This window comes from Gramella sp. MAR_2010_147 (assembly GCF_900105135.1).
GTDB lineage: Bacteria > Bacteroidota > Bacteroidia > Flavobacteriales > Flavobacteriaceae > Christiangramia.
This window is the reverse complement of sequence record NZ_LT629741.1, coordinates 230,686-288,356: the sequence shown is the minus strand read 5'-3', so window position 1 is coordinate 288,356 and position 57,671 is coordinate 230,686. Positions and strand designations below refer to the sequence as shown.

The 57,671-nt window shown below is 38.3% G+C and carries 49 protein-coding genes (2 of these 49 only partly in view); 11 read left to right on the top strand and 38 right to left on the bottom strand.

Annotation, left to right across the window (positions count from 1 at the left end; genetic code table 11):
- Positions 1–845, top strand: the 3' portion of a protein-coding gene (locus BLT95_RS01325) for a formylglycine-generating enzyme family protein (protein WP_089664275.1). The gene continues 190 nt to the left of window position 1, outside the view; only the last 845 of its 1,035 coding nucleotides appear in the window; its start codon lies off the left edge, out of view; it ends in the stop codon at positions 843–845.
- Here the strand turns inward: BLT95_RS01325 and BLT95_RS01320 are convergent.
- Complete coding sequence (locus tag BLT95_RS01320; RefSeq protein ID WP_157717997.1) at positions 842–1,300, bottom strand: nuclear transport factor 2 family protein; 459 nt, start codon at positions 1,298–1,300, stop codon at positions 842–844. The two genes, BLT95_RS01325 and BLT95_RS01320, sit on opposite strands and share 4 nt — an antisense overlap.
- A 64-nt stretch (positions 1,301–1,364) precedes the next feature.
- Here BLT95_RS01320 and panB point away from each other — a divergent pair, with 64 nt between their 5' ends.
- From panB to BLT95_RS01305, 3 genes are all read left to right on the top strand, one after another.
- Positions 1,365–2,183 carry a 3-methyl-2-oxobutanoate hydroxymethyltransferase gene (panB, locus tag BLT95_RS01315; protein WP_089664273.1) on the top strand — a complete coding sequence of 273 codons (819 nt, stop codon included), beginning with the start codon at positions 1,365–1,367 and terminating at the stop codon, positions 2,181–2,183.
- A gap of 70 nt (positions 2,184–2,253) precedes the next feature.
- A complete protein-coding gene (locus BLT95_RS01310) occupies positions 2,254–2,958 on the top strand; it encodes an RNA pseudouridine synthase (RefSeq protein WP_089664272.1) in 705 nt (234 codons plus the stop codon).
- A gap of 51 nt (positions 2,959–3,009) precedes the next feature.
- On the top strand, positions 3,010–3,855 hold the full coding sequence (locus BLT95_RS01305; protein WP_089664271.1) for a neutral zinc metallopeptidase: 846 nt from the start codon (positions 3,010–3,012) through the stop codon (positions 3,853–3,855).
- Between the two features lie 31 nt (positions 3,856–3,886).
- Here the strand turns inward: BLT95_RS01305 and BLT95_RS01300 are convergent, their stop codons facing one another.
- The 3 genes from BLT95_RS01300 to BLT95_RS01290 all read right to left on the bottom strand — a co-directional run bounded on the left by BLT95_RS01300 (position 3,887) and on the right by BLT95_RS01290 (position 7,565).
- Positions 3,887–5,011, bottom strand: coding sequence for an adenylate/guanylate cyclase domain-containing protein (locus BLT95_RS01300; protein WP_089664270.1), 1,125 nt, complete (start codon positions 5,009–5,011; stop codon positions 3,887–3,889).
- 129 nt (positions 5,012–5,140) lie between these two features.
- Positions 5,141–6,010: a DMT family transporter gene (locus BLT95_RS01295; RefSeq protein ID WP_089664269.1), complete on the bottom strand. Its 870-nt coding sequence runs from the start codon at positions 6,008–6,010 to the stop codon at positions 5,141–5,143.
- Between the two features lie 10 nt (positions 6,011–6,020).
- Positions 6,021–7,565 (bottom strand): hypothetical protein, encoded by a 1,545-nt coding sequence (locus BLT95_RS01290; protein WP_089664268.1) that lies wholly within the window; start codon positions 7,563–7,565, stop codon positions 6,021–6,023.
- 148 nt (positions 7,566–7,713) lie between these two features.
- On the opposite strand from BLT95_RS01290, the gene BLT95_RS01285 reads away from it, so the two are divergent.
- Genes BLT95_RS01285 through leuB form a run of 4 tightly spaced genes read left to right on the top strand, consistent with a single transcriptional unit; the run spans position 7,714 to position 12,013 of the window.
- Positions 7,714–8,886, top strand: coding sequence for a 2-isopropylmalate synthase (locus BLT95_RS01285; protein ID WP_089664267.1), 1,173 nt, complete (start codon positions 7,714–7,716; stop codon positions 8,884–8,886).
- 1 nt (position 8,887) lies between these two features.
- On the top strand, positions 8,888–10,270 hold the full coding sequence (gene leuC / locus BLT95_RS01280; RefSeq protein WP_089664266.1) for a 3-isopropylmalate dehydratase large subunit: 1,383 nt from the start codon (positions 8,888–8,890) through the stop codon (positions 10,268–10,270).
- Complete coding sequence (gene leuD, locus BLT95_RS01275; RefSeq protein ID WP_089664265.1) at positions 10,270–10,887, top strand: 3-isopropylmalate dehydratase small subunit; 618 nt, start codon at positions 10,270–10,272, stop codon at positions 10,885–10,887. Before leuC ends, leuD begins: the two co-directional genes overlap by 1 nt.
- Before the next feature lie 10 nt (positions 10,888–10,897).
- Entirely contained in the window at positions 10,898–12,013 is a 1,116-nt protein-coding gene (gene leuB, locus BLT95_RS01270) for a 3-isopropylmalate dehydrogenase (RefSeq protein WP_089666812.1), read from the top strand.
- A gap of 186 nt (positions 12,014–12,199) precedes the next feature.
- Here the strand turns inward: leuB and argH are convergent, their stop codons facing one another.
- The 34 genes from argH to BLT95_RS01100 all read right to left on the bottom strand — a co-directional run bounded on the left by argH (position 12,200) and on the right by BLT95_RS01100 (position 52,457).
- A complete protein-coding gene (argH, locus tag BLT95_RS01265) occupies positions 12,200–13,489 on the bottom strand; it encodes an argininosuccinate lyase (protein WP_089666811.1) in 1,290 nt (429 codons plus the stop codon).
- 247 nt (positions 13,490–13,736) lie between these two features.
- Positions 13,737–14,816 carry a M20 family metallo-hydrolase gene (locus BLT95_RS01260; protein WP_089664264.1) on the bottom strand — a complete coding sequence of 360 codons (1,080 nt, stop codon included), beginning with the start codon at positions 14,814–14,816 and terminating at the stop codon, positions 13,737–13,739.
- A complete protein-coding gene (gene argB, locus BLT95_RS01255) occupies positions 14,816–15,592 on the bottom strand; it encodes an acetylglutamate kinase (protein ID WP_089664263.1) in 777 nt (258 codons plus the stop codon). Before argB ends, BLT95_RS01260 begins: the two co-directional genes overlap by 1 nt.
- Positions 15,593–15,766: 174 nt before the next feature.
- Complete coding sequence (locus BLT95_RS01250; protein WP_089664262.1) at positions 15,767–16,717, bottom strand: N-acetylornithine carbamoyltransferase; 951 nt, start codon at positions 16,715–16,717, stop codon at positions 15,767–15,769.
- Positions 16,718–16,859: 142 nt separating this feature from the next.
- On the bottom strand, positions 16,860–18,017 hold the full coding sequence (locus BLT95_RS01245) for an aminotransferase class III-fold pyridoxal phosphate-dependent enzyme (RefSeq protein WP_089664261.1): 1,158 nt from the start codon (positions 18,015–18,017) through the stop codon (positions 16,860–16,862).
- 2 nt (positions 18,018–18,019) lie between these two features.
- A complete protein-coding gene (proC, locus tag BLT95_RS01240) occupies positions 18,020–18,814 on the bottom strand; it encodes a pyrroline-5-carboxylate reductase (protein ID WP_089664260.1) in 795 nt (264 codons plus the stop codon).
- 145 nt (positions 18,815–18,959) lie between these two features.
- Positions 18,960–19,925, bottom strand: coding sequence for an N-acetyl-gamma-glutamyl-phosphate reductase (argC, locus tag BLT95_RS01235; RefSeq protein ID WP_089664259.1), 966 nt, complete (start codon positions 19,923–19,925; stop codon positions 18,960–18,962).
- Positions 19,922–21,109 carry an argininosuccinate synthase gene (argG, locus tag BLT95_RS01230; protein ID WP_089664258.1) on the bottom strand — a complete coding sequence of 396 codons (1,188 nt, stop codon included), beginning with the start codon at positions 21,107–21,109 and terminating at the stop codon, positions 19,922–19,924. Before argG ends, argC begins: the two co-directional genes overlap by 4 nt.
- Positions 21,110–21,196: 87 nt before the next feature.
- On the bottom strand, positions 21,197–21,841 hold the full coding sequence (locus BLT95_RS01225) for a GNAT family N-acetyltransferase (RefSeq protein WP_089664257.1): 645 nt from the start codon (positions 21,839–21,841) through the stop codon (positions 21,197–21,199).
- Positions 21,842–22,179: 338 nt separating this feature from the next.
- Positions 22,180–23,454, bottom strand: coding sequence for a threonine ammonia-lyase IlvA (ilvA, locus tag BLT95_RS01220; protein WP_089664256.1), 1,275 nt, complete (start codon positions 23,452–23,454; stop codon positions 22,180–22,182).
- On the bottom strand, positions 23,454–24,926 hold the full coding sequence (gene ilvC, locus BLT95_RS01215) for a ketol-acid reductoisomerase (protein WP_089664255.1): 1,473 nt from the start codon (positions 24,924–24,926) through the stop codon (positions 23,454–23,456). Before ilvC ends, ilvA begins: the two co-directional genes overlap by 1 nt.
- Complete coding sequence (gene ilvN, locus BLT95_RS01210; RefSeq protein WP_172822556.1) at positions 24,923–25,462, bottom strand: acetolactate synthase small subunit; 540 nt, start codon at positions 25,460–25,462, stop codon at positions 24,923–24,925. The genes ilvC and ilvN overlap by 4 nt, the downstream gene beginning before the upstream one ends.
- On the bottom strand, positions 25,462–27,195 hold the full coding sequence (gene ilvB, locus BLT95_RS01205; protein WP_089664253.1) for a biosynthetic-type acetolactate synthase large subunit: 1,734 nt from the start codon (positions 27,193–27,195) through the stop codon (positions 25,462–25,464). The genes ilvN and ilvB overlap by 1 nt, the downstream gene beginning before the upstream one ends.
- Before the next feature lie 11 nt (positions 27,196–27,206).
- Positions 27,207–28,880 (bottom strand): dihydroxy-acid dehydratase, encoded by a 1,674-nt coding sequence (gene ilvD / locus BLT95_RS01200; protein WP_089664252.1) that lies wholly within the window; start codon positions 28,878–28,880, stop codon positions 27,207–27,209.
- Positions 28,881–29,463: 583 nt separating this feature from the next.
- Complete coding sequence (locus BLT95_RS01195; RefSeq protein WP_089664251.1) at positions 29,464–30,987, bottom strand: bifunctional GNAT family N-acetyltransferase/carbon-nitrogen hydrolase family protein; 1,524 nt, start codon at positions 30,985–30,987, stop codon at positions 29,464–29,466.
- Between the two features lie 84 nt (positions 30,988–31,071).
- Positions 31,072–31,704, bottom strand: coding sequence for a response regulator transcription factor (locus tag BLT95_RS01190; RefSeq protein WP_089664250.1), 633 nt, complete (start codon positions 31,702–31,704; stop codon positions 31,072–31,074).
- Positions 31,679–32,485, bottom strand: a complete 807-nt coding sequence (locus BLT95_RS01185) for a histidine kinase (protein ID WP_089664249.1) — start codon at positions 32,483–32,485, stop codon at positions 31,679–31,681. The genes BLT95_RS01190 and BLT95_RS01185 overlap by 26 nt, the downstream gene beginning before the upstream one ends.
- Positions 32,486–32,546: 61 nt before the next feature.
- Positions 32,547–33,284: a hypothetical protein gene (locus tag BLT95_RS01180; RefSeq protein WP_089664248.1), complete on the bottom strand. Its 738-nt coding sequence runs from the start codon at positions 33,282–33,284 to the stop codon at positions 32,547–32,549.
- Positions 33,285–33,290: 6 nt separating this feature from the next.
- A complete protein-coding gene (locus BLT95_RS01175) occupies positions 33,291–33,674 on the bottom strand; it encodes a hypothetical protein (RefSeq protein ID WP_089664247.1) in 384 nt (127 codons plus the stop codon).
- Positions 33,675–33,907: 233 nt separating this feature from the next.
- A complete protein-coding gene (locus BLT95_RS01170) occupies positions 33,908–34,795 on the bottom strand; it encodes a biotin-dependent carboxyltransferase family protein (RefSeq protein ID WP_231896388.1) in 888 nt (295 codons plus the stop codon).
- Positions 34,776–35,507, bottom strand: a complete 732-nt coding sequence (gene pxpB / locus BLT95_RS01165; protein ID WP_089664246.1) for a 5-oxoprolinase subunit PxpB — start codon at positions 35,505–35,507, stop codon at positions 34,776–34,778. The genes BLT95_RS01170 and pxpB overlap by 20 nt, the downstream gene beginning before the upstream one ends.
- Positions 35,507–36,247, bottom strand: a complete 741-nt coding sequence (pxpA, locus tag BLT95_RS01160; protein ID WP_089664245.1) for a 5-oxoprolinase subunit PxpA — start codon at positions 36,245–36,247, stop codon at positions 35,507–35,509. Before pxpA ends, pxpB begins: the two co-directional genes overlap by 1 nt.
- On the bottom strand, positions 36,248–37,468 hold the full coding sequence (locus tag BLT95_RS01155) for an Nramp family divalent metal transporter (protein WP_089664244.1): 1,221 nt from the start codon (positions 37,466–37,468) through the stop codon (positions 36,248–36,250).
- Positions 37,465–38,628: a DUF2891 domain-containing protein gene (locus tag BLT95_RS01150; RefSeq protein WP_089664243.1), complete on the bottom strand. Its 1,164-nt coding sequence runs from the start codon at positions 38,626–38,628 to the stop codon at positions 37,465–37,467. Before BLT95_RS01150 ends, BLT95_RS01155 begins: the two co-directional genes overlap by 4 nt.
- Before the next feature lie 116 nt (positions 38,629–38,744).
- On the bottom strand, positions 38,745–40,283 hold the full coding sequence (locus BLT95_RS01145) for a YifB family Mg chelatase-like AAA ATPase (protein WP_089664242.1): 1,539 nt from the start codon (positions 40,281–40,283) through the stop codon (positions 38,745–38,747).
- Between the two features lie 157 nt (positions 40,284–40,440).
- Positions 40,441–41,301, bottom strand: coding sequence for a BadF/BadG/BcrA/BcrD ATPase family protein (locus BLT95_RS01140; RefSeq protein ID WP_089664241.1), 861 nt, complete (start codon positions 41,299–41,301; stop codon positions 40,441–40,443).
- A 77-nt stretch (positions 41,302–41,378) separates the two neighbouring features.
- A complete protein-coding gene (gap, locus tag BLT95_RS01135; protein ID WP_089664240.1) occupies positions 41,379–42,377 on the bottom strand; it encodes a type I glyceraldehyde-3-phosphate dehydrogenase in 999 nt (332 codons plus the stop codon).
- Positions 42,378–42,393: 16 nt separating this feature from the next.
- Complete coding sequence (pfkA, locus tag BLT95_RS01130) at positions 42,394–43,380, bottom strand: 6-phosphofructokinase (RefSeq protein ID WP_089664239.1); 987 nt, start codon at positions 43,378–43,380, stop codon at positions 42,394–42,396.
- Between the two features lie 125 nt (positions 43,381–43,505).
- The gene (locus BLT95_RS01125; RefSeq protein WP_089664238.1) at positions 43,506–44,951 is read right to left on the bottom strand and encodes an alpha-amylase family glycosyl hydrolase; all 1,446 of its coding nucleotides are present in this window, start codon (positions 44,949–44,951) and stop codon (positions 43,506–43,508) included.
- A 30-nt stretch (positions 44,952–44,981) separates the two neighbouring features.
- Positions 44,982–46,841 carry a glycoside hydrolase family 13 protein gene (locus BLT95_RS01120; protein ID WP_089664237.1) on the bottom strand — a complete coding sequence of 620 codons (1,860 nt, stop codon included), beginning with the start codon at positions 46,839–46,841 and terminating at the stop codon, positions 44,982–44,984.
- A gap of 53 nt (positions 46,842–46,894) precedes the next feature.
- Entirely contained in the window at positions 46,895–49,201 is a 2,307-nt protein-coding gene (locus BLT95_RS01115) for a glycoside hydrolase family 65 protein (RefSeq protein ID WP_089664236.1), read from the bottom strand.
- Entirely contained in the window at positions 49,201–49,881 is a 681-nt protein-coding gene (gene pgmB / locus BLT95_RS01110) for a beta-phosphoglucomutase (protein ID WP_231896387.1), read from the bottom strand. The genes BLT95_RS01115 and pgmB overlap by 1 nt, the downstream gene beginning before the upstream one ends.
- Positions 49,868–51,301: an MFS transporter gene (locus BLT95_RS01105; RefSeq protein ID WP_089666809.1), complete on the bottom strand. Its 1,434-nt coding sequence runs from the start codon at positions 51,299–51,301 to the stop codon at positions 49,868–49,870. Before BLT95_RS01105 ends, pgmB begins: the two co-directional genes overlap by 14 nt.
- A gap of 127 nt (positions 51,302–51,428) precedes the next feature.
- Positions 51,429–52,457: a LacI family DNA-binding transcriptional regulator gene (locus tag BLT95_RS01100; protein WP_089664235.1), complete on the bottom strand. Its 1,029-nt coding sequence runs from the start codon at positions 52,455–52,457 to the stop codon at positions 51,429–51,431.
- Between the two features lie 223 nt (positions 52,458–52,680).
- Here BLT95_RS01100 and BLT95_RS01095 point away from each other — a divergent pair, with 223 nt between their 5' ends.
- The 3 genes in view from BLT95_RS01095 to BLT95_RS01085 are tightly spaced (at most 26 nt apart) and all read left to right on the top strand, a layout consistent with a single transcriptional unit that may run on beyond the window.
- Positions 52,681–55,611 carry a SusC/RagA family TonB-linked outer membrane protein gene (locus BLT95_RS01095; RefSeq protein ID WP_089664234.1) on the top strand — a complete coding sequence of 977 codons (2,931 nt, stop codon included), beginning with the start codon at positions 52,681–52,683 and terminating at the stop codon, positions 55,609–55,611.
- Positions 55,612–55,637: 26 nt separating this feature from the next.
- On the top strand, positions 55,638–57,248 hold the full coding sequence (locus tag BLT95_RS01090) for a RagB/SusD family nutrient uptake outer membrane protein (RefSeq protein ID WP_089666807.1): 1,611 nt from the start codon (positions 55,638–55,640) through the stop codon (positions 57,246–57,248).
- Between the two features lie 16 nt (positions 57,249–57,264).
- Positions 57,265–57,671 carry the beginning of a SusF/SusE family outer membrane protein gene (locus BLT95_RS01085; protein WP_089664233.1) on the top strand. The gene runs 739 nt beyond the window's last position, so the window shows 407 of its 1,146 coding nt (coding positions 1–407); its start codon is at positions 57,265–57,267; its stop codon lies beyond the right edge, outside the window.

The following is a 57,671-nucleotide window of genomic DNA, read 5'->3' as shown; positions in this document are numbered from 1 at the left end:
CAGAAGGGATGATAAAACTGGAAGGCGGAAACTATATGATGGGCGGCACCAGTTCGCAAGCCAGACCAGACGAATTTCCTCGTCATAAAGAAAATATTAGGCAGATCTGGGTAGATGAAACCGAAGTCACCAATGCGCAATTTAAAGAGTTCGTAGATGAAACTGGCTATGTCACCACTGCAGAGCGTTCCTTCGAAATAAAAGGAAAAAAGTATGAAGCCGGAGCTCTGGTTTTTGATCCTTATAATCCTGAATGGTGGTGGAAATTCGTGAAAGGTGCCAACTGGAAAAATCCAACAGGTCCTGAGAGTACGATTAAGGGAAAAGACACCTATCCTGTAGTGCAGGTTTCATGGTACGATGCTATGGCCTATGCTAAATGGGCAGGAAAAAGGTTGCCAACCGAGGCTGAATATGAATATTTCAACCGGGCCGGAAATGACACTTTAATCTATCACTGGGGTAATGAATTTGAAAAAGCTCCGGAAATGGTGAATTTTTTTCAGGGCAATTTCCCAAAGCAGAATTCTGTTAAAGACAAATTTGAGAGGAAAGCTTCGGTAAAAAGCTTTCCGCCTAATCCATTCGGTCTCTATGAAACATCTGGTAATGTATGGGAATGGTGCCTGGACACTTATTATCCCGATGCTTATTCTAAAATTGATAAAAGAACAGATGGTTATTTTAAAGATTTCGTCAATATGCAACAACAAAAAGTGATTCGTGGCGGGTCTTTTCTTTGCAGTGAAAGTTATTGTACAGGATACAGAAATTCAGCTAGAATGAGCTCTGCACCAGATACAGGTTTAGAACATACCGGTTTTAGATGCGTTAAAGATATTTAATTGCAATCTTTCTTGGTTCGAGTATCTATTAAATATACAATTTTCCATTCCCCATCGAATTTTACCAGTTGAAAACTGTTTACTCCGCAATGAGAAAAATTGCCATTATAATAAAACGAATACGGAGTTGTAACAGTGGCGAGTAAGCCATTTTCCTCTATCTTGAATTCATGTAGTTCTTCCTTAAAAGGGACTTCTGAGGGGATCGAAGCAATACCCTTGATGAATTTTGAAAAAACTTCTGAAGTAATTTTAGTATTTCCATCAGTGTCTGTAGATACCGACTGGAGCTTCATTCCATCAACAGCAAAACTTTTCAATTTTACCGTATCCTGCTCGTGAAAAGCTTTAAAGAAATCCTCTACTAATTTTTTAGGAGTGTTCAAAGAATCTTCAGTTTGAGAAAATGCAGTCATATTAAGTAAAAGAATAGCCGCAAAAATTATTTTTTTCATGAGGAAGTAGTTTTGAATGTGGGACACGAATTTACTACTTTTACTCAAATTAAAATCTGAATAAATGTCTGTTGCAAAAAAGGAATACAAGCGTATCACTGTAAAGTCTCTGGTAGACATGAAATCTAATGGTGAAAAAATAAGCATGCTTACGGCCTACGATTTCACGATGGCTCAAATTGTTGATGGCGCAGGAATAGATGTAATCCTTGTTGGTGACTCTGCTAGTAATGTGATGGCGGGACATGAAACAACTTTACCTATCACTTTAGACCAGATGATCTACCATGCCACCAGCGTGGTAAGAGCTATCAATCGAGCACTGGTAGTAGTAGACCTTCCTTTTGGAAGTTATCAAAGCGACCCGAAAGAAGCCTTAAGATCGGCAATAAGAATCATGAAAGAAAGTGGCGGACACGCGGTAAAACTGGAAGGCGGGAAGGAAGTTAAGGAAAGTGTTAAACGTATTCTTCATGCCGGGATTCCGGTAATGGGACATTTAGGACTTACCCCACAATCTATTTATAAATTTGGAACTTATACGGTTAGAGCCAAGCAGGAAGAAGAGGCAGATAAGTTAAAATCTGATGCTATAATGCTTGAAAAAATGGGCTGTTTTGCTATAGTCCTGGAAAAAGTACCTGCAGATCTTGCCAGGGAAGTTGCTGAAAGTATAACTATTCCCGTAATTGGTATTGGAGCTGGTAACGGTGTGGATGGCCAGGTTCTGGTGGTTCACGATATGCTAGGAATGACACATGAATTTAACCCCAGGTTTTTAAGGCGTTATGCAGATCTTCATGGAGAAATGACTAAAGCTTTCCAGAACTACAGGGACGATGTAAAAAGCAAGGCTTTTCCATCAGACGATGAGCAGTATTAAATTAGAAGGAACAAAAATTCTAATTCAGCATGAGAGAATTTAAAAAATACTTCTAAAGAACTTATCAAAATTGAGTTTAGAAAAAACACTTTCAAACAAAGATAATCTTCAGGTTCTCCACGAAGATAACCACATCATAATTGTGAATAAACGTCCGGGAGATATCGTTCAGGGTGACAAAACCGGTGATAAGCCTTTAAGTGAAGTTGTAAAGTCTTATTTAAAAGAAAAATATAACAAACCCGGAAATGTCTATTTGGGGGTTGTACATCGCCTTGATAGGCCCACCAGCGGAATTGTGGTTTTCTCAAAAACTTCCAAAGCCTTACCCAGACTCAATAAATTATTTCAGGATAAAAAAGCAAAGAAGACTTACTGGGCAGTTGTTAAAAACCCACCTCCGAATAAATCTGGCGAGCTTGTACATTTTATGAAAAGAAATTCTAAACAGAATAAGTCTTACGCTCATAAGAATGAAGTTCCTGATAGTAAAAAAGCCATTCTTGATTACAGATCCTTAAAAAAGCTGGATAATTATTATTTACTGGAAATAGATCTTCATACAGGAAGACACCACCAGATTAGGAGTCAGCTCTCGGCTATTGGCTCTCCAATTAAAGGAGATCTTAAATATGGCTTTGACCGAAGTAATAAAGACGCCAGTATACATCTGCATTCCCGGGAATTAAAATTTACCCATCCCGTCAAAAAAGAAGATATACATATTATTGCTCCTCCCCCATCAGATCCTATCTGGGATGCTATTATGAAATAATTAGAATTTTTAAAGCGCATTATTCCTTATTTTTAACTAAAAGTTTAAAATATGAAATGGCGAGGTAGAAGACAAAGCGGAAATGTTGAAGACCGGAGAGGTTCTTCAGGAAAAGGTAAACTAATCGCTGGAGGTGGTATTATTGGAATAATTTTCGTCATCGCTCAATTTGTACTTAGTGACGGGGACATATCTGTTCTTGAACAATTTAATGATGTAAGTTCCCCAAATACAGAATCCCGGGAATTAACTGCTGAAGAAAAAGAACTCGGGGAATTTACTGCGACCTTACTTGCTGACACCGAAGATGTTTGGAATAATATCTTTGCTGAAAATAATATGAATTATCGTGAACCCGGTCTGGTCCTTTTTTCTGATGCGGTTCAAACTGCCTGCGGAGGTGCATCTTCTGCCAGCGGTCCTTTTTATTGTCCTGCAGATCAAAAAATTTATATGGATCTTAGATTTTTTGAAGAACTTCGGAGCAGATTTGGAGCGGAAGGTGGTGATTTTGCAATTGCCTATGTGATGGCTCATGAAGTTGGGCATCACGTACAAAATTTACTGGGTACCGCTACAAAAGTTAGACAATTGCAACAGCAGAGTAGTCAATCTGAAGCGAATGAATTATCGGTTGCTTTGGAATTACAAGCTGATTTCTATGCCGGAGTCTGGACGTATTACAATAAGAAATATCTTCAGGAAGGTGATATTCAGGAGGCTTTAAGCGCTGCCAACGCCGTTGGTGACGATGCTATTCAGAAAAGAACAAGCGGAAGAGTGAATCCAGACTCATTTACTCATGGAACTTCAGAACAACGTATGAAATGGTTTATGAAAGGATATAGATCTGGTGATATTAATCAGGCAGATACTTTTAGCCAGATTTTGAATTAGAACTATAAGAAGCTTATAACTTATTTAATTATTATTCTGTTATTCCATATAGTTCTACTGCCTGAGATCTACCTTTTAAAAATGTTTCACCTAAATACTCAAAATCATATTTCGAATTAGCACTTGATAGAATTGATTTCACAGATTTGGAGATCAACAGAGATCTATTGTACTGGTTACATAGGCTCTGTATCCTTGCAGCAGTATTAATAGCATCCCCATGGTATGCTATCTCTCTTTTGATCTGGCCAACTTCTACTGCGGTCACAATCCCGAAGTGCAGGCCTGCCTTAAACTCCGGAACAAGACCATAGTGATTCATATAATAATCATGTTTTTTCATCAGTTTCCTTTCAAAATCATAAAACAGGGAAAGACAGGACAAATTTCGTATTCCTTCGTTTGCAGGCCAGGTGATCACTGCTTCATCACCCACGTATTGATATACTTCTGCATTATTTTGAGTCAAAGTCTTATTCAGATCCATAAAGCAATCTCTTATAAGAGAGCTGTATTCCAGATGCCCAAGACCTTCGGCATGTGTAACCGAAGATTTTAAGTCCAGGAACATGAAAAAGCGTTCCTCTTCTTTGGGTGTTCTATACTTTCCCAGGATCAGGGGAATTAAAATTCCAGGCCCGAACATTACATTCATTTGGTTTATAAAACTTATCACAACTGCCATGAATGCAACATAAATCAAAAATGACCAGTAGATATTATGCCAGATTTTATCATTATTGGTAAAAATTGAATAATCGGTAGCAAAAAAAGTTTTCAATATGTCCAAAAAGAAAAACCTTATAAATAACAGTACTATAAAAACTACAATAGGATATAAAATAATCCTTAGAAGAAATACAAACCCCAAAGATAGCTTCTGAATACCGGTCCTGGCAAGTAGGAGATCAATGATACCTAAAACTATTCCCAAAATAATCCCTATGGCGAGCGAAGAAAGAATTGCGGCATGAATTGAAAATGGAAACCTAATCTCTTCTAGCTGACTTAAATTAGCGGTATTCATATAAGAAAGAAAGGAGTACAGAGAGGTCGCTATTATCCAAAAATTTACCTGTATTCCTATAAAACTCAGGTCGGGAAACCTATATGCAATTTTGCGTGCTCTGGAGGAATAATCTTTATTGGGTAACATAATATTTCTCTTACATGGCAAATTATGATTTTTTTAGAAAAGAGTTGAACAAATTTTATAATGAAGATGTTTGTAAATATTGATCATAGCTCACTTTTTCTTGTATCAGCTTAAATTCCTTACAATGAATTATTTATTTCTAACCGCAAGTAAACTTTCAATAACTACAGCGCTAATTATCAAAGTCCCGCCAATGATAGTCTTTAAAGATGGTATTTCGCTTAAAAATAATGCTCCCAGGGCTATTCCATAAACCGGCTGTATACTGCTCATAATACTGGCAGCGGTAATGCTGAAATTCTTAAAACTTTTCAGAAATAAAGTATGTCCTATGCAGGTGGTAAGTACGGCAAGAACCAGTAAAGGTTTCCATTGATTAGCAACTTCTATAAATTCACTGAAAAACAAGGACGGCAGCAACAAAACGGAAATCACCAGGATTTGGTAAAACATGAGTGCAGATTCATTGTATCGCTCTACTTCCCTTTTCATCAACAGATTCCGAAGGGAATAAAAAACAGCTGAAGCCACCCCTAATATAATAGCGATAAAAGAATCATTTTCAAGATCAAAAGTGGGACTTAGAAAATAAATGCCCGCTAGGACCAGCAAACCTAAAGCTATATGAATATTATTGAACCTGGTTTTGAATAAAACAGGCTCCAAAAAAGCCGTAATCACGGGATAGGTAAATAAGGATAATAAAGCGATCGCCACACTGGAAAACTGGAGGGAAAAGAAATAGGTAACCCAATGGACTCCCATTAAAATTCCGCCAAGAATCATTTTTAAAAGATCCTTTTTATTTTCAATTTTCAGATCAATCCCTTTCCACCTGCAAAAAAGATAAAAAACGATCATGGCGATGACGCATCTATAGAATATAGTAATAACGGGATGCAGCGTGATATATCTACCCAGTACTCCGGAAGTACTAATAAGCAAAACCGCAAAATTTAATTGGAGAATATTGGTTAAATACTGTGGTCTTTCTAACAAATTCTGGGTTTTATCTCGAATATTCCTGATTCTTTTCCATGATAATTTCCATTACCGGCCTGTTCTCGATATTGCTTTCAAGCCAGGAAATAATATCCAGGTAAAGAAAAGCTCTCCTTTCATAAGGGTGATCCTCAAATTTCTTTAAAGTAGCGTGTAACTTTTTAAATTCATCTTTAATATCTAATGGTGAGACATCAGGTAATTTTCGCAGAAATTTAATCATTGCTATTTGTACCTCGTGCATATCGTCCATCTTGATCAAAAACTTATAAGTAGATTTTACCAGGCTGTCCAGATGATAATCCATTCCCGCCTCGTAATGTGCCACCAAATTTAGAATCCTGGCGAAACACATGAGATCCTGTCTCATTTCCAGGGACTTATTATTAATGATCTTTTTCAGGAATTCAATACATTTTTTAAAGTTTCTATCCCCAAAATACAGGCACGCAATCTTATAGTAAAACACCATAATATGATGTGCATCCAACCTGTCTTCAAATTTGGCAATCTTTTCAATGATCTTAGTTATAAGGTCATCTGAATTGCTGAACTCCCCTTTCATAAATCTAAGGTTGAGTTTGTTTGAATAAACATATAAAAAAGAGAGTGCGGAAATATTATCGTTATGCGGAATTTTGGGATCCCGTAATGAATTCTCAAGCTCCTTTAATGTTTTTTCAAAAAGCTCCGTATGATTTAAGTAGAACAGCGATTCTAACAAATAATGACTCCCTTTTAAATAGGAAACAGGATGTATGGGAATCAAACGTTTATATTCAATAAAAAGATCCTTCCATTTCATGGAATATCTATAACACCCAAGAAAATCCTGGGTTAAAAAGCTATACCAAAGATGTACTTTATAAAGCCAAAGACGCTCCCTAAACCCTAATTCTTTATAGTTATAATCTGGTAGTTTCTTTTTAAAATAAGCTTTAATTTCATCTGCTTCCTTCTGACTTTTACAATATCCTTTTTTTAAAAAGATAGAATATAATTCTAATGAAAGATTAGAAAGCTGACCCCATAAATTATTCAGTTTACTAATTTCTTCAGTCTCCTTAATCAATAGATCTGCCCGGTTACTCATACTCCTGGTGATATACTGTGACTCAATGATCTTTTCAAGCTCCAGGATTTCATAGGTAAGATTCTTCTCTTCAAAATTGAGTGCCAGAGTTTTTACCTTATCCAGTAATTTCAAACTCTGCTGGTAAAGCCCTTTATGATAAAGTATATAAGCAAAATCCACCTGTTCTCTTATCTGTACAGGAATACTTTGGTGCGCAGGATTTAGCCGAAGAGAAATCAAAAGCTGTTTATAAAGATGTGTTTTAACATTAGAAAGCTGAAGCTTGGTAATTTTGGTGCTCTTCAGGATTTCTGCCTCATCATACTTTTTTTGACGCAACATGACTTTATATAAATTCAGAAATTTAGAATCTGAATTCACCCCAACCCTTCCAACATAAAGAGAAAATTGTCTCTTTTCAGAAGCCGATAGAGATTTTATTAAAGAAAATAAGTTTTCGGTTAAGTCATTGGTCATTGTAAATCAAAATTTTGCAAAACACTGTAAAACAAATGATTGCAGGCATTAATAACTCATTCAAGAATCGTAACGCTTTTCGTTATTGGATGTGTAAAGCATGATGATTCCAATACTTTAGATAAAGATAAAGTAAAATAAATCTCATATGCGTACTGAAAAGGTAGAAATTTTTGACACTACATTGAGGGACGGAGAACAAGTTCCCGGCTGCAAACTGAATACCCAACAAAAATTAAAAATTGCCGCACGACTGGATGAACTCGGTGTGGACGTGATTGAAGCTGGATTTCCAGTTTCAAGTCCTGGCGATTTTAAATCGGTAAGTGAGATTTCAAAATTGGTTAAGAATGCTACCGTTTGCGGATTAACACGTGCCGTTAAGAATGACATTAAAGTGGCTGCTGATGCATTAAAGTATGCCAGAAAACCTAGAATACATACCGGAATTGGAACTTCAGATTCTCATATTAAATATAAATTCAAATCAACCAGACCTGAGATTATTGAAAGGGCCGGGGAGGCTGTGGCTTATGCAAAAAGCTTTGTAGACGATGTAGAGTTTTACGCTGAAGATGCCGGAAGAACGGAAAATGAATTTCTTGCCAAAGTATGTACTGAAGCTGTGAAAAACGGTGCTACAGTGCTTAATATTCCAGATACTACAGGCTATTGTCTTCCGGAAGAATATGGAAAAAAGATTAAATATTTAAGAGAGAATGTAGTAGGAATTGAAAATGTGATCATTTCCTGCCATTGCCATAACGATCTTGGACTTGCAACAGCAAATGCAATTGCCGGTATCACAAATGGTGCAAGACAAATTGAATGTACCATTAATGGAATTGGGGAGCGTGCGGGAAATACTGCCTTAGAAGAAGTCGTCATGATCCTGAGACAACACCCTTATTTACAATTAAATACAGATATCAATCCGCAGTTATTGTATGATACCAGTGTAATGGTTTCAAGGGAAATGGGAATGTTCGTCCAGCCTAACAAAGCCATCGTCGGTGCCAATGCCTTTGCGCATAGCTCGGGTATCCACCAGGATGGCGTCATTAAGAATAGAGAAACATACGAAATTATAGATCCAGCCGAAGTCGGGGTAACCGAATCGGCTATTGTTTTAACTGCCCGTAGCGGTAGAGCAGCTTTAGCGTACAAAGCGAAAAAAATGGGTTATAATTTAACTAAACTGGAATTGGACATTGTATACAGTGAATTTTTAAATTTTGCTGATCAAAAGAAAGAAGTTGCAGATAATGATATCCATATCATAATGGAACATTATAAAAGAAATTCCAGAGCGATTGCATAAGATGAAGAAAACACTTTTTGATAAAATATGGGATTCCCATGTAGTGGAAAGTATACCAAACGGACCAGACATTTTATATATCGATAAACATCTGATACATGAAGTGACCAGTCCGCAGGCATTTAATGAATTAAAGGAACGGCATATTCCTGTGTTTCGTCCCGAGCAGATCGTTGCGACGGCAGATCATAATACACCAACACAGGATCAGCACCTTCCTGTGAAAGATCTTTTATCTCGAAAACAATTGAAAGAATTAAGTCAGAACTGTAAAAAGAACAATATCACGCTTTACGGTCTTGGGCATCCTTACAATGGAATCGTTCACGTCATGGCTCCGGAATTAGGGGTCACTCAACCCGGAATGACCATTGTTTGTGGGGACAGCCATACCTCTACACATGGAGCCTTCGGAACCATTGCTTTCGGAATTGGAACCAGCCAGGTCACTCAGGTATTTGCTAGCCAGTGTTTACTGGTGGAAAAGCCGAAAAAACTTCGGGTAAATGTCAACGGAAAACTGAAAAACGGAGTGCTTCCTAAAGATGTGATCCTTTACATCATTAGTAAACTGGGAACAAATTCTGGTACCGGATATTTCTGTGAATATGCCGGAAATGTCTTTGAAGAAATGTCTATGGAAGGTCGAATGACGGTTTGTAATATGAGCATTGAAATGGGCGCTCGTGGCGGACTCATAGCTCCAGACCAAACTACGATAGATTATGTGGAAGGCAGAGAATTTACTCCAAAGGGCGTAGAATTTGAAAAAATGAAAGCGCATTGGAAAACTTTAAAAACCGATGAAGATGCTGAATTTGATCAGGAATATTCATTTCAAGCGGAAGATATAGAACCCATGATCACCTACGGAACCAATCCGGGAATGGGAATTAAACTTACAGGAGCTATCCCCACGGAAGGAAATAAAAGTGATGCAAAAGCCCTGGCTTATATGAATTTTAAACCAGGTGAAATTTTACTGGAAAAACCTATCAACTATATTTTTATAGGTAGTTGTACGAATTCCAGAATTGAGGATTTTAGAGTGGCTGCTTCCTATATTCAAGGGAAGAAAAAAGCTGATAATGTAAATGCTTTAATTGTCCCTGGAAGCCAGCAGGTTGCGGCGCAGATCAAAGAAGAAGGTCTGGACAAAGTCTTTGAAGAGGCCGGGTTTACTCTGAGACAACCGGGATGCTCGGCTTGCCTGGCAATGAACGATGATAAAATTCCGGAAGGAGAATATTGTGTATCCACCAGTAATAGAAATTTTGAAGGAAGACAGGGGCCGGGTTCAAGAACAATTCTGGCAAGCCCATTAACTGCTGCCGCTACAGCGATCTCCGGAAAAATTTCAGACTACACCCAAAACCTGAACTAATGGAAAAATTTATAACACTTACCGATACCGTGGTGCCCTTGGATGCCGAAAATGTGGATACAGATCAGATTATCCCTGCTCGATTTCTAAAAGCCACCGATAAAGAAGGCTTTGGAGAAAATCTTTTTCGTGACTGGCGCTTTGATAAACATGGAAAGCCGAATGAAGATTTTGTGTTAAACCAGGATAAATTTTCTGGATCAATTCTTCTGGCTGGAAACAATTTTGGATGTGGTTCCAGCCGTGAACATGCTGCCTGGGCAATAAAAGCTTACGGATTTAAAGTGGTTGTTTCCAGCTATTTTGCAGATATTTTCAAGGGAAATGCCCTGAACAATGGCTTATTACCAGTCCAGGTAAGCCCTGAATTTCTTTCTGAACTGTTTATTTCCGTTGAAAAAGATCCCAATGAAAATGTCATTATAAACCTGAAAGAACAAAAAATAACAATTCAGAGTTCCGGGAAATCTGAACATTTTGATATTGATCCTTATAAAAAGACCTGTCTTATTAACGGATATGACGATATAGACTTTTTGACCAGTAAACTGGAAGCGATTAAGGAATTTGAAAAGAAAAGATCCGGCAGTAAAAAAATACCGGAAGAAACCTATTAATATAAAAAAGATGAAATTTAATATAGCCGTACTTCCCGGAGACGGGATTGGTCCTGAAATAACGCAGCAGTCAGTGAAAGTGTTGAAGGCTGTTGCAGATAGATTTGATCATGAGTTCAATTTTGAAGAAGCTGAAGTGGGTGCAGTAGCAATAGATTTATTGGGGGATCCGTTGCCTGAAACCACACTCGAGCTCTGTAAAAAATCTGACGCTGTGCTATTTGGGGCAATTGGAGATCCAAAGTATGATAATAATCCTAATGCAAAGGTTAGGCCGGAACAAGGTCTTTTAAAGCTAAGAAAAGAACTTGGCCTCTTTGCCAATATCAGACCGGTAAAGGCTTACGAGAGCCTAATTCATAAGTCCCCGTTAAAACCTGAAAATATCGAAGGTGCAGATATGCTTATCTATCGCGAGTTAACAGGTGGAATTTATTTTGGAGAAAAAAGCACTTCTGAAGATGGAAAAACTGCTTCAGACCTCTGTACCTATTCGGTTGAAGAGATCGCACGTATCACCCATTTAGCATTTAAGGCTGCTGAAAATAGAAGAAAAAAACTTACTCTTATAGATAAGGCAAACGTGCTGGAAACCTCACGTTTATGGAGAAAAACGGTGACCGATATTGCTAAAAATTATCCTGGGGTAAAAGTTGATTATTTATTCGTGGATAATGCTGCCATGCAAATGATCTTAAACCCAAAACAATTTGACGTAATTCTTACCGAAAATATGTTTGGCGATATCATTTCTGATGAAGCCAGCGTCATTGGTGGAAGTATTGGTTTGCTGGAATCTGCATCTGTGGGAGCCAAGAACGCTATGTTTGAGCCAATCCACGGATCGTATCCACAAGCTACCGGGAAGGGAATTGCCAATCCCCTGGCTTCCGTACTTTCAGCAGCCATGATGCTAGATCATCTGGGACTTAAAAAAGAAGCTGAAACGGTAAGAATGGCTGTAGATTTGAGTATTAAATTGAATGTTTGCACCATAGATATTAATAAAGACAACCATTATTCAACCGAACGAGTTGGAGATTTTCTGGAAAGTATCATCAGCGATACCGAAGGTCATATTGTGAATAATGAAAATCTCAACCTCGGGCAGATGACCATTATATAAAGATTAGTTCATGTTTGTTTAGACAGTTACCTCCTGTTAGATAGTTATCTTCAGGAGGTAACTTTATTAGAAATCATTTGAAAACAACTTATTATTTTGAACACGTATTAGCGAAATGAAGAATCGCTACGTGATCAATTAGTGTCCTCTCCCGAATCTTTGAGATTGGAAAGACAATCAGGATTTTTAAATTTTCAAATTAATCCCTTCCTTTTTTTTCCTGATTTTATCTAACGAAAGATTATCCTTACTACCAGAGTGCGAATGCAACATCCCCTCTGTAGCTTGATAAGATCCATCCTGAACCTGTTCTCCAATGATTTTATACGCATCCCTGAAAGATTTACCGCTCATCACCAGTTCATTGATGCTATCTACGGTAAACATGTATTTATATTTTTCATCCTTTAAATCAACTTCCTTCACTTCAATCTGGGCAATTGAATGAGTGAAAACATCAAGAATCTCTTTCATATTTTCCACCGCATAAATACTATTCTCTTTAATAAGCTGAAAATCCCTGTGATAACCGCTGGGTAAATTATTGGTAATAAGGATCATTTCATTGGATATCGCCTGAAGCTTATTGCATTTACCTCGTATAAGTTCAAAAACATCCGGGTTCTTTTTATGAGGCATAATGCTGGAACCAGTGGTCAATTTATCGGGGAAGGTGATAAAATCAAAATTCTGACTCATATACAAACAAATATCCATCGCAAACCTGGAAAGTGTATTCGCCAGTGAAGCGATATTGGAAGTCACCGTTCGTTCACATTTACCTCTGCTCATCTGGGCAGCCACTACATTAAATTTCTGAGTAGCAAAGCCTAATTCTTTAGTAGTAAAATCGCGATCTATAGGAAAGGAAGAACCATATCCTGCTGCGGAACCTAATGGATTTTGATCCACGATCTTTAAGCCAGCATCAAGTAAATACAGATCATCGATCAGTAATTCAGCGTAAGCTGAAAACCATAATCCAAAGGAAGAAGGCATGGCTACCTGAAGATGGGTGTATCCAGGAAGCAGTTTTCCTTTATGCTCTTCAGCCAGACCTAACAGTACATCAATAATAGCTTTGGTTTTCCCTGATATCTCCTGAATATTTTCCTTAAAATATAACTGCTGGGCTACTAAAACCTGGTCGTTTCTGGAACGGGCAGTATGAATTTTCTTCCCGGTGTCGCCAAGTTTTTTGGTGAGTTCATATTCAATTTTGGAATGAACATCCTCAAAATTCTCTTCAATCTTAAATTCACCATTTTCAAGCTGAATTTTCATTTTTTCCAACTCTGAAATCAGGTCTTCCACCTCATCCTCTTTTAGAATTCCGACGCTACCAAGCATTTTCGCATGAGCTTTTGAGGCCTGAATATCATATTTGGCCAGGTGCATGTCCAGTTCCCGGTCATTGCCAACAGTGAATTTTTCGATCTGTTTATCTATTGAAATACCTTTGTCCCAGAGTTTCATAGTTTTCTTTTTTAATGTTTTATCAAAACCTTTTCTCATTCCGAAGAAGTGCACGACTGAGGAATCTCAGATTTCTCACTACGTTAGAATTGACAATTAATGTTTTATTCTTTCTTTAAATAAATTCCTTCATCCTGAACTTGAATCAGCTTCTCTTGAGATCCTGAATCAAGTTCAGGATGACGATTATCATTTGCCGCACTGAGCCTGTCGAAGTGCATAAAAAATTTGACACACTTCGACAGGCTCAGTGTGACATTTCTTTAAGCGCTTTTCCAAGCAGTTTTATATATTTCTCAATTCCTTCTTCAACCTCTTCTACATAAATAAATTCATTAGCCGAATGCGATCTGGTAGAATCACCGGGACCTAATTTTAAAGAAGGACAACTTAACATAGTCTGATCTGACAAGGTTGGTGAACCATAGGTATCCATTCCCAAATCAATTCCTGCTTTTACCAGTTCATGATCTAGAGGAATTGAAGACGAATTTAATCGCAAGCTTCGAGCATGGATCTCATCTACCGGAGCTTTTTCTTTCAGGATTTGTTCAATCTCTTCATTGCTATATTTGTCATTTACCCGAACATCGATCACCAGGTGAACTTTTGCCGGTACTACATTATGCTGACTCCCAGCCTGGATCTGAGTAACCGTCACCTTCACTTCTCCCAGGTTTTCAGAGACTTTCTCTAATTTAAATTTTTCAAACCACTCCAGCACTTTGGCTGTTTTATATATAGAATTATCGGTATTGGGATGGGCAGCGTGTGAGGGTGTTCCTTTTACTATCGCATCAAATACTACCAGGCCTTTTTCAGCAACCGCCAGATTCATCAGAGTGGGTTCTCCCACAATGGCTACATCAATTTTCGGAATCTCCGGAAGCAATGCGGCAATCCCGTTTTTCCCGTTGATCTCCTCTTCTGCAGTACCGGCAAAAAGGATATTATGAGTCAGGTTTTCTTCTGAAAATAAATAGGTAAAAGTAGCCAGAAGTGAAACCAGGCATCCACCCGCGTCATTGCTCCCCAAACCGAATAATTTACCATCTTCGATTTCTGCCTTAAAAGGATCCCTGGTATAAGCCGAATTCGGTTTCACGGTATCATGATGGGAGTTAAGCAATAAAGTTGGCTTAGTTTCCTCAAAATTTTTATTCACCGCCCAGACATTGTCCAGGTGACGTTTACAGGGAATATCATAGTCTCTAAACCATTTTTCCAGATGATCTGCAGTATGATCTTCTTCTCCCGAAAATGACTGCGTTTCAATTAGTTTTTTTAGTAATTCAATGGCTTGTTGCTGGAGCTCTTTTACCTGCATTATTTTATAATTTTAGTATGGATGGCATTATTCTTCAATAAACTGACGTCGCCAAGATTGACTGTTGAAACTCCTCTTTCTATCGCTTCAAAACAATTATGAAGTTTTGGAAGCATTCCGTCTGTGATAACTTTTGATTCCACCAATTCTGCATAATTTTTAGAATTTAACTCCGGGATCACAGAATTTTCATTTTCAACATCGGTTAAAACCCCTTTTTTCTCTGAGCAATAAAATAGTAGTGTTTCATACATATCACTGAAGGCGATCGCAATTTCAGAAGCTACCGAATCCCCGTTTGTATTTAACAAAACCCCATCCTCTGTGCACGATATTGCTGAAAAAACAGGTACAATATTTTGCTTAAGAAGTAAATTTATAAAATCTGTATTGACATTTTCAATATCCCCAACAAACCCATAATCGATCTCCTTTACTTCCCGCCTTTTTGAAATCAAGACTTTCCCGTCTGCACCGCAAAGACCAATTGCATTTTGCTTTTTAGCCTGAAGTTTTGCCACGATATTTTTATTCAGAAGTCCGCCATAAACCATCGTGATCACTTCCATAGAATCTTTATCGGTGATCCTTCTTCCATCGATCATTTTAGTTTTAAAACCCAGCTTTCCGGCCACTTCAGTGGCTTTATTTCCGCCACCATGAACCAGAATTTTAGATCCCTCCAATTGAATAAAATCTTCTAAAAATGTATTTAGTAAAGCTTTATTTTCGATCAGCTTTCCTCCTATTTTTATGACTTTTAAGGTTTGTTTCATCTTCAACTTATTGTTTTAGTTTTCATTCCGAGAGAGTTTTTGAACGAGGAATCTCAAATCAAGAGATTTCTCACTGCCATCGAAATGACAATACCAACATTATCTTCAAGCTGAACTTAATTCAGCTACTTATTAGATCCTGAATCAAGTTCAGGATAACAGCTTATTATAAAATTATTTCAAACACTCCAATATTCTCTTCAACACTGCCTGTGCTGCAAAAGTCCGGTTGTTTGCCTGTTGGATCACGATAGAATTTTCACTATCCAGAATATCGTCGGCAATCACAACATTTCGCCTAACCGGAAGACAATGCATCACTTTCGCGTTATTGCTTTGCTTTAATTTCTCCTTATTCACCGTCCAGTTTTTTTCAACATTTAAAACCTGTCCATAGTTCTCGTAACTGCTCCAGTTTTTCACGTACACGAAATCTGCATCCTCAAAAGCCTTTTCCTGATCATGCTCCACCCTGGTATCTTTTCTGATTTCCGGGTTTAAATCATAACCCTCGGGATTGGTGATCACTAGATCCACTTCTAATTTTTGCATGATCTCCACAAATGAGTTTGGCACCGATTGTGGCAAAGCCTTTGGATGTGGAGCCCAACTTAGAACCACTTTGGGTTTCTTTTTCGCATTTTTAAATTCCTGAATCGTAATTGCATCGGTCAAGGCCTGTAAAGGATGTCCCGTAGCACTTTCCAGATTAATAACCGGAACCGAAGCATATTTTTTAAAACTGTTCAGCACCTGTTCAGATTCATCTTTTTCTTTATTTTTTAATTCAGGGAAAGCCCTTACGGCAATAATATCACAGTATTGGGAAAGCACGGCCGCAGCTTCTTTTATATGTTCAGCTTTATTGGAGTCCATAATAGCGCCATCTTCAAATTCCAGTGCCCAACCATCTTTATCGGCATTCATCACCATGACCTCCATCCCAAGCAATCTTGCAGCTTTTTCTGTACTTAATCTTGTACGCAGACTGGGATTAAAAAAAAGCATTCCCAAAATTTTACCATTTCCAAGATTAGGTGCTGTATTATTAGATTTCAGACTTCTTGCTTCCTTTATTAAGGTTTCGAGGTTGTCTATATCTGCTAAACTGGTATAATTTTTCATTAATTTTATTTTTTGTCATTCCGAAAAAGCTTGCGACTGAGGAGTCTTAGATTTCTCACTTCGCTCGAAAAGACATTCCTTTTCTTTTATTTTTTCGTCATCCTGAACTTGATTCAGGATCTGTAGAGAAGCTGAATCAAGTTCAGCTTGACGCCTCAATATTTTTAGTTTGATTTTTCAATGCCTTCTGCAAAGCATTGAAAAAACTCTCAAAATGTTCCTTCTTAATATTCAATGGCGGCAGGATTCGTAATAATTTTTTATTCGAAGATGCGCCCGTAAAAATCTGATGTTCAAACAAAAGTTCTTTTCTAAGGGCGGCGATCTCAAAACCGAATTCCAGGCCTATCATTAAACCTCTTCCTTTTATATTTTTAATTTCTGGAATTTTAGCGCATTCGATTTTTACAAATTCTGATACTTCAGCAACATTTTCCATCAAATTCTCTTCTTTGATGACTTCTAAAACTGAAATTCCTGCCGCACAGGCCAAATGATTTCCGCCAAAAGTGGTTCCCAGCATCCCATATTTCGGCTGAATTTTATTATCAATCAAAATTCCGCCGATGGGAAATCCGTTGCCCATCCCTTTCGCTATGCTAATAATATCCGGTCTGATTCCATGTTTCTGAAAAGCGAAGAATTCACCCGTTCTGCCATAACCCGACTGAACCTCATCGGCGATGAGCATTACCTTATTTTTCCTGCATAATTCAGCAGCAGTTTTATAAAATTCTGTATTTGCTTCATCAAGCCCGCCCACTCCCTGAATCACTTCAAAAATCACCGCGGCTACATCTCTTTTTTCAATCTCCCTTTTTAAAGATTCGGTATCATTAAATGTCAGTTTTGTCGCTTTATGCCCCAGGTTAAAAGGAGCTCTAATATTTTCATTATCGGTGATCGCAACCACTCCGGAAGTTCTTCCGTGAAAAGCATTTGCAAAATAGATCACCGTGTCTTTCCCGGTATGAAATGAAGCGACCTTTAGGGCATTTTCATTGGCTTCTGCTCCCGAACTACATAGAAAAAGACTATAATCTTTCACTCCCGAAACTTCTTCCAGTTTATCGGCCAGTTCCTGCTGTAAAGGATTTTTTATCGAATTAGAATAAAATCCTAATTCTTCTACCTGATCCTGAATAGCTTTAACATATTTTGGATGCGCATGACCAATAGAAATCACCGCATGGCCGCCATAAAGATCCAGGTATTTTTTACCAGATTCATCAAAAACATGGCAGCCTTCTCCTTTTACCGGAGTGATATCGTAAAGCGGATAAACATCAAATAATTCCATAATTACTGGTCTGAGATATTATTAATTTTTTTAAAAGAAGCCTGAATTCCTTTAATAAGCGAGGAACTAAGTCCGTTATGCTCCATCTCATTCAGGCCTTCGATGGTACAACCCCTTGGCGTGGTTACCTTATCGATCTCTTCTTCAGGATGTTTCCCCGATTCGATCAACAAACTAGCAGCTCCGAGGCAGGTTTGCATAGAGAGCTCCTGAGCATCTTTCGCATCAAAACCAAGTTGTACTGCTCCTTGAGTGGTCGCACGTATTAAACGCATCCAGAACGCGACTCCGCTGGCACAGATCACCGTTGCCGCTTGCATTTTGTTTTCAGGAATAATAATACTGGTACCAAGTCGGTTAAAAATAGCTTCCGCAATAGCGATCCTTTTTTGTCCAATTTCATTACTACAAAGGCAGGTCATAGATTTCCCTACTGCGATGGCTGTATTGGGCATGGAGCGAATTATAAAATGATCTACGCCAATGATACTTTCCATCCGCGGAATTTTAAATCCGGTAACGGTAGAGATCAAAACATGCCTATCGGTTAATTCATCTTTGATCTCCTTAAGGATATTTTCAAATTGAGTGGGTTGTACCGCAAATATTAAAATATCTGAATTTCGTACAGCCTCCTGATTATCTGAAGTTATCGTGACCTTGGAATATTCTGAAAACTCCTGAATATCTTCCACCTTCCTCTTGCTAAGATAAAGTGTGGTGAAGGCATTGCTGAAAATTAATCCTTTGGCAATGGAAACTCCAAGATTGCCTGCACCGATAATTGCTATTTTCATATCTTTTTATTTTAAAACGTCAAGCTGAACTTGATTCAGCTTCTATTTCATGAGATCCTGAAACAAGTTCAGGATGACAAACCTCCACTCTCGCAGAGACAATAATCCACCTCTAATTTTTCACTTTTCACTCGACTCTTCACTCTTAAAAATAACTAGCTTTTAATCCTAACCCGAGCTTCTCTTCTAATCCAAACATCAGGTTCATGTTATGAACCGCCTGCCCCGAAGCCCCTTTGAGCAAATTATCCACCACGCTGGTGATCAGTAATTTACTGCCAAACTTCTGCAACCTCAATAAACATTTATTTGTATTTACAACCTGCTTCAAATGAAGATCCTCATCGGTTATAAAAGTGAAAGCCGCGTCTTTATAATATTCCTTATATATTTTTTTTGCTTCTTCCAGATCTCCTGAAAACCTGGTATAGGCAGTGGCATGAATTCCCCGGGAAAAATTCCCTCTATTCGGAATAAAGTTGACTTCAGCCTTATACTCTGGTTGTAATTGTTTTAAACTCTGGCCAATTTCATGTAAATGCTGATGCTCAAAAGATTTATAAGCTGAATAATTATTGTCCCTCCAGGTAAAATGTGTCGTTGCCGAAAGCGAAGTTCCAGCTCCCGTAGCCCCGGTCACTGCATTTACATGAACATCATCTTTCAACAATCCCTTTTCAGCAAGCGGAAGGATTGCCAGGGTGATCGCGGTGGCGAAACATCCCGGATTTGCAATAAAACCGGCTTTTTTTATTTGTTCTTTATTTAATTCCGGAAGTCCGTAAACAAAAGAATTGTCTTCAGCTTTCATCCTGAAATCGGTACTCAGATCGACGATCTTCGTCTTTTTTGAAAATTGATTTTCAGCCAGGAATTTCTTAGAATTCCCATGTCCAAGACAAAGAAAAACAACATCAGCTTCTTTATTGATCTTATCTGAAAACGTGATTTCAGTATCACCAATTAAATCCTGATGAATAGTATTTACCGCTTTTCCAGATTGGGAAGTACTAAAGACAAAATTAAGATTCACTTCAGGATGATTTAGTAAAATCCTGATCAGTTCTCCAGCGGTATATCCTGCGCCTCCTATAATTCCTGCCTCGATCATGAATCCTGATTTACATGTTGATAGATCTTCCCTGAATTAGAAAGGATTTTGATAAATCCTTTGGCATCATCTGCCGTCCAGGCTTTATTTTCTTCACCATAGTTCCCAAAACTGCTGTTCATAAGGTCGTTAGGAGATTTAATTCCGTCCAGAGTGAATGTATAAGGTTGCAGAGTGACAAAAACATCTCCGCTTACTTTTTCCTGAGAACTTTGTAATTGAGCTTCAAAATCACGCATTACGGGATCAAGGTATAGTCCTTCATGTAAATGCATCCCGTACCAGTTGGAAGTATAATCCTTATGCTGTAACTGCCATTTACTAAGCGTATGCTTTTCCAGTAAATGATGGGCTTTAATGGTGATCAAGGCAGCGGCTGCTTCAAAACCCACCCTTCCTTTAATTCCAATGATCGTGTCGCCCACATGAATATCCCTGCCAATGGCATATTTTGAAGCGATATTTTCCAGAATTTCTATATTCTTTTCCGGAGCATTTTCTTTTCCATTAATCGCTGTAAGTTCTCCTTTGGTAAAACTCAGTGTAACCTGTTTTGGCTCTTTCTCCTTCAATTGTGAAGGATAAGCTTCTTCCGGTAAAGCTTTTTCTGAAGTTAAGGTTTCTGCTCCGCCAACACTGGTACCCCAAAGACCTTTATTAATTGAATATTTCGCTTTTTCCCAGTTCATTTCAACGCCTTTACTTTTAAGGTATTCTATCTCTTCCTGCCTGCTCAATTGTTTATCTCTTATAGGCGTAATAATCTTAATTTTCGGCGCAATAATTTGAAAGATCATATCAAATCTAACCTGATCATTTCCAGCGCCAGTGCTTCCATGAGCGATATATTCTGCACCGATATTTTTTGCATAGTTTACGATCTCAATGGCCTGAATAATTCTTTCTGCACTAACCGACAATGGATAAGTATCATTTTTGAGGACATTCCCAAAAATCAGATATTTTACCACTTTCTGATAGAAAGATGAGATCGCATCGATATTCTTATAACTAGTTGCTCCAATCTTTTTGGCATTATCACCAATCTTCTGAATCTCTTCCTCTGAAAATCCTCCGGTATTTACACTCGCTGCATGAACCTCAAAACCTTCTTCCTCAGATAAATATTTCGCGCAGTAAGAGGTATCCAGACCTCCGCTATATGCTATCACTACTTTTTTCATGCTTTTAATTCTATTTTAGTCATCCTGAACTCGATTCAGGATCTCTAGAGAAACTGAAATAAATTCAGCTTGACGCATTTTATAATTTTATTTTTTAGCCTTCTCCTTTTTATAAAAAAGCGTTTGTTTTATATGTTTTAATCTCTGAAATGCTTTTTCATTGAACTTGCTTATGCTCTTAGGTTTTTCAAATTTCTTAGATTCTTTTTTCTTCTCGGGATCATACAACATTCCTGTGCAAAGACACATTTTACGTTCAGTCCTGGTAAGAATATCATAGTTCTTACAGCCCTGGCAACCCTTCCAAAAAGTTTCGTCATCAGTCAATTCTGAAAAAGTTACCGGTTGGTATCCCAATTCATAATTGATCTTCATTACGGCTAAACCCGTTGTAATACCAAAAATTTTAGCATTAGGATACTTTGTTCTTGAATGTTCAAAAATCACATTTTTGATCTCCTTGGCCAGGCCGTGATTTCTAAAAGCGGGGTGCACTATAAGTCCGGAATTCGCCACATATTTATCATGGCTCCAGGTTTCTATGTAACAGAAGCCGGCAAACTTTTCATCTTCCAAAGCGATCACGGCATTCCCTTTTTCCATCTTTTCAATGATATACTCAGGAGTTCTACGGGCAATACCTGTCCCACGGACTTTCGCCGACTCTTCGATTGTATTACAAATGATCTCTGCGTAAGAAGCATGAGAATTATTAGCAATGATAATTTTCATCTGCTAAAAAATTAAGTTGAAAAAAAAGTTTTGATCTGGGGTTTTGAGAGCGGAACCGGACTCACCTAAGTTCCATAGATATATAGACGCACTTACGTGCGACGGGGGAAACTGCGGCGCATAGGAGCAATATCAAAAAAGGTTCTGATATTAAGTTTATATTCTATGCTGTTCGGGTAATTCAAAATGGAAAAAAATCAAATAATATTAATAGAAAATCGTTTCGGGATCCTTGCCTAGAAGCGGCGGCGGGGCCTGAAATTGAAACGGGGTAATATTATTTGTTTGATCGAAATCATAACACAAATGTACATAAAATTATGGTTTATAAGTCTTTGCTAAATTAAAAATTGGAATAAATTTGGATTATCGTTCAAGTACTCCCCATAAAAATTTTTCTTTTTCATCCTGTCTACCAGTGGTTCGAAGTCATTAGGATCCTTTAATTCAATTCCCACTACTGCCGGTCCGTTAGACCTGTTGTGTTTTTTTGAATATTCAAAATGAGTGATATCGTCATTTGGTCCAAGAACTTTAGCCACAAACTCCTTTAAAGCTCCCGCTCTCTGCGGAAAAGTGATCACGAAATAGTGCTTTAATCCAGAATAAAGCAAAGCTCTCTCCTTAATTTCAGCCATCCTGATGATATCATTATTACTGCCACTAACGATACAAACCACATTCTTACCTTGGATCTCTTCTGCATAAGAATCTAATGCAGAAATCGCCATTGCACCCGCCGGTTCCACGACAATCGCATCCTGATTATAAAGATCTAATATCGTCTGGCAAATCTTCCCCTCAGGAACCGTGATCATATCATCAAGATTCTCTCTACAGATGGCAAAATTCCGGGATCCTACTTTCTGAACGGAAGCTCCATCTACAAAACGTTCAATATTTTCCAACTCTATTACTCTTCCCTCCTTCAAAGAAGTCTTCATAGAAGGAGCGCCTTCCGGCTCAATACCAATAATTTTAGTATTCGGGGATAGTTCCTTGATCATGGAAGATACACCGGCCAGCAATCCGCCTCCCCCTAATGGCGCGAAAATATAATCTATAGGTTCATCTGATTGTTCCAGGATTTCCAATGCGATGGTCGCCTGACCTTCAATTACCTTTTCATCGTCAAACGGATGAATAAAGACCAGTCCCTGCTCATGCATTTGCTTCATCGCACTTTTAAACGAGTCGTCGTAAGTATCTCCTTTAAGTACAACCTCAACCCATTCGCCACCAAACATTCTGGTTTGTTCCACCTTTTGTTTTGGCGTAGTCCCCGGCATATATATAACTCCTTTTACCTTCAACTTGTTGCAGGCAAAGGCTACACCCTGAGCATGATTCCCGGCGCTGGCGCAAATAACACCTTTTTCATGCTGTTCGTGTGTTAAGCTGGAAATTTTATTATACGCCCCACGAATCTTATAAGATCTTACCTGTTGCAAATCTTCGCGCTTCAGCATCACATTCGCCCGAAATTTATTACTATAAGTAAAAGACTCAGCCAAAGGTGTTTTTAAAACTACTTTGGAAATTCTTTCCGCTGCCTGTTTAACGGATTCTAAACTAGGTCTGTATATTCTATCTTTTTCCAGCAAAGTATCCATTACGCGTATATTTTCTTCATTGCGGTCATTGCAGATCTCAATTTCGCTCCGACTTCCTCAACAGGATGATTTCTTACTTTAACATTCACTTTCTCAAGTTTCTGGTCATTTACTTCTATTTCTGAATCGAATCGTTTACCAGCTACTTCAGGCTCCAGGGAATTTACATAATCCTTTATTAAAGGCTTCGCAGCATGATCAAATAGATAACAACCATATTCGGCCGTATCTGAGATCACCCGGTTCATCTCATATAATTTCTTCCTGGCAATGGTATTGGCAATAAGCGGAGTTTCATGTAGAGATTCATAATAAGCTGATTCTTCGATGATCCCGGCATCTACCATAGTTTCAAAAGCCAGTTCTACTCCCGATTTTACAAAAGCGACCAGCAGGACTCCTTTATCGAAATATTCCTGTTCAGAGATCTGTTCAGAGGTTGCTTCGGTCTTTTCAAAGGCAGTGTTTTCAGTTTCAGCTCTCCAGGTATGTAATTCCTTATCATCATTAGCCCAGTCTTTCATCATTCGGCTACTGAATTCCCCGGAAATAATATCATCCATATGCTTCTGAAAAAGCGGGCGCATTTTAGCCTTTAATTCTTCAGAAATATCATACGCTCTCAATTTAGCAGGATCTGAAAGTCTATCCATCATCTGGGTGATTCCGCCGTGCTTTAAAGCTTCAGTAATAGTTTCCCAGCCACACTGGATGAGTTTTGCAGCATAATTCTTATCTACCCCTTCAGCAACCATTTTGTCAAAGGTTAAAATTGAGCCGGTTTGCAATACACCACAAAGAATGGTTTGCTCTCCCATAAGATCTGATTTTACCTCTGCCACGAAGGAAGATTCAAGCACCCCAGCTCTATGGCCTCCGGTAGCATAGGCATAGGCTTTGGCCCAATCCAGACCAATCCCTTTTGGATCATTTTCAGGATGCACTGCAATTAAAGTTGGTACACCAAATCCTCTTTTATATTCTTCACGAACCTCAGAACCCGGGCATTTAGGTGCTACCATAATCACGGTAATATCTTCCCGGATCTTCATGCCTTCTTCCACAATATTAAAACCATGGGAGTAAGAAAGCACCGCTCCTTTTTTCAGAAATGGCTGAATAGCTTTAATGACCAAAGTATGCTGTTTATCTGGAGTTAGATTGATCACAAGATCTGCTTCCGGGATTAGTTCCTGGTAGGTACCGACGGCAAAATCATTTTCGGTAGCATTCTTCCAGGATTGTCTTTTCTCTTTGATCGCTCCTTCCCTTAAAGCATATGAAATATCTAGACCGCTGTCGCGCATATTAAGTCCCTGATTAAGACCCTGCGCACCGCAGCCAACGATGATTATTTTCTTACCATAAAGTACTTCTGCTCCATCGCTGAATTCATCTAACTCCATGAATCTACAGGTTCCTAATTGATCTAGTTTTTCAGCTTTAGAAAGGCTATTAAAATAATTGGTCATGATAATGAGTTTGTGGTATTAAATTTTTCTAATATTCCTGATATAGGCATTTCATTTTTGGTCACTGCAATAGTTCCAGATCTTACGAATTGCATTAAACCGTAAGGTTTTAGTTTTTCGTAGAGCGCATCTACCTCTGTACGTTTTCCTGTTTTTTCTATCACAAAGAATTTCTTGGTCACAGTTACAATACGGGCATTGGTTTCTTTTATAAAATCCTGTATGTTATGATCGTCCAGAAAATCTTCAGATTTGATCTTATAAAGTGCAGTTTCCTGATAGATCGTTTCCTCGTCGGTATGATAAAAGGCTTTGATCACTTCTATCTGTTTTTCTATTTGTCCAACGATCTTTTTGATCTGTTCTTCGGTAACATTTACCACAATGATAAACCGCATTACCTCATTTACTTCGCTGGGCGAAGCGGTAATACTTTCAATATTGATATGTCTTTTCAAAAATATCGCCGCAATCCTGGAAAGTAATCCAAGATTATTTTCGGTATAGATTGAAACTGTATAATTCTGCTTTTCCATTACTCTAATAATATATCTGAAACTGCTGCTCCCGTTGGGATCATTGGGAATACATTTTCTTCCTGTTCAACTTTCACTTCAAGGAAATAGGCCTCATCGCTTTCCATCATTTCCTTTACCGCGTCTTTTAACTGACTTCTCTCGCTAACCTCTTTCGCTTCGATATGATATCCTTTAGCAATCGTTATAAAGTCTGGATTTATCATCGTGGTGGAAGCATATCTTTTGTCGAAAAACATTTGCTGCCACTGTCTTACCATTCCCAGAAAACCATTATTTAAAAGCACGATTTTCACCGGAACTTTTGTTTGAAAAATAGTTCCCAATTCCTGGATGGTCATCTGGTAACCACCATCACCAATTATAGCGACAACATCTCTTTCGGGTTTGGCCATTTTCGCGCCAATAGCTGCTGGAAGGGCAAAGCCCATGGTTCCCAATCCGCCGGAAGTCACATTGCTTCTTGTTCCGTTGAATTTAGCATAACGGCAAGCCGCCATTTGATGCTGACCAACATCTGAAACGATGATCGCATCTCCATTAGACTGCTTATTGATCTGCTGGATCACTTCAGCCATACCCATATCCCTCTTGTTAATGTCGAGGTTCCCCTTAATGACCTTTTCAAATTCTGTTTTGTACATATCCTTGAACTTCTGATGCCATTCCTTATGGGAGTTAGGTTCTAAAAGTTCAAGCAATGCCTTCAGGCTTTCTTTTACGTCACCTAAAACAGGATAATCTGCTTTTACATTTTTATTGATCTCTGCAGGATCAATCTCAAAATGAATCACTTTTGCCTGTTTCGCGTATTTCTCTAAATTTCCGGTAACCCGATCATCGAAACGCATCCCGATAGCAATCAAAACATCACATTCGTTGGTAAGCATATTGGGTGCATAATTGCCATGCATTCCTACCATTCCCACATTTAGCGGATGCTCTGTTGGCAATGCAGAAAGTCCCAAAATGGTCCAGGCAGCAGGAATTCCAGCTTTTTCAACTACCGCTTTTAGAAGTTCTTCTGCGCCGCCAAGGATTACTCCCTGCCCCCAAACGATCATTGGTTTTTTCGCATTATTGATCAATTCGGCAGCTCTTTCTACTTCGAGAAGGTTCAATTCAGGAATAGGTTTATAACTTCTTATTCCTGAACATTTCTTGTAACTGAATTCCAATGAGGCAAACTGAGCATCCTTAGTGATATCTACAAGTACAGGTCCCGGTCTTCCTGATTTTGCTATATAAAAAGCTTTCGCGATCACTTCCGGAATTTCTTCGGCTTTCGTAACCTGATAATTCCATTTTGTAATAGGAGTTGAAATACCCACAATATCGGTTTCCTGAAAAGCATCGCTTCCCAGTAAATGAGAACCTACCTGGCCAGTGATACAAACCATTGGTGTGGAATCTATCTGGGCATCAGCAATTCCTGTGACCAGGTTTGTGGCGCCCGGACCTGAAGTGGCAATGGCTACCCCTACTTTCCCAGATACCCTCGCATAACCCTGAGCAGCATGTGTAGCGCCCTGTTCATGTCTGGTAAGGACGTGATGAATTTCTTTTTGATATTTGTACAGTTCATCATAGACGGGCATGATCGCCCCTCCCGGATAACCATAAATAGTTTCTACACCTTCTTCAAGCAAACATTTAATCACCGCTTCGGCTCCCGACACAGTCGAGGTTTCCTTTGTACTAACCTTTTCGAAACTTGCTGTTTTAACCTGCATAATTCACCTTATTAGAATTCGTCTGTAACACAGCCTTCTGAAGCCGATGCTACCGTTTTTGCATATTTATAGAGTACTCCTCCATTAACCTTGAAAGCAGGCGCCTTCCAGATTTCTTTTCTTTTCTTTATTTCTTCTTCTGACAGATGAGCTTCAATAGTATTTTTTTCAGCATTAATGCTTATTTCATCACCATCTTTTAAAAGGCCTATGAGTCCGCCTTGCTGAGCTTCGGGAGTAATATGACCCACTACAAAACCGTGAGTTCCTCCGGAAAATCTTCCATCTGTGATCAGAGCTACACTTTTACCCAGCCCGGCTCCCATAATTGCAGAAGTAGGCTTCAGCATTTCTGGCATTCCAGGCCCACCTTTGGGGCCCTCATAGCGAATGACGACGACATCACCTTTTTGAACCTTTCCTGAGGAAATCCCCTCGTTAGCTTCAAATTCACCGTTAAAGACTCTCGCCTTTCCTTTAAATTCCAATCCTTCTTTTCCCGTAATTTTGGCAACGGAACCTTCAGAAGCTAGATTTCCGTATAATATTCTGATATGTCCGGTGGCTTTGATAGGTTTCTCCACAGGGTGAATTACATCCTGATCGTCAGGTAATGGTTTTACATTTTCAAGGTTTTCGGCAATTGTTTTTCCGGTAACCGTCATACATTCGCCATGAAGTAATCCTTTTTCAAGCATATATTTCATCACAGCCGGTATTCCACCAATTCTGTGAATATCTTCCATTAAATATTTTCCACTCGGTTTAAGATCTGCCAGGAATGGCGTTTCCTCGCATATTCTTGTAAAATCTTTTAATCCGAAATTGATATCTGCAGCTTTTGCAATAGCAAGAAAATGAAGTACCGCATTCGTGGAACCACCAAGCACCGTAAGAAGTCGAATTGCATTTTCCAGTGATCTGGCAGTTACTATATCTTTTGGTTTTAAGTCATTTTCGAGCAAATATTTCATCGCTTCCCCTGCCTTAATACTTTCCTGAGTTTTTTCAGGTCCTGTAGCAGGATTAGAACTGTTGAAAGGCAAGCTCATTCCCAGTGCTTCAATAGAAGAAGCCATGGTATTTGCGGTATACATTCCGCCACAGGCTCCAGCTCCAGGACAGGCTTTTTCAATGACCTGTTGATATTCTTCTTCCTGCATTTCTCCGGAAACTTTTGAGCCCCAGGCTTCAAAAGCAGAAACCACATCCAGTTTTTTACCGTTATGACATCCTGAGGCGATTGTTCCTCCATACACCAAAACTGAAGGCCTGTTCAACCTTAACATTGCCATTAGAGCTCCGGGCATATTTTTATCACAGCCAACTACAGTAACCAGCCCGTCATAAGACATTCCTCCAACTACAGTTTCCATAGAATCTGCAATAAGATCTCTGGAAGGAAGCGAATAACGCATTCCCGGTGTTCCCATGGAAATACCATCACTAACCCCAATCGTATTGAAGATTAACCCGTTTAATCCTGCTTGCTGAGTTCCCTTTTTTACCTCTTTTGCCAGGTCATTTAAATGCATATTACAGGGATTCCCTTCGTACCCCGTACTTCCAATACCTACAAAAGGTTTTTTAAGATCTTCCTTACTTAATCCAATGGCGTGAAGCATCGCCTGTGAGGCAGGCTGAGAATCACTTTGTGTTATTGTACTACTATATTTGTTGTTCATTGCTGTTTTCTCCTTAACTAATTATTAAAATTAATGTCTTGGAGCAGCAGTGATGTATAGCAAAGGAATCTTAAATTACTTTCAATTTTACCACATTACACATAATGATTTGATTATCAGTGTTTTATGTATTTTTTGATTACGATAGCTGAAAATTTTTCAGAGAATATTCTACGAAATATTAATTGTTTAACATGACTATTTGAAATAGGGATGTTTTTTCTGAAATTTTAGGATTACCTGGATTAAATCAGATTATCATAATTGGAGAAGCTGTTTAGTGAATTTTCACTAATTGTATTTTTCTTAGCTGAACTCTTTTTAGCGGCATCGAATGAGATTTCTCCCGCTAGTCGATTGGACGATAAAGAAAATCGCACTTTGACAAGCTCAGTGCTCAAACCATAATTTAATAGGCTAATGTCATCCCGACCAAAAGAGAAATGTCCTGGAAGTTAAAATCACACTAAAAAGATTCCTCCTACAGTTGAAATGACAAAAGAAAGAGGAAGTAAGAATAATGAAGAAAGACTTACCCTGCTCAAACAGATTTCTCCCTGCGGTCGAAATGACATTTTATGATCTATTTTTTCTTCTTCAGGGAATAAAGATCCTTTCTTCTGTCTTTCATATTTCGCACGCTTCCAAAGTTGTGAAGCTCTTTTAAAAGATCAAGATCTACATCTACTAATAAGGTACTTTCGGTATTTGGAGTCGCTTCGGCTTTAATTCCATTTACAGGAAAGGCAAAATCTGATGGCGTTAATACCGCACTTTGAGAATACTGAATATCCATATTGTCAACTTTCGGCAAATTTCCTACGGACCCTGCAATAGCCACATAACATTCATTTTCCACTGCCCTGGCCTGTGCACAGATCTTTACCCGGGAATATCCATTCTGAGTATCTGTCATAAATGGAACAAAAAGTATATTCATTCCTTCTTCTGCAAGTAATCTTGAAACTTCAGGAAACTCTACATCATAGCAGATCAACACTCCAATTTTCCCACAATCGGTATCAAAGGTCTCCAGTTTATTCCCACCTTTCATTCCCCAGGCAGTTTCTTCAGCAGGAGTAATATGAAGTTTTTCATAGCGTTCGTAGCTACCATCTCTTCTACATAAATAACCAACGTTATACATATGCTCTCCTTCCGGCAACGGCATACTTCCCGTAATAATATTTATATTATAGTTGATCGCAAATTCCCTAAAAGTTTCTAAAAGCCTTTCTGTATAATCTGAAAGTCCGCGTATCGCTTCAGGTTCAGATAAATGATTGAATTGAGCCATTAACGGCGCATTGAACAATTCGGGAAAAAGAATAAAATCACTCTGGTAATTACTAACCGCGTCCACAAAGAATTCGATTTGAGCAACAAGGGCATCGTAATCTTTAAAAAGACGCATCTGCCATTGTACCAGGCCTAATCTTACCACCGTTTTAGTGGTATTTACGAGCTTCTGAGGTTTTGTATAGTAGATATTGTTCCATTCCATCAAAGTAGCGAACTCCTTACTCTCATGATCTCCTGGTAAATATCCTTTGATCACTTTTTTTACGTGAAAATCATTTTTCAGCTGAAAAGATAAAACAGGATCATGAATCTCCTGAAGTTTCACCTTATCTATATATTTTTTTGGAGTAAGCTCTTCAGCATATTTGGAATAATTCGGGATTCTTCCACCAAAAATGATCGCTTTTAAGTTTAAATGTTCACACAATTCTTTTCTGGCTTCGTATAGTCTTCGTCCCAACCGCATACCGCGAAATTCTGGATGAATAAAAACATCAATTCCATAAAGGACATTTCCATTCTTAGTATGTGTTGAGAAATTTTCACCTCCTATAATTTCTTCATAATTATGCGTATCATCAAACTTATCATAATCTACAATAATGGAAAGGGCGCAGCCGGCAATTCGGTTGTCTATAACGATACATAACTGACCTTCGGGAAATTTATTTACCAGGGTCTTGATCTCTCCTTTACTCCAGTATTCATCAGGCATCGCCTGGTAACTCTTCACCATGGAGATCTTTAATTCTTCATAGTCTTTTACCCTTAAATTTCTTAGTTCAATTTTTGCTGAATCTATCACGGCAATTTAGTTTTTTGATACACGAAGATACTGCAGAATACACAGTTTTAGAATTTGAAAACAGAGATTTGATTTAAAGTATTCTTAAACTTCACAAATACCTTCTTTTATTGCAAAGATCACCAAACCTACCCTGCTTTTTACATGCAATTTATTAAAAAGGCTTTCCCGGTAGTTTTCAACTGTTTTAGGACTCAGGTTCATTTCGCCCGCGATGGCTTTATAGGTTAATTCGCTACAGGCATGATTTAAAAACTCTAATTCCCGGTTGGTAAGCTCTTCATATTTAAGTTTTATCTCACCTCTTCTCTGAGCATCAGAAATTGTTTTGTTAGAATAATAACCGCTGCGATCTATCGCATTTAAGGCATATTCAAACTCTTCAGGATCTATGTCTTTTAGAAGATACCCCCTGCAGCCCAATCTTAGCATTTTTATAATAGTCTCATCTTCCTGGTCTACGGTAAGGCTTAGAACTTTTTGCTGAGGATGATTCTCTTTTAACCATTTCATAGTTTGCATCCCATCCATCACCGGCATGCGCATATCCAATAAAATAAGATCTGGTGACACATTCCCGGCCTGAAAATACATTACCAGTTCCTCCCCATTTTTGCATAGATGAATTACTTCGAAACCTTCAAAAGAGTTGACTAAAATTTGAAGAGATTGTGCAAAAAGTTTATGATCATCAACGATTATGATCGTTTTGTTCATGTTTGTTGGTCTTGGTTGGATATCGTAAAGATAGCGAAGTTCCTTTACCAATCGAAGAATTCAGACTAAAATTAGTGTTTAGCATTTTAGCCCTGGCATGCATATTTAAAAGACCGGCCCCTGATTTTTCCTGTGTCATATCAAAGCCCTTCCCGTCTTCTACTGCCAGAATTTCAAGGAAATCTGGACAATAACTAAACTTCACTTCCAATTGGGACGCGCCAGCATACTTGATAACGTTAGAGAAAAATTCCTGCAGTATTCTAAAAAGAATGATACTATCTTCAGGTTTTACATCATAATATTCACCTTCGCTTACCAGGTGAGCTTCAAGAACTCCTAACCGGTTAAATCGATCTATCTCATTTTTAACCGAATTTTCCAGTCCAACATAATCTATTACTTCGTTATTAAGAGACCGGGATAGCGATCGTACCTCTGCCAGAGAATCTGCTACCAGCCTTTTTGCTTCCTGAAAGCCTTTCTGATTATCCTCAATAACCTTTTTATTCAGCAAATTTAATTGCATACTGGCTACGGCTAGTAACTGACCTATATTATCATGTAATTCCCAGCTCACATTCTTTAGCGTGGTCTCCTGTATCTCTAATCTCGCATTGGAGAGTTCTTCTTTGAAATCCTGCTCTGCCTGATATTTTTCCTTAAGTAATTTATTTTTGCGCCTTTGATAGGTAATAAAGAAAATAATTGTAAAACCTGCCAGAAACAATATTACCAGGATAAAGTAAACAATCAATAATATCTCTTCTTTTTCAAGCATGCTTTAAAATATACTCCAGACAAGTTTACACAAAAAAATCGTAAATGCCTGTTTATACAACTCAGACGGTAGACTTTGGATCTAAAGATATCCTCGAATTATTTTTCCCAGAACAATAAACAAACCCGAATATAAAACAGCTGTACATAAATATGTTCATTATTAGAAGGATAAGTCTTTGCATTTTCACAAATTCCATATTGGGTGCTTCGTAAAATTTGCTATAGATCAAAAATGGAGTAATAGCCAGATACCAGAGTACAACCGCTACAGAAAAATAGAATGGCATCGACTTGTAGAAATTCAATATCTCCTCGCTTTGCAGCATTTCATAGAAGTATCTGAAAATTAGGATCACATACATAAAAGTACTTACCAGACTGGTAAACTGTGAATAGGCTTCAAAGTACACTTCCGAGATCATTAAATTCAGGATCATTGCTGGTATAAACAAAAAGCCGGTAATCTGAAGGACTTTTTTAAATTTTGTTGTTTTAAGCTGACTGAAAAAGAAGAGTATAAAGACCAGATACTCAAGAACATTACGAATATTGTAAAGCCAGTAATTACGCCGAAAACTGGTTTCTTTTATAAAGCCAAAATATTCATACTCTGTATAATACGCAATCAAAGTATAACTGGCTAAAATTTCCACAGCAAAATTGAAAAATAAAAATCCAACCAGTAACTTTAACTCAAAGGAAGGGTTTATAGTCTTCTTTAAATACCAGAATCCTGCTAGTGCAGCTAATAATTCTAAAATAAAAACTGGCAGGAGTTTAATAAATTGGTCTAGCAAAAGATTTTAATAATTAATTGGTGGTTCTCCTCCTGTTGACAAATTAAATGGATCGATCTCGTAATTATTTTGTTGATTGGAAGCGGTCTCCAGTTCTTCTTCTGAAGCTTCTTTTGTTGGAGCAAGAAAAACCGTAGCATAACTTTTCTTTTCATTAGATTTTGGATAGGAACCAAAATAGATACGAACTCCGGGCTTTTTCACACCCTGTTTTTGTGATTCTTCTTTAACATAATCCAGGTATTCCTGTAATTCGTCTAAACTATACCAGAATTCCCGGGTATCTTCATAGCCCTGGGCATTATCTATTTCTTTAGCACGGGTATTTTTCCAGTCCCCCTGTAGCTCGCGAGCACGTTCTTTACTAATACATTTTTTTGGTTTTTGCATTTGAAGTGTATTGGTTAATATTTAGATAGTAAAAATGAAATAATTCTTCATTATTTCAAAGCCGTTTAAAAACAAAGGGGAATTTTCCCCTTTTATGGCTGATAGTTGTGTTCTATATTTGTTTCAGTCATTTTAGTAAAGCTAAAGTGTTTTGGGGCAAAAAAGTGTTAACGAGATTTGTTATAGTTCTGAGTAGGGTCTTTTCTATAGCGCAAAATCGAGTTGGCACTTTTTTATTTGGCATTAAACGAAGGATATTCTTTTTTGATGAACCTGATCTCCTCTCCCGGTTTTTTTTGTGAAAGTACCTGAATTCCCTTCTCCGATAATTGTAAAATTCTGGGGTAGCCACCAGTGGTCTGGCAATCACGCATTAAAGCAATGATCTTTCCCGACGGAGTTAGCTGAACCGTTCCCGGCATTACCGGGCCAGTAATAATAGGCTGAAGATCATTCTTAAAATTTTTTTTAAACTGGACCGCCATTCGATTGCTGGTTTCTTCTACGGTAAATTTAGAATCAAAAAGACCTTTCTGTCGTTCTACCGTTAGCTCTTCAAATTCTGGTCCCCGATAAACTTCTATTTCTTTAGATATAATATAATCTGAATCAATTCTTAGAGATGAATGGGTACTGCTTTTCGTATAAGGTTTTGAGATATAAGCCAGTTTCATTCCTTTTTTTAATCTGAAACAGGCTGTTAAGCCTTCATACCAGCTTTGACTGTCCATCAGGATTTCGGTTGTAAAACCACCTGCGATCGCCAAATAACATCGAAAACCTGCTCTAAGACTCTTAAATTTTAAAACATCTCCCTTGTTGATCTCTATCACTGAATTCTGTTCTAATGGTTTCTCATTAAGTTCTGGAGAAATATCTGCACCACTAATACAAATTGAAGTTGAGCCATAAAATTTTAACTGCGGCCCCTGCATGGTAATTTCCATAACCGAAGCATCTTCAGGATTTCCAAGAATCAAATTTGAAATTCTCATGGCATATCTATCCATCACCCCGCTATGCGGAACTCCAAATTTTTGAAATCCAAACCTTCCCAGATCCTGAATGGTAGAAAATAAACCGGGTTGTAAAACTTCAATTTCAGCCTTCATAATTTTCATATTTCAGGGTGTAGTTTCCAGCAGTAATTTCTTTTTCAATTTCGAGAAATTCCTTTTTTGAAACGGCACTAAAGTTAATTTTATCTCCGGCAGAAAAAGTACAGGGAGGATTCATATTTTTATCAAAAAGATCTACCGGAGTTTTGCCTAAAATCTGCCAACCCCCGGGACTGGATTTCGGGTAAATCCCAGTTTGATTTTCACCTATCCCAACGGCGCCTTTTTCCACCGATCTTCGCGGTGATTTTTTCCTTGAAATATGCAGCCTTTTATCAAGCCCGCCCAGGTATAAAAAACCAGGTAAAAAACCTATAAAACAAACCTGGTATAATGGTGCCGTATGCCATTGAATTATTTCATCAATTTCCAGTTCTTTCTCTTTAGCTATATACTCCAGATCAAGCCCAAATTCTTTATCATAACACACGGGAATCTGAAAAATTTTATAGTTCGTTTTTTTTGGTATATTAGCTTCACTTAAAAGGCTTTTTAACCGTAAAACTTCACTATAGACATTTTCTATAGTAAACACACAACTAATTAATAACGAGTTGTATGTGTTTATAACCTCAACCTTTTGTTTAAATTTAAAATTTTCTATTTTTTTCTTAAAAAAAAGAACTTTCTCAAGTGTTTCAGGGCTAATTTCTTTATCAAAATTTATCAAAATGGAGCGATCTCCTAGTGGTGATATTTGAGGATAATTAGACATTATGTATTCTTTACTCCTATTCTTTTTTCAGCAAATTTTTTATGTAGAAAATCGATTATTTCAACCGAAGAAGGCGTGTCGCTATGCACACAAAAAGTATCTGCTTTCCCATCGATTTCAACCCCCGAATAAGTGATGATTTTTTTATCGTTATACATGGAAAAAACATGGTTAAATACTTCCTCTTTTTCCGTAATTAATGCATGCTTTTCAGAGCGTGAAACCAGGCTGTGATTTTCGTTATAATTCCGGTCTGCAAAAGCTTCAAAAAAGAGATCAAATTTTCCCATTGCCAGCTCTGAAATTTTAGATTTCAGAGGCACATAAAGCAGGAAATTTTCATCGAGATCTTCAAGACATTCAATAATCATTCTGGCAATATTTTCATCTTTAGCGGCATCATTATAAAGGGCACCGTGAAGCTTTATATGATTCATTTTTCCGCCTTCAGATTCAGCGATTTGTTTGAGACTCAAAACCTGTCCTTCAATAGAAAGTTTAAGATCCTTTTCAGACATTTCAAGATGATTCCTTCCAAAGTTCTTTCTATCAGGATAAGACGGATGAGCGCCAATTTCAACATTATTTTCCATGGCCATACGAACAGTTCTATGCATGGTCTCTAGATTTCCGGCATGACCCCCACAAGCAATATTGCAGGCAGAGATAAGTGGCATAAGCTCTTCGTCAAACTGTCCGCCTTCGCCCAAATCGCAATTAATATGAATTCTATTTTCCATCTATAAATTCTGAATTACGTTAAAAATAGATTTTGCACCTAGAAACACAGAGAGTGCTATCACGGCAAAACCAATGATATTCTGTAATAAACTATTCTTGTGATCTCCAAGAACAGATCTTTGGTTCACTATCCAAAATAAGAAAATTGCAACGACCGGCAGTACAAGTCCGTTTGCAATTTGTGCAAACTGGATAATTTCAACAGGTTTTATCCCTAAAGACGAAAAAATGACCCCCATGATGATTATGGTCATCCAAACCAGCTTAAACTTCCTGGACTGCATCCCTCCTTTCCAGCCCAAACACCCCTTTACCACATAAGCAGCTGCTAGTGGCGCTGTAATAGAAGAGGTGATCCCGGCAGCCAGCAGCCCTATAGCAAGGATAATAGTTGCTGAACTCCCAAATAAAGGTTCTAATCCTGCCGCCAGATCTCCAGCATCTTCAATACTTTCAATATTAGAAGCGGCAGCACAAACCACGATCGCCATGGAAACCAAACCTCCCAGCAAAAGAGAAAATATAAGTTCTTTGCGCACCATCCCAAGATGTTTTGTATCATTCCATTTCTCACTTACCAGAGATGCGTGTAGAAAGAGGTTATAAGGCACCACTGTTGTCCCCACTAAAGCTATAATGGTCAATAAGCCTGCGTCAAAAGAGCCTGGAACAAATCCCTTAAAAATTTCAGAAAGATCGGGTTTGGTTAGAAATGCCGTTAATATAAAAGCGATACTCATTAAAAGAACGAGCGCTATAAATATCTTTTCAAGCTTTTTATAACTACCCAGCAACAGCAAAATAAATGCAATTGCTCCTATAACTGCGCTCCAAATATTAATACTTAGAGCACCAATTTCAAAGCTTACCGTAGTAAAAACGGCTTCCATTCCTAATACAGCGCCTGTAATATTACCAGCCTCATAAGCAGCATTTCCAATGACGATTGCCGAAAATATCAGGAAAAGAGTAAGAGCTCTAATCACCGGGTTCTGCATCTCCTCCCTTATACAATCACTCAATCCTTTCCCGGAGATCAATCCTAATCTGGCAGACATTTCCTGAAGCACCACACAGGCAACTATTGAAATTAACAATGCCCACAGCAGGGAGTATCCAAAATTCACTCCGGCCAGGCTACATACCGTTACCGTTCCCGGACCTATAAAAGCTGCTGAAACTAATATACCGGGACCTAAATTTCTGAAAAAACTTTTCACTCTTTAGGCTTATTCCCAGATTCCTTTAATGCATAAATAGCAAATGTTCCCAGCCAGTGGCCTCCTTCATAGCTATCTCCTACTACATTAGGAAACGAATAAGAAACATGTTCATTGGCAAGAAGCTTAAGATGTTCGAATTGTTCAGGATATTGATTTGCCAAACCGTAAAATATCCATGCCCTACTAAAATTAAGACCATCCAAATGTACCAGTTTGCCATCTGTACGATCTGAGACTTCACCTACTTCCATTTGAAAATCCTTATTTTTTAATTGAGGCATAAAATCGTTTATCCACAGGCTGAAGGCATTTTTGGGAAGGACTCTTCTCATAATATCTATTTCAGAAAGACAGGGAGAAAGAAAATCATATCCTCCCGGTTCCCAGGAAACAGGACAATCATCGTCTTTTAAATAGAAATCCTGGGCTCGTTTTTTAACGATCTCCATGAGTTCTTCATGTTCTGTAGTTTTAGCATAATCATACGCAAAACTTAAACCGAATGCTGTATTAGTATGTTCTCCTACCCTAATTGGGTAATTTAATTTTGGAAGGAATTCAATATATTTTTGAACGATCAAATCTGTAAGTGGCTGTAAATTTTGGGCTAACTCTTCACCCAAAGGGTCTTCCCAGGTTTTTAGTTCTTCTGCCAGTTTTAGTAACCATGCCCAGCCATAGGTACGCTCATAAGAACCACTTTGTTCTCTTTGAAAATATTCAACTTCTGCCCGGATATTTTCAGCAGTAATAGAATTCTTTAAACTCTCCCGAATAGCTTCTTTTTTCTCCACATCTGGAAACTGCTTTAATAAGCTTACAAGTGACCAGTGTGCATGAACTGAAGAATGCCAGTCAAAACACCCATAAAACGCAGGATGCAACTCATGAGGTTCGCCAATCGCTTCTTTATTTTCCAGGGTTTGACCAAGCTTATTAGGGTATTCAGTATCAATACAATTTAATGGCAATTCTGCCAGTTTATTAGATTCTTCCAGGTTTAAAACCACTGGTTTTAAATTTTTAAGGGCTTTGGGTATCAAATCTTCTGTACTTAAACTATCGATAGAGGTTTCATTATTTCCTGTATCCTGAGATTGATCGCCTTTACATGAGAAAATCCCAAGGCAGAGAAGTATTAGAAAAATTCTTTTCATCTTTTAGGTTATTGGTTTCCGAAAGAATTTATCCGGAAATTGCAGATTGGTTTTTTACGGTATTCCCAAAAATATAAAAAAGCAACGTAGGTTTAGTTAATTAAAGCTCAAGATATTCAGGCCAGCCAACCTTCACGATCCAAACTTCGATATTGTATCGCTTCACTTAAATGATCCCCTTTAATAGATTCACTACCATCAAGATCAGCAATACTTCTTGAAACTTTTAAAATACGATCGTAGGCCCTTGCAGATAAATTGAGTTTTTCCATGGCTGATTTAAGAAGATGTTTTGAATTTTCATCCAGTTTGCAAAATTCCCGGATCTGACGAGGTCCCATTTGCGCGTTATAATGAATATTTTGTAGTTCCCGGAATCTTTCATGTTGCCTTTCCCTTGCCTGTGTCACTCTTTCCCTAATAATTACACTACTTTCACCTCTTCGTTCTTCACTTAGTTTTTCAAAAGGTACCGGAGTTACCTCAATATGAATATCTATTCTATCCAGTAGCGGTCCGCTTATCTTACTCAAATATCGCTGCATCTCCATGGGTGATGAAGTTACCGGAGCCCCGGGATCATTAAAATATCCGCTGGGGCTGGGATTCATACTCGCAACCAGCATAAAACTGGAAGGATAGGTTACCGTAAATTTTGCCCTGGAAATGGTTACCTCCCTGTCTTCGAGCGGTTGCCGCATTACTTCCAGCACCCCTCGTTTAAATTCCGGAAGTTCATCTAAAAACAATACGCCATTATGTGAAAGAGAAATTTCTCCGGGTTGTGGATAAGCTCCACCACCCACTAGAGCGACATCAGAAATTGTATGATGCGGACTTCTAAAAGGTCGTTGAGCCATCAAACCTATATTATCTTTAATTCTACCCGCTACGCTATGAATCTTAGTAGTTTCCAAAGCCTCCTGTAAAGTCATTGGAGGCAAAATACTGGGTAGCCTTTTCGCTAGCATCGTTTTTCCTGCTCCCGGCGGACCTATAAGAATAATATTATGCCCCCCGGCAGCGGCGATCTCCATACATCGTTTTATAGATTCCTGTCCTTTTACATCGGCAAAATCGAACTCGAAATCATTAAGACTTTCAAAGAAAATCTCCCTTGTATTTATTTCAGTTCTTTCCAGTTCCTTGCCTTCATTAAAAAAGTTGATCACCTGGGTAATATTATTTACACCATAGACTTCCAGCCCTGAAACTATTGCTGCTTCACGGGCATTCTGCTCTGGAAGAATAAAGCCTTTAAACCCTTCTTTTTTAGCCTGAATGGCGATAGGTAATGCTCCGCGTATAGGCTGAAGACTTCCATCCAGTGAGAGTTCTCCCATAATGAGATATTCAGAAATATTATCGGCCTTTATTTGACTGGATGCTGCGAGAATACCCAAAGCAAACGTAAGATCGTATGCTGAACCCTCTTTACGAAGATCGGCTGGGGCCATATTGACTATGATCTTTTTCCCGGGAAGTTTAAACTTATTATTTTGAAGGGCTGCAGCAATGCGATAACTGGATTCTTTAACCGCATTATCGGGAAGCCCCACCAAATGGTACCCTATTCCCGAAGCTACATTAACTTCAACCGTTATCGTGGTCGCCTCTACACCAAACACGGCGCTACCGTATACTTTTACAAGCATTATCAAACTATTTAGAAAAGGTAGGGCTTAAATTTATTGAATTAAATGTACTGTTTTTTTTATAAGAAAAACATATTCAGATATTTACAATGTAAAATCATATCAATAAAAAAGGCCCGCCATATAGCGAGCCTTTTTTATTTTTTAGAAAATGAGATTATGAAACCTTGATCACATTTTTTCTATAATACTCTATCAATGCATCAATGGGTCTTCTCACGATATTCCCCAATTCAATTCCGTAAGGCTGCAAAACCGACCGGATGATATCTTCACTAAAGTAAGCAATGGAGCCAATAAAATGAACCGGAACAGAATTTACCTGTGGATAACTCATCACCCTGGAATGAACAAAATCTGTTAAGCCTTCGTGTAACAATTTGTAGAAATATCCATTACGCTCATTGGTGAAAATAAATTCAGCGAAATTGGCCAGATAGGTATTTGGATTGTCCTTTCTGTATAAATTCATTTTAATAACATCTGAATTTACATCGAACTTCTTCTCAAATTTTTCAGCGATTTCCGGAGGCATTCTTTTATAGTAGTAATCCCTGATCAGCCTCTTTCCGAAGTAATTTCCACTAGCTTCATCCATTAAAATGTAGCCAAGGGAATCTACCACCTGATGAATTTTTTCTCCATCAAAATAGCAGCTATTAGATCCTGTTCCAAGAATACAAACAATTCCGGGTTCAGTGGTAGCGGCATGGACAGCGGCTACAGTATCTTCCATCACCAGTACCTCATCGGCATTGGTAAAATAGTTTGCAATAATACTTTTAAGTAATTCTCTTGGGGTTGGTGTTCCACAACCGGCACCATAAAAATGAATTCTCTCAATAGAATCTTTTACTTCTGCAAGTTCAGGATTTTCAGCAAGTCTTTCTTCTAATACAACTTCCTTAAAAACAGCAGGATTCAAACCTTTACTTCTGGTTTTAAAAACCTGTTCCCCTTCATTGTTTAGAAGTATCCAGTCACATTTGGTGGAACCTCCATCAGCAATTAATATCATGTGTTCAAATGATTAATTTAAATCTTTACAACATACAGCCGGTTGTTCCCAACCGTATGCTGTAGATTTAAAAAATATTATAAAGTAGCTACGTGAGCAGCCAAATCTACCAGTTTAGATGAGTATCCGTACTCATTGTCATACCAGGCGATTAATTTAAAGAATTTCTCATTCAATTCAATTCCCGCACCCGCATCAAAGTTACAGGTATGTGGATCTGAAACATAATCCTGACTTACCACCTCTTCTTCTGTATAAGAGATTACTCCTTTGTAATCCCCATCTGCAGCTTTTTTGAAAGCAGCTTTAATTTCATCGTAACTGGTAGCCTTTTCAGTTTTTACTGTAAGATCTACCACAGATACATCTGTAGTTGGCACTCTAAAAGCCATACCAGTAAGTTTTCCTTTAAGTGAAGGAATTACTTTTGTTACCGCAACTGCAGCTCCTGTTGAACTTGGGATGATATTTGCCATGGCACTTCTTCCTAATCTAAAATTCTTCTTAGAAGGCGAATCTACCGTAAACTGAGTAGAAGTTGTTGCGTGCACGGTAGTCATTAATCCTTCAACAAGACCAAACTCATCATCGATTACTTTTGCAAGTGGCGCCAGACAGTTGGTGGTACAGGAAGCATTTGAAACGATATCCTGATCTGCTTTTACATCCTGGTGGTTTACTCCCATAACGAACATTGGCGCAGTTTTAGAAGGTGCAGAAATTACCACTTTTCTTGCTCCGGCATCAAGGTGAGCTTTCGCATTGTCCAGATCTGTAAAGATCCCGGTACAATCCATTACTACTTCAACTCCAGCATCTCCCCACTTGAGGTCTGCAGGATTCTTTTCTGAAGTTACTCTTATCTTATTCCCGTCAACAAAAAGATTCCCATCTTTTACTTCAACAGAACCTTTATATTTTCCGTGTACTGAGTCATACTTAAGTAAATAAGCCAAATGATCCACGTCCAGTAAATCGTTGATAGCTACAACTTCTACATTCTCATTTTGAGCGGCAATTCTGAAGGCAATTCTTCCAATTCGCCCAAATCCATTAATTCCAATTTTTGTACTCATTTTCTTTGGTTTTTAATTATACCGAAGTGATGTCTGCCACCCTTCGTAATTCTTTATCTAATTTAGCATCACCATTAATAGCGGCGGTAAGATCTACATGTACTACCTTTTGGTGGTGTATTCCAATCATAATTTCAGACTGGTTCTTCATTAAAGCTTCTACTGCTCCAACGCCTAGTTTACTGGCCAGCACACGATCAAAGCAACTTGGAGATCCACCTCGCTGAATATGGCCAAGTACTGAAACCCTTACCTCATATTCATCCATATTCTCTTCAATATACGAAGCCAGCTCAAAAATGTTCTTTCCACTTTTATCTCCTTCAGCAACCACAATAATGCTAGAGGTCTTTCCAGATTTTTTACTTTTTCTCAGAGAATCCAGCAATCTTTCAACTCCGAGATTTTCTTCTGGAATCAAAATTTCTTCAGCTCCGGCACCAATACCGCTATTTAAAGCGATATCTCCAGCATCACGCCCCATGACTTCTACCAGGAAAAGCCGGTTGTGTGAACTGGCGGTATCACGAATCTTATCTATTGCTTCTACCACCGTGTTCAAAGCGGTATCGTAGCCCAGGGTATAATCTGTGCCATTGATATCATTATCTATGGTAGCAGGAATCCCCACGGTAGGAAAGCCAAATTCTTTACTGAAAAGCTGAGCACCGGTAAAAGTACCGTCTCCACCAATCACTATTAATGCATCCACATTATTAGCTTTTAGGTTTTCGAAAGCTTTCTTCCTTCCTTCCTTTGTTTGAAACTCCCTGGAACGTGTAGATTTTAGAAAAGTTCCACCTTTATTGATTATATTTCTAACCGAACGCGCATCCAGAGATTCAAAATCAGCTTCGATAAGTCCCTGATAACCCCTGAAAATACCGGTACATTCCAGGTTATAGAATGAACAGGCACGTACAACTGCCCTTATTGCAGCATTCATTCCCGGAGCGTCTCCTCCGGAGGTTAGAACTGCGATATTTCTTATATTTTCAACCATTTACCTCAAAACTAAACTCTTTCAAAGCGATAACCTAATTTCGGAAAAAACTAAAACGTTTTCGGTTAATAACTAATAAAAAAAGCCACAATCAAGTGGCTTTTTGCAAATAATTATGACTTTAATTACTTATTTATCAAAATTTTGTACTCCCATGGCTCAAAATTCATTTCCTGCTCACTTGAAATAGAAATTTCAGCATCGTTCATATAGTCAATAAAATCACCTTCTACTTTCGTAGTAAATGTTAGTGGTTTACCAGTCATATTTGCTACATAATACAATGTCTCTCCATTTTTTTCCCTTTTAAAAGCAAGAAGCTGTTCTTCAGCAGAATTATTAATTGCCGTATAAGAGGCAGCATTTTTACCACCGTTCAACGCAGAGTTTGAATTCTTCAACTTACCCAGTTTTTCCAAAAGGGGATATACCTTCCCTTTAGTCTTTGGAATGGTATCTTTTTCAAAAAACAATAATCGTTTATCCATATCGTACTCCTGCCCACTGTAGATCAATGGCATTCCCGGAATGGTATAACTCATTGCCAGCATAGCTTCGGAAGCATCTCCCATTCGTTCTCTAACCGTTCCTGCCCATGAGTTTTCATCGTGATTGGTCACGAAGTTCATTAGAAAATCATCATCCTGGAAAGTAGAATCAATCTTTTTCATATAATCATCCCAGTCTTTCGCATTCTTTTCTCCTTTGGCGATACTATTCATTAAATGATGACCTTCCCAGTTGTACCCCATTTCAAAGGCATTATGAAAAAGATCTTTAGGATCCTGAGCTTCTGCCAGCATAATCAAAGGTTTTTCATCATTCAAAGTCTTCGCTGCCGACTCCCAGAAATCTGTAGGAACCGAGTGTGCAGCATCGGCTCTAAACCCATCAATATCGTGTTCTTTAACCCAAAATAACATTTCTTCGATCATCTTCTGGCGCATTTCCTCATTTTCAAAATTCAGGTCAGCAACATCTGTCCAACCCCAGGGCTCTCCGGTTTCCTCGTTAATAGGATCTGTAATTTCACCATCTTTTCCTTTTGTGTAGTATTCAGGATGTTCGGTGATCCAGGCGTGATCCCAACCCGTATGGTTAGCAACCCAATCTAAAATAACATATATCCCATTCTCGTGAGCAGTTTCTACCAGCTCATCAAAATCTTCCATGTTTCCATGCTCAGGATTTACGGCAGAATAATCTGAAATAGAATAATAGCTCCCTAAATATTTCTTCCGTTCCTCCGGATCTTCAATATCTTCCACATCTTTTCCTCCAGTTGCTTTTCTGTTCTTTTCAGAAATTGGATACATCGGCATAAGCCAGATCACCTTTACTCCAAGTTCCTTTAACTGCGGAATATCTTTTGTGAACGCATCAAAAGTTCCTTCTGGTGAATATTGCCGAATATTAGCTTCATAAATCACAGCACTTTCCATCATCTCATCACTAACCGGTGCCAGACTATCTTTTTTAGCCTCTTCCGCAGTAGATTCGTTTTTATTCGGTTCATTTTTACATGATATCAGCAAACCGAAGATCATGATTAACAACGCAAATTTTTTCATTATTAACTGGTTTTTCGTTTTAATAAATTCTTAGTTGGTTTTTGTCGTAAATAAATACGGACCTCTTTCAGGTATTTGAAGCGTATTCTTCCATTCAAATTTTTCTCCTGAAATCAAGTTCTTCAGTGCCGTTCCCTCAAGTCCCAGTTCCTTAAATCTCTCCAGATCCAATTCCACCGGCTCATTATTTTTGTTTAAAATTAATACCACTTTTTCATCTTCTGAAATTCGGGATATTAGATAAATACCATTTTCAGGAGCAAAATGGATGGTTTCTCCCTCTCGTATCGCCTCACTGTTTTTACGATAATTCAGGATCGTTTTCAGGAAAGATTGCATTGCTTTTTGATCATCAGTAAGCCCTTCTCCTGTAAAAGCATTCACATCACTGTTCTCCCAACCACCAGGAAAATCTGTTCTTATCAAACCATGATCTCCAGGCTTGGCGGTATTTTCCATCAGAATTTCTGTTCCATAGTAAATTTGAGGAATCCTGGGAAGTACCAGCAGATAACTCAAAGCCATTTTTGTATTGGGAATATCTTCTTTCAGCTGTGTAAAAATTCTGCTCATATCATGATTATCTGGGAAGATCATAATATTTTCAGGGGAAGCGTAGGCAAAATCATTGGAAAGACCGGCGTATAATTGGTGAAGCCCTTTCTCCCAGCCAGGTTCCTCATTTAATCCCTGCACAATTCTGGACTGCATCGCAAAATCCATCGTACTCCTTAAATTGGAATCATAGCCATTATCCACTCCATTCTGCCAGTATCTGATGAGTAACGGATTATTACTCCACTCTTCACCCACAATATTAAAATTAGGATATTCGGTCATGATCGCTCCCGCCCAATCGCTCATAAATGCCTTATCGGGATAAGGATAGGTGTCCTGACGAATCCCACCAAGGCCTAAAGTTTCTATCCACCAGAGGCTATTCTGAATAAGATATTGTGCCATATGAGGATTCCGCTGATTCAGATCTGGCATGGTATCTACAAACCAGCCTTCGCTCAACCTGCTTTTATCAACTTCGGAAGCATACAGATCCATATTGGCGGTTCTCTGATGATTAGAATGAGGTATTTTCTTCCCATTCTCATATCGCTCCTGGTAGTTAACCCAGTCACTAAACGGAAGATCGTCCATCCACCAATGCTCTACCCCGGCATGATTCGCTACCTGATCCATAATTAGTTTAATGCCTCTTTCATCCGCTTTCGTCGCGAGTTCTTTATACTCTTCCAGCGTTCCAAAACGAGGATCTACTCTGTAAAAATCTGTCATCGCATACCCATGATAAGACCCGGAGTTCATATCATTTATAAGCAGCGGCGAAGACCAAATTGCGGTAAAGCCCATCTCATCGATATAATCTAAATGATTGATAATTCCTCTAATATCACCCCCATGACGGGCATAATCATCACTTCGATGTATGCTTTTTTCATTCAAAGATTCATCAATATCATTTGAGGTATCGCCATTGGCAAAACGATCTGGAGTAATTAGATATACGGCATCAGAATTATCAAAACCCACATAGTCTGCTGCAGGCTTGGTTCGAGCTTTAAGTTCATAATTATATTTTTCCTCAGAACCATCAGGCAATTCAAAAGTTATTTTAAAAGTGCCGGGGCTAGCTTCTTCGGAAATTTTAAGGTCTATAAATAAGTAATTCGGACTATCAGCCTGATTTACTTTCTCTATACTCACTCCCTTATAATCAATCGATGGCGTTGATTTTCCGATGTTATCGCCATAGACCATTAATTGAAGGTCAGAGTCTTCAAATCCAACCCACCAGTTTGGTGGCTCTACTCTTTCTATTTGAGCCAGGGTAGTAAATCCTGTTATTAGAAAAGCAATTAAAAATAAATTTTTCATAATATAAATATTTAAAAAAAGGCTTCCTTAGTGCTAAGGAAGCCTTTGAGATTTTAAGCACTTACCCGTGTATTCGGTAAAACTTCCAGTTTTTTTCCATTTACAAGAATTTCTATAGAATTTTCCCCTTCCAGAGAAAACTCTGTTTTACCTGCAGATACATCCACTTTTAAAATTCTGTCGCGGAAATTCACCTTAAAAGAATAGGCTTTCCATTGTTCCGGAATTTGAGGTTTAAAGGAAAGTTGATCTTCTTCTACCCTCATTCCACCGAAACCTTCTACAATACTCATCCAGGTTCCCGCCATACTGGTGATATGACAACCCTGCTCCACTTCCTTGTTATAATCGTCAAGATCCAATCTTGAGGTTCTTACGTAAAATTCATAAGCCTGTTCCATTCTTCCCAGTAAAGCAGCCTGAATACTATGTACACAAGGAGAAAGTGAAGATTCATGTACCGTAAGTGGTTCGTAGAAGTCAAAATGTTTCTCAAGCTCTTCCTTACTGAAATGATCTTCAAAAAAGTAAAAGCCCTGCAACACATCGGCTTGTTTGATATAACAGGACCTTAAAATTCTGTCCCAGCTCCATTTCTGGTTAATAGGGCGTTGTTTCTTATCCAGTTCAGCTACCGGAACGATCTCTTTATCAAGAAATCCATCCTGCTGAAGATACACTCCATATTCCTCTGAATATGGGAAATACATTTCTTCGGCAACTTCTTTCCATTTTGATAGCTCTCCTTCATTTAAAGAGGTAAGTCCCATCACACGCTGGTAGTCATCTTTATATCCATCTTTTACCTTGTCTATCATTTGCAGACAATATTCAATACACCACTTGGCTATATAATTTGTGTACCAGTTATTATGAACATTGTTTTCATATTCATTAGGCCCGGTAACCCCCAGGATCACATATTTATTCTTGTCTTTACTGAAATTTGCTCTCTGATACCAGAACCTGGCAATAGCGATCATAACCTCAAGTCCTTTTTCAGGAATATAGCTGAAATCACCTGTATAACGTACGTAATTATAAATGGCAAAAACCATGGCTCCATTTCTATGAATCTCCTCAAAAGTGATTTCCCACTCATTATGACTTTCTTCACCGTTCATGGTCACCATAGGATATAATGCCGCTCCGTTGGCAAATCCAAGTTTATCTGCGTTCTCTTTGGCTTTCTCTAAATGATGATGCCTGTATGTAAGTAGTTTCCTGGCAACTTCCTGATCTTTTGTCGCCATATAGAAAGGGATACAGTAAGCTTCGGTATCCCAATAGGTACTACCGCCATATTTCTCTCCGGTAAATCCTTTTGGGCCAATGTTCAGTCTTTTGTCTTTACCTAAATAAGTTTGATTCAGCTGAAAAATATTGAAACGGATTCCCTGCTGCGCTTTTACATCTCCGGAAATGGTAATATCTGCCATTTCCCAGATCGCCGCCCAGGCTTCTTTTTGTTCTTTTTTAAGTTGATCAAAACCTTTACTCAAAGCTTTATCCAGAACCCTTGCCGAGGCCGAAATTAAATCCGCTTTTTGATGGTTCATATCGGTTACATACCCGGCATATTTTATGATCGATGCCGTTTCCCCCTGATTAGTCTTTACTGAATAAGAAAATGAAAGTCGGTCTTCATCGGTTTTTACTTCCGGAGATACATCTTCCTTTTTGCTATTCAGAAAAACTTCAGATTGCATATAAGTCCCAACATGAAATTCGGTTTTTAGTGTTTTAGAAACTAAAAATCCACGATCGTTTTCTGACTTTACTTCCAGTGTTTCCCAGAAACGTTCTTCCCAATTAGCATCGGTATTGGTAATACTTCCATCCAGATAAGGGTCAAAACGAACCGTAGCATCTAAATTTAATGGTGTTACTTCAAACTTAATTGCACCCAGTTCATCATCTACAATAGACAGAAATCGCACAGCTTTCACCTCTACTTCTGTTCCATTTGGTAAAGTTGCTTCAAAAGACCTGGCAAGGAAACCTTCTTTCATATTCAGTTCTCTACGGAAATTGGTCACTTTCTCGCAAGTATTTAGATCTAAAGCCTCTTCATTTACAAAAACATTAATCCCAATCCAGTTTGGAGCGTTCAAAACCTTTGCAAAATATTCCGGATAACCGTTCTTCCACCAGCCCACTTTGGTTTTATCCGGATAATAAACTCCGCCTATATAGCTTCCCAGAAAACTGGGACCGGAATATTGTTCCTCAAAATTGGCCCTCTGGCCCATCGCTCCATTTCCTATACTAAATAGACTTTCAGAAGATTTCACTCTTCCTGCATCAAACTCTTCTTCAATAATGGACCATTCGTCCGGTTTTATATAATCCTGATTCATTACTTCTCTTTTCTCAATAATTTTTTAATAAACTCTATATCAATCTCTGTGAAATCGCTAAAAATATAGTCTGCTTCATGCAGCACTTTTTGATCACCAATTCCTATACTGGTCATTTTTCCCGCATTTGCTGCCTGTACTCCGGCGACCGAATCTTCAAATACCACACAATTTTCAGGAGCTGTATTCAGTTTTTCAGCCGCTATAAGGAACACTTCTGGATCTGGTTTTGCCTTGCTTACATCTGTACCGTCTACAATAGCATCAAACTTTTTATACAGATCAATTTTTTTTAAAATCGTTCTGGCATTTTTACTAGCCGAACCTAATGCAAACGGAATATTGTGTTCCATCAAATATTCAAACACTTTAGATACACCCGGCAGAATTTCCGCATTATCCATTTCATCCACACAAGAGAGGTAATTTTCATTCTTACGCGCCATTTGTGAATTAAATTCTTCTTCGGAAAGCTCCATATTTCCCCATTTCAGAATTTTCTTTAATGATTCTATTCGGCTTACCCCTTTTAATTGCTCATTCTGCTCTTCGGTAAAATCAAATCCAAGATCATTGGCCAGTTTTCTCCAGGCCAGAAAATGAAATTTGGCGGTATCTACGATCACACCATCCAGATCGAATATGAATGCTTTATCACTATTCATTTTATGCTGGGTCATATTTTATCGCTTTTCTATCGGTTATTAATAAGTTTGAAAATGCTGCCAGTAATAAGAAAATACCAGCAACCGTCATCGCATGTATAGATTCCTCGCCAATTAAACGCTGCAGGAATACGACTCCTCCTAATGCTGCGATTATTTGTGGTACTACAATAAACATATTGAAAACCCCCATCATTAATCCCATTTTACTGGATTCTACAGAACTGGAAAGCATGGCATATGGCATGGAAAGGATGCTTCCCCAGGCAAATCCAATCAGAATAAAGGAGACATACAACATGTCGGGATCGCCGGGAATAAAAAACATGAGTAGAAAACCTGCTCCGCCCAGAATTAAACTTCCCATATGCACGATTTTTCTGTTTATAGCAAATCTGGAAGTATAAAAGGTTAGTAAGAGTGCGAAAGCCATGGAAGACAAGCCATAAATCCCCATTTTGGAACCTACATCGTCACTAGCTTCATTATAACTTTTATCCTGTTCAGAATATGCCAGTCTTGCCTGATCATCCTGAAAAAGAATTACACGATCTGCATCGTACTGAATATTTCCCTCTGCATCTAATTGTGCGAATTCTTCTATTTGTGGTTTTGGAGCATTATAGATATGGCTTGTTAGCGCTGGATTAGCCAACGTCCACATGGCAAAAAATGCGAACCAGGAGAAGAACTGTACGACTCCTAATTTTTTCATGATCTTAGGCATCAAGGCGTACGTACCGAGAATGGTCTTCAACATACCCTGGTCTTTTTCTTCTTCAGAATCCGGATCAAATTTTTTCATCTCTTCAGGAGTATACTCCTTCGTAGTAAAGATGGTAACCAGAATAGAGCCAATAAATACCACGGCTCCAACGATAAAAGCAACCTTTACAGACTCAGGAACGACTCCCGGAGCTGCTTCGTTACTAATATCCAGTACATTATTCATAAATTTTGGCAGGTTACTGGCTACCCAGGTTCCTATACCAATAATGAGGGTTTGAATAACGAAGCCGTAACTTCTTTGCGATTCTGGCAACTTATCTGCCACCAGAGCTCTAAATGGTTCCATAGAAATATTAATGGAGGCATCCAGAACCAGTAATAGGCCGGCGGCCATCCATACCGCAGAAGAATAAGGCATCAATAGTAAAGCAATCGAGCTTAAAATAGCTCCCAATAGAAAGAAAGGTCTTCTTCTACCCAGGTTTTTGTGCCAGGTATTATCACTTAAATATCCAATAATGGGTTGCACGATGAGTCCTGCCAAAGGTGCAGCGATCCATAATAACGGGATATTGTCCTTTTCAGCACCTAATGTTTCGAATATACGAGACATGGTAGAGCCCTGTAGAGCGAAACCAAACTGAATACCCAGGAATCCGAAACTCATGTTCCAGATATCCCAAAACTTTAAACGGGGTTTTTGCATATCGTATTTTAAAAGGTTTACGATAAGCACAATGACTTATCAAAACTTATTTTAGGTAGGAAGTAAAAATATAAGTTTTGATAAATTTCAATTATGACAAATATATAGTTTTTTTGAAACGAACAGCTTATTTCTTAGATTTTGTTGAATTTCGAGTCACCAGTTCTGTCTCTACAATAATAGTTTTATAATAATCCTCCTCACTTGGAGTGCGTTCCAGTTTTTCAATTAATAACCGGGCAGATTCTTCTCCCATCTTCATTCCGTGCTGACTCACGGTGGTTAAACTTGGTATAAATCTTTTAGACAGTTCTCCATCTGTAAAACCGATGACCGAAACATCTTCCGGTACTTTTTTACCCTGTTCCTGGATCGTTTTAATAGCCGAAATCGCAAAATGCTCGTTTACAGCAAAAACCCCATCTACTTTTTTATATTTCAGAAATTCTTCAATTTCAGCCTCACTGTTTTCCATCTCCTCGATCTTCAGGATAAGGTCTTCATTGATCTCTATATTATTTTCAACCAGAGCCTGTTTGTATCCATGAGTACGCAGTTTACCAACGCTCACATAATCTACCGTAGAGATCAAGGCAATATTCCTGCATCCACAGTCTATTAAATACTGAACTGCTTTTTTACCACCGTTCACATCATCAATGATCACTTTATCACAGGCAATTTCATCTACTACCCTATCAAAAAGAACCAATGGCATACCCTGGTTAATTGCTTCGGTTAAATGATGATAATCTCCTTTTTGCATAGTATCTTTTGCAAGAGAAAGAATAAAGCCATCTGTACTGCCATTGGCCAGCATCTCCATATTCAGGACTTCCTTATCAAATGAATTATCTGAAAGGCATACAAAAACATTATAACCCATTTCGTTCGCTACCTTTTCCACGCCACTAATCACGGTAGTGAAAAAATGATGAACTATCTCAGGAATAATGATCCCTATAGTCTTGGTTTTTCTATTCTTAAGACTAAGCGCTATGTTATTAGGTTTGTAATTATAATGTTTGGCAAAAGCCTTGATCTTTTCTCTGGTTTCTTCTCCAATTTCAGGACTATCTCTTAAGGCTTTCGAAACCGTAGAAATTGACACATCTAATTCTTTTGCAATTTTTTTTAGGGTAAGTTTTGGTTTCATTGGGTTACGATATACTTTAATTTAGCCTGGAATAATTTTCAGTTCTTCAAATTTACCATAATTAAATTATGAGACCCTTAACTTCGAAAAGTTTTCAACACGAAAACGTTTTCGTCGCAGTAATAGTGCTGACTCTCCGATTTTTGGTGCTTATTTTACATACATTTAACCTCAGGAAGTAAAAATATAAGGTTAATTTTTAGTAAAAACCAAATGAAAATTTATGAGAACTTTAATTAAAAGCACATTGTTTTTGCTGTTTCTGCTGCCAATGAGCTTTTTTGCCCAAAACACCGTGAGCGGGAACGTGACTGAAAGTGCCACGGGTCTACCTGTACCCGGTGTAAATGTTATCGTTAAAGGAACTTCGAATGGCACTACTACCGATTTTGATGGTAATTATACGATTCAAAATGTAGCTAGTGATGATATTCTTCAGTTTTCCTTTTTAGGATTCGCAACTGAAGAAATTCCTTATCAAGGTCAATCAACATTAGACGTACAGCTAGATGAAGATCAGGCTACTTTAGATGAAGTAGTTCTAATTGGATATGGTGCAACCTCTGAACAGGATGCTACAGGATCTGTAGAAAAAATTTCATCTGAATCTTTTAACCAGGGAGCTGTAGTTGCTCCAGAGCAACTCATTGCCGGTAAATCTGCAGGGGTTCAAATTACTCCAGGTGGAGGAGCTCCGGGACAGGGAGGTACTATTCGTATTCGCGGTGGTTCATCTTTGTCGGCATCTAACGATCCGCTTATAGTTGTGGATGGTGTGCCACTAGACCAAAGAGGTGTTGCGGGATCGCGTAATGCATTAAACTCTATTAACCCTAATGAAATTGAAGACTTTACCATATTAAAAGATGCAGCTGCAACTTCTATTTATGGCTCCAGAGCTTCTAATGGTGTGATTCTTATTACTACTAAAAAAGGTAAAAAAGACACTCCTTTCAATTTCACTTACGATCTTAAGACATCTATAGGTAACATTACCGATAAAGTTGATGTATTAGATGCAGCTGAGTTCAGAACTTTAATTAACAGCACTCCCGGAACAGATCCTTCTTTATTGGGAAATGCAGATACAGACTGGCAGGACGAAATTTATGAGACTTCAGTAGGAGCTATTCATAACTTAACGGCTACTCAGGGGATAGGAAATTTCTATTACAGAGCAAACTTTAATCATACTGCTGAAACCGGAGTACTTTCAGGTGACTATTACGAAAGAAATGCGTTTAACATTTCGTTAAATCAGGATCTTTTAGATAATAAATTGAAACTTACCTTAACTTCCAAAAACAGTTTAGATAAGAACAGGTTTGCAAACCAGGGAGCTATAGGGTCTGCCGTTGCGTTTGATCCTACACAATCGGTTTTCGACGATACACTTCCATTTGGAGGATTTTTTGAATTCAACAGAATATCGGGTGAAGAGATCGTACAGCAAAATCTTGCTACAAGAAACCCGGTAGCCTTATTAGTACTTAATGAAGATAAAAACCAGACCAGAAGGTCTATTACTAATCTAAATGCTGAATATAAGTTTCACTGGTTACCAGAATTAAAAGCGGTTGTAAACGCCGGTTTTGATTATGCCGAGGCCAGAGGAAATACCTTTACTCCTTTAATAGCTGCTTCAAACACCTCAAATATTGATCAGTTCAGTAATTATGAGAATATTAACCGTAACTTACTATTGGATACATATCTTAACTATAAGACAGATGTTGATTTCCTGAACACTACTGAAATTGATCTAACTGCAGGACATTCTTATCAGGAATTTTACTCATTCTCTGATGTATATGGTACAGAACAGGATCAGGAAGTCGATTTTCCAGTAGATATTAATCGTAACTCCCTGGAATCTTATTTTGCCAGAGCTAGTTTTGACATTAACGATAAATACCTTATTTCTGGTAGTATTAGAGCTGATGGATCTTCAAGAGTGGCTCCTCAGAACAGATGGGGTTATTTCCCAGCCGCCTCTATAGGTTGGAAAATCCATAATGAAGCATTTCTTCAAAACTCCAATGTTATTTCTGAACTAAAATTACGTGGTGGTTACGGGGAGACAGGTAACTATGAAATTGGAAGAAATTATGGTTATTTAGGACTATATACTCCAAGTCAGGGAGGTGCAAGATATCAGTTTGGCAACACTTTTGTGCCAACTTTAAGACCTGAAGAATATGATGAAGACCTTAAATGGGAAAGCTTGATCAATTATAACGCAGGTATTGATTTTGGTTTCTTCAGCAATAGGTTAAGTGGATCTGTAGATGCATATTACAGAGAGACGGAAGATCTTATTGCAACAGTACCGGTTCCTGCAGGAGCCAACCTTTCAGACCAGTTGCTTACCAACGTTGGAACTACGGTAAGTAGAGGTATTGAAGTTGGACTTAGCGGAGATATCGCAAGATCTGAAGATTTTAACTGGACATTAGGTTATAACATTTCTTTTCAGGAACTTGAAATAACTGAGTTATCTTTAGGAGACGATCCTAATTTCTTTATTCCTCAGGGAGGGATAAGTGGTGGAGTTGGAAACAATATTCAGCTTTGGAAAGAAGGCTTTGACCCAACCACATTCTTTGTTTTTAGACAGGTTTATAATGAACAGGGACAGCCAATTGAAGGTGCTTATGTAGATGTAAATGGTGACAACCAGATCACTGAAGCAGATAAGCAACCGTATAAGAAAGCTACTCCAGATTATTATATGGGGCTTACAAATACCATGAACTATAAAAACCTTGACTTCAACTTTACATTTAGAGGAAGTTTTGGAAATTATAATTACAACAATACGCAATCTGCCAACGGATTCGTGGAAGCGGGAACTAACACTCCTTCAAATTACTACTCAAACTTCAACTCGAATGTGTTGGATTCAGGATTTGAAAACAGTCAGTTCTTCTCAGATTATTACCTTGAGGCTGCAGATTTTGTAAAGCTTGACAACGTAAGTATTGGCTATACAGTACCGGGAGAAGAAGTAGATTTTAGAGTTTCTCTAACTGCAAGCAATGTTCTTACGATCACAAATTACGAAGGGTTGGATCCCGAAGTATTTGGAGGAATAGACAACAACTTCTACCCTAGATCAAGACGATTTGTACTTGGGTTGAACTTTGTATTTTAATGAATAACAGAAAAATTACAAGAATTATGTTTAATAAGATAAAAACAACTTTCCTGGTGCTCTTTGGAATGGCTGTATTATGGTCTTGCGAAAGCAATTTAGATCTCGTGCCAGAAGACAACAGGGAAACTGCCGCTTCAGCATTTAAAGATCCGGAAGCTTACAAACAATTCCTTGCTAAACTTTATGCCGGTTTCGCAATAAGCGGACAGGATGGACCTGCAGGAGATGCCGACCTTTCAGGCCTGGATGAAGGATTCTCGCAGTATATGCGATTATACTTTAAATTACAGGAATTAACTACAGATGAAGCTGTTATTGGCTGGAATGATGGTACTATTAAAGACCTTCACAACCAGAACTGGACTTCTGGGAACGAGTTTATTAGAACGATGTATTCCAGAGTTATGTACCAGATCGCACAGTCTAATGAATATTTGAGACAAACTGAGACTTCCGTTCTGGATAGTCGTGGAGTTGACAGCAGTCTAAGAACTGAAATAGCTACGTACAGAGCTGAAGCAAGATTCCTTAGAGCTCTAAGTTACTGGCATGCTCTTGACCTTTATGGCAATCCTCCTTTTGTAACTGAAAATGATCCTGTTGGAGCTTTCTTGCCAGAACAAACTTCAAGTGCAGAGCTTTTTAGCTATATTGAAGGGGAGCTCCTGGCTATAGAAAGTGAAATGAAAGCTCCGGGAGCCAATGAATATGGTCGTGCAGACCAGGGCGCTCTCTGGATGTTGCTTTCAAAGCTTTATCTAAATGCTGAAAAATACACCGGTAACGCCAGGTACAGTGATGTTATTACTTATACTAATAAGGTAATAAATTCAGATTACAGCCTTGTAGAAGATTACCAGAAGTTATTCCTTGCTGATAACAATACCAATGGCGCTCAAAATGAGATCATATTTCCTATTACATTTGACGGTATAAACACCCAGGCATATGGAGGGATGACGTTTATTATCCATGCTGCTATTGGAGGAGACATGGATCCAGATGCTTTTGGAGTGAACGGTGGATGGGCTGGTCTTAGAACCACCTCTGCCCTGGTCAACAAATTTCTGGAAAATGAGGACGATGCAATTGAGGAAGTAGGAGACGAAAGAGCTTTATTTTTCACAGAAGGTCAATCTAAAGAGATCAATGATATTTCAACCTTTACAGATGGATATGCTGTAGCGAAATACAAAAACGTAGACGTTAATGGAAATCCCGGATCAGATCCAACAGGAGATTTTCCAGACACCGATTTCCCTATGTTCCGATTAGCAGATGCTTACTTAATGTATGCAGAAGCGGTGGTTAGAGGTGCTGGCGGAAGTCAGGCTGATGCTGTAAGCTACATCAATGAGCTTAGAGAGCGTGCTTACGGTGATGACAGTAACAATATTAGCACTGCAGATCTTTCTCTAAATTTTATTATCGATGAAAGAGCCAGAGAACTTTATTGGGAAGCACACAGAAGAACAGATCTAATTCGTTTTGGTAAATTCTCAGACGGTGGCGTTTGGCCCTTTAAAGGTGGTGTTCCACAGGGAGCAACTACAGAAGCTTTTAGAGATCTATTCCCAATTCCGGCTTCAGATCTAGGTGTAAATACCAACTTAACACAAAACCCAGGTTACTAATATTAAAAATAAAACAATGAAAAGATTTTCAATATTTTTACTAACGATTATCGCCGTAATAGGATTTTCTTCCTGTGAACATGATGACGATGTGGTGTTTACCGCACAACCAGATGCAGAAGGCGTTTCATTTACAAGTGCATTTTCTGCCAACTATACTTTAAATTCAGCTGCTTCAGATAATCTGGCTGAAAGATTTGTATGGAATGAGGTAGATTTTGGTGCTCCAACTACTATAACTTATGAACTTCAGGGTTCTGCAAGCCAGGATTTCTCAAGCTTTGATCTAATTGGAAGCACTTCAGAAACAAATCTAGGAGTAACTATTGGTCAAATGATGTCTCTTGCTGCCGATGCAGGTTTAGATAATGATCCTAATACCGAAGCTCCAAACACTGGTAATATCTATTTCCGAGTGAAAGC

Coding starts and splice junctions, on each gene's coding strand:
- BLT95_RS01320 (WP_157717997.1), bottom strand. CDS start 1,300: ATGAAAAAAATAATTTTTGCGGCTATTCTTTTACTTAATATGACTGCA.
- panB (WP_089664273.1), top strand. CDS start 1,365: ATGTCTGTTGCAAAAAAGGAATACAAGCGTATCACTGTAAAGTCTCTG.
- BLT95_RS01305 (WP_089664271.1), top strand. CDS start 3,010: ATGAAATGGCGAGGTAGAAGACAAAGCGGAAATGTTGAAGACCGGAGA.
- BLT95_RS01300 (WP_089664270.1), bottom strand. CDS start 5,011: ATGTTACCCAATAAAGATTATTCCTCCAGAGCACGCAAAATTGCATAT.
- BLT95_RS01290 (WP_089664268.1), bottom strand. CDS start 7,565: ATGACCAATGACTTAACCGAAAACTTATTTTCTTTAATAAAATCTCTA.
- BLT95_RS01285 (WP_089664267.1), top strand. CDS start 7,714: ATGCGTACTGAAAAGGTAGAAATTTTTGACACTACATTGAGGGACGGA.
- leuC (WP_089664266.1), top strand. CDS start 8,888: ATGAAGAAAACACTTTTTGATAAAATATGGGATTCCCATGTAGTGGAA.
- leuD (WP_089664265.1), top strand. CDS start 10,270: ATGGAAAAATTTATAACACTTACCGATACCGTGGTGCCCTTGGATGCC.
- leuB (WP_089666812.1), top strand. CDS start 10,898: ATGAAATTTAATATAGCCGTACTTCCCGGAGACGGGATTGGTCCTGAA.
- argH (WP_089666811.1), bottom strand. CDS start 13,489: ATGAAACTCTGGGACAAAGGTATTTCAATAGATAAACAGATCGAAAAA.
- BLT95_RS01260 (WP_089664264.1), bottom strand. CDS start 14,816: ATGCAGGTAAAAGAGCTCCAGCAACAAGCCATTGAATTACTAAAAAAA.
- argB (WP_089664263.1), bottom strand. CDS start 15,592: ATGAAACAAACCTTAAAAGTCATAAAAATAGGAGGAAAGCTGATCGAA.
- BLT95_RS01250 (WP_089664262.1), bottom strand. CDS start 16,717: ATGAAAAATTATACCAGTTTAGCAGATATAGACAACCTCGAAACCTTA.
- BLT95_RS01245 (WP_089664261.1), bottom strand. CDS start 18,017: ATGGAATTATTTGATGTTTATCCGCTTTACGATATCACTCCGGTAAAA.
- proC (WP_089664260.1), bottom strand. CDS start 18,814: ATGAAAATAGCAATTATCGGTGCAGGCAATCTTGGAGTTTCCATTGCC.
- argC (WP_089664259.1), bottom strand. CDS start 19,925: ATGATCGAGGCAGGAATTATAGGAGGCGCAGGATATACCGCTGGAGAA.
- argG (WP_089664258.1), bottom strand. CDS start 21,109: ATGAAAAAAGTAGTGATAGCATATAGCGGAGGTCTGGATACCTCTTAC.
- BLT95_RS01225 (WP_089664257.1), bottom strand. CDS start 21,841: ATGAAAATTATCATTGCTAATAATTCTCATGCTTCTTACGCAGAGATC.
- ilvA (WP_089664256.1), bottom strand. CDS start 23,454: ATGGATACTTTGCTGGAAAAAGATAGAATATACAGACCTAGTTTAGAA.
- ilvC (WP_089664255.1), bottom strand. CDS start 24,926: ATGACCAATTATTTTAATAGCCTTTCTAAAGCTGAAAAACTAGATCAA.
- ilvN (WP_172822556.1), bottom strand. CDS start 25,462: ATGGAAAAGCAGAATTATACAGTTTCAATCTATACCGAAAATAATCTT.
- ilvB (WP_089664253.1), bottom strand. CDS start 27,195: ATGCAGGTTAAAACAGCAAGTTTCGAAAAGGTTAGTACAAAGGAAACC.
- ilvD (WP_089664252.1), bottom strand. CDS start 28,880: ATGAACAACAAATATAGTAGTACAATAACACAAAGTGATTCTCAGCCT.
- BLT95_RS01190 (WP_089664250.1), bottom strand. CDS start 31,704: ATGAACAAAACGATCATAATCGTTGATGATCATAAACTTTTTGCACAA.
- BLT95_RS01185 (WP_089664249.1), bottom strand. CDS start 32,485: ATGCTTGAAAAAGAAGAGATATTATTGATTGTTTACTTTATCCTGGTA.
- BLT95_RS01175 (WP_089664247.1), bottom strand. CDS start 33,674: ATGCAAAAACCAAAAAAATGTATTAGTAAAGAACGTGCTCGCGAGCTA.
- BLT95_RS01170 (WP_231896388.1), bottom strand. CDS start 34,795: ATGAAAATTATGAAGGCTGAAATTGAAGTTTTACAACCCGGTTTATTT.
- pxpB (WP_089664246.1), bottom strand. CDS start 35,507: ATGTCTAATTATCCTCAAATATCACCACTAGGAGATCGCTCCATTTTG.
- pxpA (WP_089664245.1), bottom strand. CDS start 36,247: ATGGAAAATAGAATTCATATTAATTGCGATTTGGGCGAAGGCGGACAG.
- BLT95_RS01150 (WP_089664243.1), bottom strand. CDS start 38,628: ATGAAAAGAATTTTTCTAATACTTCTCTGCCTTGGGATTTTCTCATGT.
- BLT95_RS01145 (WP_089664242.1), bottom strand. CDS start 40,283: ATGCTTGTAAAAGTATACGGTAGCGCCGTGTTTGGTGTAGAGGCGACC.
- BLT95_RS01140 (WP_089664241.1), bottom strand. CDS start 41,301: ATGATATTAATTGCTGATGGAGGTTCCACCAAATGTGACTGGATACTT.
- gap (WP_089664240.1), bottom strand. CDS start 42,377: ATGAGTACAAAAATTGGAATTAATGGATTTGGGCGAATTGGAAGAATT.
- pfkA (WP_089664239.1), bottom strand. CDS start 43,380: ATGGTTGAAAATATAAGAAATATCGCAGTTCTAACCTCCGGAGGAGAC.
- BLT95_RS01125 (WP_089664238.1), bottom strand. CDS start 44,951: ATGAAAAAATTTGCGTTGTTAATCATGATCTTCGGTTTGCTGATATCA.
- BLT95_RS01120 (WP_089664237.1), bottom strand. CDS start 46,841: ATGAAAAATTTATTTTTAATTGCTTTTCTAATAACAGGATTTACTACC.
- BLT95_RS01115 (WP_089664236.1), bottom strand. CDS start 49,201: ATGAATCAGGATTATATAAAACCGGACGAATGGTCCATTATTGAAGAA.
- pgmB (WP_231896387.1), bottom strand. CDS start 49,881: ATGACCCAGCATAAAATGAATAGTGATAAAGCATTCATATTCGATCTG.
- BLT95_RS01105 (WP_089666809.1), bottom strand. CDS start 51,301: ATGCAAAAACCCCGTTTAAAGTTTTGGGATATCTGGAACATGAGTTTC.
- BLT95_RS01100 (WP_089664235.1), bottom strand. CDS start 52,457: ATGAAACCAAAACTTACCCTAAAAAAAATTGCAAAAGAATTAGATGTG.
- BLT95_RS01095 (WP_089664234.1), top strand. CDS start 52,681: ATGAGAACTTTAATTAAAAGCACATTGTTTTTGCTGTTTCTGCTGCCA.
- BLT95_RS01090 (WP_089666807.1), top strand. CDS start 55,638: ATGTTTAATAAGATAAAAACAACTTTCCTGGTGCTCTTTGGAATGGCT.